The 57,671-nt window shown below is 37.3% G+C and carries 51 protein-coding genes (1 of these 51 running past the window's edge); 17 read left to right on the top strand and 34 right to left on the bottom strand.

Annotated elements, in window-relative coordinates:
* The 4 genes from CRS_RS14910 to CRS_RS14895 all read right to left on the bottom strand — a co-directional run.
* Positions 1 to 1,511: the 5' portion of a CocE/NonD family hydrolase gene (locus CRS_RS14910; protein WP_142724820.1), read on the bottom strand. Its footprint begins 349 nt before the window's first position; the window shows 1,511 of its 1,860 coding nt (coding positions 1-1,511); it begins with the start codon at positions 1,509 to 1,511; its stop codon lies off the left edge, out of view.
* Between the two features lie 237 nt (positions 1,512 to 1,748).
* Positions 1,749 to 4,517, bottom strand: coding sequence for a TonB-dependent receptor (locus CRS_RS14905; protein ID WP_142724819.1), 2,769 nt, complete (start codon positions 4,515 to 4,517; stop codon positions 1,749 to 1,751).
* Between the two features lie 95 nt (positions 4,518 to 4,612).
* Positions 4,613 to 5,032: an SH3 domain-containing protein gene (locus CRS_RS14900; protein WP_142724818.1), complete on the bottom strand. Its 420-nt coding sequence runs from the start codon at positions 5,030 to 5,032 to the stop codon at positions 4,613 to 4,615.
* A gap of 6 nt (positions 5,033 to 5,038) precedes the next feature.
* Entirely contained in the window at positions 5,039 to 5,530 is a 492-nt protein-coding gene (locus CRS_RS14895) for a BON domain-containing protein (RefSeq protein WP_142724817.1), read from the bottom strand.
* Positions 5,531 to 5,752: 222 nt separating this feature from the next.
* Here CRS_RS14895 and CRS_RS14890 point away from each other — a divergent pair, with 222 nt between their 5' ends.
* Positions 5,753 to 7,003 (top strand): dicarboxylate/amino acid:cation symporter, encoded by a 1,251-nt coding sequence (locus CRS_RS14890; protein WP_142724816.1) that lies wholly within the window; start codon positions 5,753 to 5,755, stop codon positions 7,001 to 7,003.
* An 8-nt stretch (positions 7,004 to 7,011) separates the two neighbouring features.
* Positions 7,012 to 7,734, top strand: a complete 723-nt coding sequence (locus CRS_RS14885) for a phytanoyl-CoA dioxygenase family protein (RefSeq protein WP_142724815.1) — start codon at positions 7,012 to 7,014, stop codon at positions 7,732 to 7,734.
* Positions 7,735 to 7,780: 46 nt separating this feature from the next.
* On the opposite strand, the gene CRS_RS14880 is transcribed toward CRS_RS14885, so the two are convergent.
* The gene (locus CRS_RS14880) at positions 7,781 to 8,548 is read right to left on the bottom strand and encodes a hypothetical protein (RefSeq protein ID WP_142724814.1); all 768 of its coding nucleotides are present in this window, start codon (positions 8,546 to 8,548) and stop codon (positions 7,781 to 7,783) included.
* A gap of 10 nt (positions 8,549 to 8,558) precedes the next feature.
* A complete protein-coding gene (locus tag CRS_RS14875) occupies positions 8,559 to 11,360 on the bottom strand; it encodes a GH92 family glycosyl hydrolase (RefSeq protein WP_142724813.1) in 2,802 nt (933 codons plus the stop codon).
* Between the two features lie 96 nt (positions 11,361 to 11,456).
* On the opposite strand from CRS_RS14875, the gene CRS_RS14870 reads away from it, so the two are divergent.
* Positions 11,457 to 13,799: a TonB-dependent receptor domain-containing protein gene (locus CRS_RS14870; protein WP_142724812.1), complete on the top strand. Its 2,343-nt coding sequence runs from the start codon at positions 11,457 to 11,459 to the stop codon at positions 13,797 to 13,799.
* Positions 13,800 to 13,911: 112 nt separating this feature from the next.
* On the opposite strand, the gene CRS_RS14865 is transcribed toward CRS_RS14870, so the two are convergent.
* Positions 13,912 to 14,367 carry a hypothetical protein gene (locus CRS_RS14865; RefSeq protein ID WP_142724811.1) on the bottom strand — a complete coding sequence of 152 codons (456 nt, stop codon included), beginning with the start codon at positions 14,365 to 14,367 and terminating at the stop codon, positions 13,912 to 13,914.
* A gap of 151 nt (positions 14,368 to 14,518) precedes the next feature.
* On the opposite strand from CRS_RS14865, the gene CRS_RS14860 reads away from it, so the two are divergent.
* Both CRS_RS14860 and CRS_RS14855 read left to right on the top strand, forming a co-directional pair.
* Entirely contained in the window at positions 14,519 to 15,625 is a 1,107-nt protein-coding gene (locus CRS_RS14860; RefSeq protein ID WP_142724810.1) for an Mrp/NBP35 family ATP-binding protein, read from the top strand.
* Between the two features lie 47 nt (positions 15,626 to 15,672).
* The gene (locus CRS_RS14855) at positions 15,673 to 15,921 is read left to right on the top strand and encodes a NifU family protein (RefSeq protein WP_002977212.1); all 249 of its coding nucleotides are present in this window, start codon (positions 15,673 to 15,675) and stop codon (positions 15,919 to 15,921) included.
* Positions 15,922 to 16,045: 124 nt separating this feature from the next.
* On the opposite strand, the gene CRS_RS14850 is transcribed toward CRS_RS14855, so the two are convergent.
* From CRS_RS14850 to ppk1, 7 genes are all read right to left on the bottom strand, one after another.
* The gene (locus CRS_RS14850) at positions 16,046 to 16,465 is read right to left on the bottom strand and encodes a barstar family protein (protein WP_142724809.1); all 420 of its coding nucleotides are present in this window, start codon (positions 16,463 to 16,465) and stop codon (positions 16,046 to 16,048) included.
* Positions 16,466 to 16,773: 308 nt separating this feature from the next.
* On the bottom strand, positions 16,774 to 17,166 hold the full coding sequence (locus CRS_RS14845; protein ID WP_142724808.1) for a DUF3060 domain-containing protein: 393 nt from the start codon (positions 17,164 to 17,166) through the stop codon (positions 16,774 to 16,776).
* A gap of 185 nt (positions 17,167 to 17,351) precedes the next feature.
* Positions 17,352 to 20,390: a choice-of-anchor I family protein gene (locus tag CRS_RS14840; protein WP_142724807.1), complete on the bottom strand. Its 3,039-nt coding sequence runs from the start codon at positions 20,388 to 20,390 to the stop codon at positions 17,352 to 17,354.
* Positions 20,391 to 20,527: 137 nt separating this feature from the next.
* Entirely contained in the window at positions 20,528 to 20,677 is a 150-nt protein-coding gene (locus CRS_RS24505) for a hypothetical protein (protein ID WP_172617085.1), read from the bottom strand.
* A complete protein-coding gene (locus tag CRS_RS14835) occupies positions 20,674 to 21,327 on the bottom strand; it encodes an NAD-dependent epimerase/dehydratase family protein (protein WP_142724806.1) in 654 nt (217 codons plus the stop codon). The genes CRS_RS24505 and CRS_RS14835 overlap by 4 nt, the downstream gene beginning before the upstream one ends.
* Positions 21,328 to 21,635: 308 nt before the next feature.
* Positions 21,636 to 22,520: an exopolyphosphatase gene (locus CRS_RS14830; protein WP_142724805.1), complete on the bottom strand. Its 885-nt coding sequence runs from the start codon at positions 22,518 to 22,520 to the stop codon at positions 21,636 to 21,638.
* Positions 22,517 to 24,589, bottom strand: a complete 2,073-nt coding sequence (gene ppk1 / locus CRS_RS14825) for a polyphosphate kinase 1 (protein ID WP_142724804.1) — start codon at positions 24,587 to 24,589, stop codon at positions 22,517 to 22,519. The genes CRS_RS14830 and ppk1 overlap by 4 nt, the downstream gene beginning before the upstream one ends.
* A 233-nt stretch (positions 24,590 to 24,822) precedes the next feature.
* Here ppk1 and CRS_RS14820 point away from each other — a divergent pair, with 233 nt between their 5' ends.
* Together CRS_RS14820 and dnaK are read left to right on the top strand one after the other, a co-directional pair.
* Positions 24,823 to 26,061 (top strand): zinc-dependent metalloprotease, encoded by a 1,239-nt coding sequence (locus CRS_RS14820; RefSeq protein ID WP_172617084.1) that lies wholly within the window; start codon positions 24,823 to 24,825, stop codon positions 26,059 to 26,061.
* A gap of 152 nt (positions 26,062 to 26,213) precedes the next feature.
* Positions 26,214 to 28,112 carry a molecular chaperone DnaK gene (gene dnaK, locus CRS_RS14815; protein ID WP_142724802.1) on the top strand — a complete coding sequence of 633 codons (1,899 nt, stop codon included), beginning with the start codon at positions 26,214 to 26,216 and terminating at the stop codon, positions 28,110 to 28,112.
* Between the two features lie 257 nt (positions 28,113 to 28,369).
* Here dnaK and CRS_RS14810 read toward each other — a convergent pair whose 3' ends face one another.
* On the bottom strand, positions 28,370 to 28,732 hold the full coding sequence (locus tag CRS_RS14810) for a helix-turn-helix domain-containing protein (protein WP_142724801.1): 363 nt from the start codon (positions 28,730 to 28,732) through the stop codon (positions 28,370 to 28,372).
* A 93-nt stretch (positions 28,733 to 28,825) separates the two neighbouring features.
* On the opposite strand from CRS_RS14810, the gene CRS_RS14805 reads away from it, so the two are divergent.
* Complete coding sequence (locus CRS_RS14805) at positions 28,826 to 29,269, top strand: DUF3291 domain-containing protein (RefSeq protein WP_228451267.1); 444 nt, start codon at positions 28,826 to 28,828, stop codon at positions 29,267 to 29,269.
* Between the two features lie 150 nt (positions 29,270 to 29,419).
* Complete coding sequence (locus tag CRS_RS14800; RefSeq protein WP_142724799.1) at positions 29,420 to 30,562, top strand: cytochrome-c peroxidase; 1,143 nt, start codon at positions 29,420 to 29,422, stop codon at positions 30,560 to 30,562.
* Between the two features lie 49 nt (positions 30,563 to 30,611).
* Here the strand turns inward: CRS_RS14800 and CRS_RS14795 are convergent, their stop codons facing one another.
* Both CRS_RS14795 and CRS_RS14790 read right to left on the bottom strand, forming a co-directional pair.
* Positions 30,612 to 31,445, bottom strand: coding sequence for a C10 family peptidase (locus tag CRS_RS14795; protein ID WP_142724798.1), 834 nt, complete (start codon positions 31,443 to 31,445; stop codon positions 30,612 to 30,614).
* 83 nt (positions 31,446 to 31,528) lie between these two features.
* Positions 31,529 to 32,689 carry an AraC family transcriptional regulator gene (locus CRS_RS14790; RefSeq protein WP_142724797.1) on the bottom strand — a complete coding sequence of 387 codons (1,161 nt, stop codon included), beginning with the start codon at positions 32,687 to 32,689 and terminating at the stop codon, positions 31,529 to 31,531.
* 229 nt (positions 32,690 to 32,918) lie between these two features.
* On the opposite strand from CRS_RS14790, the gene CRS_RS14785 reads away from it, so the two are divergent.
* Positions 32,919 to 34,028: a heparan-alpha-glucosaminide N-acetyltransferase domain-containing protein gene (locus CRS_RS14785; protein ID WP_142724796.1), complete on the top strand. Its 1,110-nt coding sequence runs from the start codon at positions 32,919 to 32,921 to the stop codon at positions 34,026 to 34,028.
* Positions 34,029 to 34,099: 71 nt separating this feature from the next.
* Here CRS_RS14785 and CRS_RS14780 read toward each other — a convergent pair whose 3' ends face one another.
* The 3 genes from CRS_RS14780 to CRS_RS14770 form a co-directional block, all read right to left on the bottom strand.
* Positions 34,100 to 34,453: a cupin domain-containing protein gene (locus tag CRS_RS14780; protein ID WP_142724795.1), complete on the bottom strand. Its 354-nt coding sequence runs from the start codon at positions 34,451 to 34,453 to the stop codon at positions 34,100 to 34,102.
* Positions 34,454 to 34,465: 12 nt separating this feature from the next.
* Positions 34,466 to 34,891, bottom strand: coding sequence for a DoxX family membrane protein (locus CRS_RS14775; protein WP_142724794.1), 426 nt, complete (start codon positions 34,889 to 34,891; stop codon positions 34,466 to 34,468).
* A 168-nt stretch (positions 34,892 to 35,059) separates the two neighbouring features.
* A complete protein-coding gene (locus tag CRS_RS14770) occupies positions 35,060 to 35,851 on the bottom strand; it encodes an AraC family transcriptional regulator (RefSeq protein ID WP_142724793.1) in 792 nt (263 codons plus the stop codon).
* Between the two features lie 123 nt (positions 35,852 to 35,974).
* Between CRS_RS14770 and CRS_RS14765 the strand changes: the two genes are divergently transcribed.
* Positions 35,975 to 36,487 carry a thioredoxin family protein gene (locus tag CRS_RS14765; protein WP_142724792.1) on the top strand — a complete coding sequence of 171 codons (513 nt, stop codon included), beginning with the start codon at positions 35,975 to 35,977 and terminating at the stop codon, positions 36,485 to 36,487.
* A gap of 131 nt (positions 36,488 to 36,618) precedes the next feature.
* Here the strand turns inward: CRS_RS14765 and CRS_RS14760 are convergent, their stop codons facing one another.
* The 4 genes from CRS_RS14760 to CRS_RS14750 all read right to left on the bottom strand — a co-directional run bounded on the left by CRS_RS14760 (position 36,619) and on the right by CRS_RS14750 (position 37,812).
* Complete coding sequence (locus tag CRS_RS14760) at positions 36,619 to 37,014, bottom strand: hypothetical protein (RefSeq protein ID WP_142724791.1); 396 nt, start codon at positions 37,012 to 37,014, stop codon at positions 36,619 to 36,621.
* A gap of 51 nt (positions 37,015 to 37,065) precedes the next feature.
* Positions 37,066 to 37,197, bottom strand: a complete 132-nt coding sequence (locus CRS_RS24760; RefSeq protein WP_262484568.1) for a hypothetical protein — start codon at positions 37,195 to 37,197, stop codon at positions 37,066 to 37,068.
* An 82-nt stretch (positions 37,198 to 37,279) separates the two neighbouring features.
* Entirely contained in the window at positions 37,280 to 37,636 is a 357-nt protein-coding gene (locus tag CRS_RS14755; RefSeq protein WP_142724790.1) for a hypothetical protein, read from the bottom strand.
* A gap of 11 nt (positions 37,637 to 37,647) precedes the next feature.
* A complete protein-coding gene (locus CRS_RS14750) occupies positions 37,648 to 37,812 on the bottom strand; it encodes a hypothetical protein (protein ID WP_228451266.1) in 165 nt (54 codons plus the stop codon).
* A 342-nt stretch (positions 37,813 to 38,154) separates the two neighbouring features.
* Between CRS_RS14750 and CRS_RS14745 the strand changes: the two genes are divergently transcribed.
* The 3 genes from CRS_RS14745 (at position 38,155) to CRS_RS14735 (ending at position 41,124) form a co-directional block, all read left to right on the top strand.
* A complete protein-coding gene (locus tag CRS_RS14745) occupies positions 38,155 to 39,168 on the top strand; it encodes a nucleoid-associated protein (RefSeq protein WP_142724789.1) in 1,014 nt (337 codons plus the stop codon).
* Between the two features lie 61 nt (positions 39,169 to 39,229).
* A complete protein-coding gene (locus tag CRS_RS14740) occupies positions 39,230 to 40,192 on the top strand; it encodes a hypothetical protein (RefSeq protein ID WP_142724788.1) in 963 nt (320 codons plus the stop codon).
* Between the two features lie 158 nt (positions 40,193 to 40,350).
* Complete coding sequence (locus CRS_RS14735) at positions 40,351 to 41,124, top strand: cyclase family protein (RefSeq protein ID WP_142724787.1); 774 nt, start codon at positions 40,351 to 40,353, stop codon at positions 41,122 to 41,124.
* A gap of 86 nt (positions 41,125 to 41,210) precedes the next feature.
* Here CRS_RS14735 and CRS_RS14730 read toward each other — a convergent pair whose 3' ends face one another.
* The 6 genes from CRS_RS14730 to CRS_RS14705 form a co-directional block, all read right to left on the bottom strand.
* Entirely contained in the window at positions 41,211 to 41,963 is a 753-nt protein-coding gene (locus CRS_RS14730; RefSeq protein ID WP_142724786.1) for a succinate dehydrogenase/fumarate reductase iron-sulfur subunit, read from the bottom strand.
* Positions 41,964 to 41,977: 14 nt separating this feature from the next.
* On the bottom strand, positions 41,978 to 43,894 hold the full coding sequence (locus CRS_RS14725) for a fumarate reductase/succinate dehydrogenase flavoprotein subunit (RefSeq protein WP_142724785.1): 1,917 nt from the start codon (positions 43,892 to 43,894) through the stop codon (positions 41,978 to 41,980).
* An 11-nt stretch (positions 43,895 to 43,905) separates the two neighbouring features.
* The gene (locus tag CRS_RS14720; RefSeq protein ID WP_142724784.1) at positions 43,906 to 44,562 is read right to left on the bottom strand and encodes a succinate dehydrogenase cytochrome b subunit; all 657 of its coding nucleotides are present in this window, start codon (positions 44,560 to 44,562) and stop codon (positions 43,906 to 43,908) included.
* Between the two features lie 16 nt (positions 44,563 to 44,578).
* On the bottom strand, positions 44,579 to 46,009 hold the full coding sequence (locus CRS_RS14715) for an anion permease (protein WP_142724783.1): 1,431 nt from the start codon (positions 46,007 to 46,009) through the stop codon (positions 44,579 to 44,581).
* A gap of 19 nt (positions 46,010 to 46,028) precedes the next feature.
* Positions 46,029 to 47,195, bottom strand: a complete 1,167-nt coding sequence (locus CRS_RS14710; RefSeq protein WP_142724782.1) for a porin — start codon at positions 47,193 to 47,195, stop codon at positions 46,029 to 46,031.
* Between the two features lie 145 nt (positions 47,196 to 47,340).
* Entirely contained in the window at positions 47,341 to 48,390 is a 1,050-nt protein-coding gene (locus CRS_RS14705) for a linear amide C-N hydrolase (RefSeq protein ID WP_142724781.1), read from the bottom strand.
* Between the two features lie 381 nt (positions 48,391 to 48,771).
* On the opposite strand from CRS_RS14705, the gene CRS_RS14700 reads away from it, so the two are divergent.
* The 3 genes from CRS_RS14700 to CRS_RS14690 all read left to right on the top strand — a co-directional run bounded on the left by CRS_RS14700 (position 48,772) and on the right by CRS_RS14690 (position 52,586).
* Positions 48,772 to 50,970, top strand: coding sequence for an ATP-binding protein (locus tag CRS_RS14700; RefSeq protein ID WP_142724780.1), 2,199 nt, complete (start codon positions 48,772 to 48,774; stop codon positions 50,968 to 50,970).
* A 20-nt stretch (positions 50,971 to 50,990) separates the two neighbouring features.
* On the top strand, positions 50,991 to 51,542 hold the full coding sequence (locus CRS_RS14695; protein ID WP_142724779.1) for a biliverdin-producing heme oxygenase: 552 nt from the start codon (positions 50,991 to 50,993) through the stop codon (positions 51,540 to 51,542).
* A gap of 117 nt (positions 51,543 to 51,659) precedes the next feature.
* On the top strand, positions 51,660 to 52,586 hold the full coding sequence (locus tag CRS_RS14690) for a malate dehydrogenase (protein ID WP_002977420.1): 927 nt from the start codon (positions 51,660 to 51,662) through the stop codon (positions 52,584 to 52,586).
* Between the two features lie 155 nt (positions 52,587 to 52,741).
* Here the strand turns inward: CRS_RS14690 and CRS_RS14685 are convergent, their stop codons facing one another.
* The 4 genes from CRS_RS14685 to CRS_RS14670 all read right to left on the bottom strand — a co-directional run.
* A complete protein-coding gene (locus tag CRS_RS14685) occupies positions 52,742 to 53,659 on the bottom strand; it encodes an alpha/beta fold hydrolase (RefSeq protein WP_142724778.1) in 918 nt (305 codons plus the stop codon).
* Positions 53,660 to 53,704: 45 nt separating this feature from the next.
* On the bottom strand, positions 53,705 to 54,178 hold the full coding sequence (locus tag CRS_RS14680; protein ID WP_142724777.1) for a PaaI family thioesterase: 474 nt from the start codon (positions 54,176 to 54,178) through the stop codon (positions 53,705 to 53,707).
* A 1,196-nt stretch (positions 54,179 to 55,374) separates the two neighbouring features.
* Positions 55,375 to 55,713: a hypothetical protein gene (locus tag CRS_RS14675; protein ID WP_142724776.1), complete on the bottom strand. Its 339-nt coding sequence runs from the start codon at positions 55,711 to 55,713 to the stop codon at positions 55,375 to 55,377.
* Positions 55,714 to 55,715: 2 nt separating this feature from the next.
* A partial coding sequence (locus tag CRS_RS14670; RefSeq protein WP_308463715.1) for an RHS repeat-associated core domain-containing protein occupies positions 55,716 to 57,671 on the bottom strand: 1,956 nt, incomplete at its 5' end.

Here is a 57,671-nt window from a genome sequence, read left to right as displayed (position 1 = left end):
GGATATACGTCGATCAGTTTTACTGCAAAATCAGCATCGGTAGAAGAAGAGGCAATGTTCAGTTTGGCCATGATTTCTCCGGCGAAAGTAATGTCATCCGTTAAAACATCGGTAGTGAAAGTTAATACATCAGGTCTTCCCACTGCAAATCTCTGATCTTCCGACATATAATTTTTTGGAGTAAAGCCATTAAAATCTTTTAAATGATCCGAACTTAGAACAGGATTGTTCGGATCACTGTAATATTCGGAATAACCTTGTCCTGATGATTTTTTTAAGGTCTTATCAGCCAGATAGAAATTCACTTTCTGTGCATTTTTAGGAGGGTAAGAAGCAAATTCCTTCCATTGTTTAGCCCCTGTATCATACATCAGCGCTTCAGGAAGTCCTGCATCTTCTTTGGTATTACCTTTCAGATAATGATTGAAGAATTTTGTTTCAATATTTTTCTGATAATACGTTGCAATACTATCCCCAAAATACGTTTCACTGTGGAAATGTTTTCCCTGTTCCTGTGACCAGCCGCCGTGGGAGAAAGGTCCCATTACAATAGTATTTTTGGCTTTAGGGCTTGTTTTTTCGATGGTCTTATAAATATTCAGAGGACCGGAAAGATCTTCTGCATCAAACCATCCGCCGACAGTCATTACAGCGTGATTGATGTTTTTTAAGTGAGGAAGAAGTCCTCTTTTCTGCCAGAACTCATCATAGTTGGTGTGATTCATAATCTCTGTCATGAAGAAATTATTCTTATAATATTTTTCATAAGCATCCTTCAATGTACCAAGGTCTCTGTAGAATTTTAATCCGTCTTCGGAAGTTTGCTTAATGAAAGAATCCATATACCATGCCTGCTTTTCAGGTTGTGTCTTTTGAATTCCGAAAACCGGGAAGGTTCTGAAATATCCTAACATAAATCTTCCGTTGTGAAGAAAATCATCATTCCAGAAATCGGAAATAGGAGCCTGCGGTGAAGATGCTACCAGAGCAGAATGCTGTGATAATGTCCCCACAGCAGTATAAAAGCCCGGATATGATGTTCCGAACTGACCTACCTTACCATTGTTATCTTTAACATTTTTCAAAAGCCATTCGATGGTATCATAGGTATCCGTACTTTCATCAACATCTTTTTTCGTTTTACGCTCTACCTGTGGTGTCATATTGGTAAATGTACCCTCACTCATATACCTTCCGCGAACATCCTGGTACACGAAAATATACTTGTCTTTCATAAGATAGGTATTGGGGCCTACCTTGGTCTTATATTCATTCTCTCCATAAGGAGCAATGCTGTAGCAGGTTCTCTGCATCAGAAACGGATATTTGTTCTTGTTCGATATATCTTTCGGGATATACACGGCTGTGAAAAGTTTCACTCCATCACGCATCGGAATATAAAATTCTTTCTTGGTGAAATTGTCTTTAACGAAAGTATCTTTCTGTTCTGTTTTCTGGGCTTTTCCAAAAATGAAAAAAAGAACACATAATACTGAAATAGGGGTTTTCATAAAAAAAATTTGCCGCTAATTTAAAAATAAAAACACGTTTATTGACAAATCTTCTTTAAAAGGTTGTTGTAAAAACCACCCCGTCAAAAATTCTTTGAATTTTCGCCACGCCTACAGAGGAGGGGAATTTTACGTCTCCAGTTGTGATTATATTCAGACCTGAAATTTAGACTATTCATGAAAATAGCCGGATCTATCCGGCCATTATCATAAATTATATAAAAGTATGGTGTTACTTTATTGCGTCTTTTTTCCTGCAAATTTGTTCAGTTTCATACTGATGGAGAACATGATATATCTTTTCAGAATCAGGTCTTCACGGTCTTCAAAATAAGAATCGGTGATGGTTCTTCTCACACTTTGATTTTGGTTCAAAACGTCATAGATTTTTACTTTTGCTGTAAACTGTTTTTTGTAGAATGAGTATCCCAGACTGGTATTCCAGAAGTAGAAATCTTTTTTAAAGCCCGGGGCAATATTGGAGTTGGTATTATATTCAAAATCGTTTCCAAAAACAAGCCTTCCCTGCAGCATATAATTGGTCAGTTCCAGCTTTAAGGATTGATTGGCTGTATTTACATTCGTTACATTGTAATTGGTATAATTTGAAAAACTGTATCCAAGTCTGTAAGAAGGTTTGATGGTCATTTTATCCTTGATTTCATAGGTAAGATTAAGTCCCGGATTAAGACTGTATGAGTTGCTGGTAAAGGCCTGTCCGTCTATAAAACCATTATTATATGCATATACCATGCTGAATCTCGGGTTGATGGTAAGCTTGTTGTTTTTCAATTTCAGGGTTTTACTGAAACCTCCGCCTGCGTTGATGTTTTTATTTCCGCTTACATTGCTGTAAGTAATTACTTGCTTTCCTGCATTATCATAGGTGGAAAAATTGATGATGTCATTATTTCTGTACGTAAAACCAATATTGAAATAGTAGCTGAGGTCTTTTACTTTATTATAATTATTGAAATACAGATAAAGATTGTTGATCCAGGTATTTTTCAAATCAGGGTTTCCCTGATAGGTAATCAAAGGATTTGATTCATCCTTATACGGAGTAAGCTGTTCTGCTGTAGGAATGGTAAAGTTGGAATAGTTATAAACACTCAGGTATTTTCCTTCTCCCATCTGGTAGTTAAGATTTACATTATACTGGGGCAGTACAAAATTTTTCTGCAGGTCATATTGCTGTCCGTTATAGATAGAGTTTACTTTCATGTCTGAGATGTCAACATTCATGGAAGCCCAGAAATTCAGTTTCTTTTTATTAAGCTGGTAGGTGAACTCAGGAGAGATCTGATTAATTCTTTGCTTCATATTGTTGGATAAAAGCTGATTGAATTTAGTGTAATCTCCGGTCGTATTATCAAAATCATTGACATTCCTCAAATTTCTGGCAGATCTTGTTTCATACTTTACTTCAAAACTTACACTGGCCGAATCGGAAACAGGTTCTGTATAGCCTGCAGTAAAATTAAAACTGCTGTTCTGATTTTTATTCCTTGCCAATTGATCCCTGTTGTCTACAGTTACTCCATTGGTTTGATAGAAAGTGTTCTGGGACTGGTTCAGGTTATCCCTTCTGGATTCTGAAATGGAACTGTTCATATTGGCTGTAATAGAACGGCCTTTTTTCCTGAATTTTCTGGAAAAATAGAGATAAGGATTGAATGAATTGTTTTCAGAATCATTGCTTGAATAAGAATTACTTTTATTCAACAGGCTACCGTTATTTAAGGTAGAAGATTTTGAATTATTAAAATTAAAACTGCTGTTTTTTGTAAATCTTGGAGAAAGGTAAATACTGGTCATGGAATCCAGTTTAATTTTGGCTGAAGTATCAAAACTGTATTGTTTCGATTCATTCTCTCCATTACTTTCAGAATTCGTCTGAAGGGTATAAGTGGGCAAAAGGGTAGACCTTGAAACTTTGGATCTTGTTTCTGTATTGGAATCGGAATGCATAAGGCTGAAAGAATCCAGATCAGCATCTTTTCCCAGTTTGTCACTATAGTTTAACCCAATGGTGGTAGACCTTTGAATTCCTTTCGTGCCACCTCCCTGGTTAAAGTAGGTAACATTTCCTACTGTTGAGACAGATCCTCCCTGCATCATCCAGGCATTCCGTCCGTTGCCCATACTGTCAAAGACCTCATCTCTGGAAAATCCCTGTGAATTGATGTTATTGGAAGAGGCCAACAGACTTATTTTTGTATCTCCTTTAAAATAGCTGGCCAGTCCGCTTGCTTCATATCGTTTGTCAGATCCGTAGCCAACAGTAAGCCTGGTCAGCAAACCTTTATTTTTCTTTTCGTCAATGGTAAAGTTGATGGTGGTATTCTGCGATTTGGCTGTTTTTCCGCTGAGTTCTTCTTCCTTTGTTTTGGTGGTGGTAAACTGAATATTCTTGATGATATCTGCCGGTAAGTTCTGAAGGGCAATTTTACCGTCTTTATCAAAGAAAGGTTTTCCGTTGATCATGATCTGATCCACCTCTTTTCCATTCACTGTAATTTTTCCCTCATTACTGATTTCCACACCGGGAATCTGTTTCAGAAGCTCCTCTATTTTACTGTCAGGTCTTACTTTGATAGCAGCAGCATTGAACTCAATCGTGTCTTTTTTAATTTTTACGGGAGAGACAGTGATCTTTACCTCATCAATAGCATTCACCAGACCTTGCTTTTCAAGCTGAATATCCCCCAGAGATAATGACTGGTCTATTTTTTCAAATTTTCTGGTGTAAGAAGATAATTTCTCAGCATCAATTTTAAGAATGGAGGGTTCTTTTACATCGTCTATTTTCAGAGAAAATTTTCCCTCTTTATTGGTTGCCGTGTAATTGACAATAGATGAATCTTTTACTTTCAAAAGATAGACGGTCGCATTTTCTATCGCTTTCTTTTCAGAATCTGATATTTTTCCGTCAATGTGTAGTTTTTGGGCGTGCAGTATAATGACTGTGAACATCAAAGTCAGTAGCAACAGAGTTTTCTTCATTAGTTTTTTTTCAGAGCCGTAAAAATATAAAAACATCCCAATTTTGGGATGTTTCTATGCTTTTTTTGTGAAAATTTATAATTTTTTAATAAAAATTATGCTCTTAAATATCTTGAATAAGCATATCCTTCCTGACCGTCTGCCGTTTTCACTTTCCACCAGTCATCAGAAGTCTGCTCAATAAGAGTTACAGAAGATCCTTTGGCAGCTTTACCTACTACAGCAGCTTCAGTAGAAGGCTCCTGTCTGATATTAAGATTAGATTCTTCCGTAGCTACTGTTAAAGAAGCGCCTGAAGCAAGACCTGCAACCTGTACATCAATATTGATATCTGAAGCAGAATAAGTAGAATCGATCGCTCCTAAGGCATTCCATACAGCATCTTTAGCCGCAGTATTGGAAGCACTTCCGGAAACATAAAGAATTCCGTCCTGCTCCTGAACCTGAAGATTTGAGATCCCTGCAGACTGTGCTGCTGAGACTACGCTTGAATATTTATCTTGTAATTCGCTCATTTTAAATTATTTTACGATTAGGTTGTTGTTATACTTTCCGATTTTCAAAGCATCTACTGATTCTTTGATTTTTCTGGCCTGCTGGCTGGAAACATTTCCTGTAAGCGTAAGCTGTCCGTTTACCACTTCCACTTTTACAGAAGGGAAATCCTTTACAGCATCCTGAACTTTTTTCTGAACAGCAGGATCTACAGCAGAAGCTGTTTCCACAGGAGCTGCTGGTGCAGGAGCCGCTGCTATAGTAGACATATCCATGACGTCTTTTACTCCGTTGATTGCTTTTAACTTGGCAATCATCGCGTCTTTAGACTGTTGATCTGTGAAAGTACCACTTAAGTGAGCTACACCTTCTTTTACTTCAACAGAAGCATTGGGATTAGAAGTTACTACAGTTGTAGCCTGAGTCTGAAGGTCGGCATCAGAAACTTTCTTTTTACAAGAAATAGCACCGAAAGATACAGCTACAGCTAATGCAGCCATTGCAATAGTTTTTTTCATATTGTATATTTATTTTAATGTTGTTATACACTCAAATGTAATAATAAAATTTATACCAAATGAATAAAATTTAAATAAATGTTTCTTAATTTTTTTACAATATTTTCTGTACCAGGGTTTTAATTTTCAGAGATTATAAACCTAAAGTAAAATTCATCCTCACAGAAGAAAATCTTCTGCCAATTGAAAAACCATTATATTTGCGCAAATTGAACTATATATATGAAAGGACAGAATAAACTTTTTATAGCAATTATCATTGCCCTTCTTCTGGGAGTAGGAATCGGAGGTATTGTACATGTAAATTACCCGGATAGTGCCGAACCTTTTTCCAAAAATATAAAACTGTTGGGAACCGTTTTTATCAGGTTGGTACAGATGATTATTGCTCCATTGGTTTTTACAACCCTGGTAGTAGGAATCGCCAAAATGAGTGATATCAAAATGATCGGAAGAGTAGGGACGAAAGCCATGCTGTGGTTTATTTCCGCTTCTCTGGTTTCTCTTTTCATTGGGTTGATGCTTGTTAACTGGCTGGAACCGGGACATGTCACAAAACTGCCGATTCAGGATGTAGCTTCTGCTGATGAACTTCTTAAAAGCAGTAAAAGTTTTTCAATGGAAGATTTTGTCAAGCACATGATCCCTAAAAGTTTATTTGAAGCCTTTGCTACGAATGAAGTATTACAGATTGTTGTATTTGCGGTTATGTTTGGAGTTGCGCTGGCTAATTTAGGAGAAGAATATTCAAAGCCTGTTGTGAAACTTTTTGATATTATTGCTCATGCCATCCTTAAAATGGTAGGATATATCATGTGGTTTGCTCCGCTTGGAGTATTGGGTGCTATTGCGGCCGTAGTGGCAACCAATGGTTTTGAAATCTTTAAAGTATATGCTATTTATTTAAGAGATTTCTTCTTTGCGATAGCAGTTCTTTGGGTGGTCCTTTTATTAGTGGGGTATTTCATTTTAGGAAACCGTCTTTTTGATCTCTTAAAAAGAATTAAAGAGCCATTACTGATTGCTTTCTCCACTACAAGCTCGGAAGCAGTATTCCCGAAATTGGTTGAAGAACTTGAAAAGTTCGGGTGTAACAGCAGAGTAGTATCTTTTATCTTACCGTTAGGATATTCATTTAACCTGGACGGAAGTATGATGTACATGACGTTTGCTTCTATCTTTATTGCTCAGATCTACGGAATCGAAATGACACTTGGACAGCAGATCACGATGCTTTTGGTATTGATGCTTACTTCAAAAGGTATTGCAGGAGTTCCGAGAGCTTCTCTGGTAATCATTGTGGCAACATGTTCAATGTTCGGGATTCCGCCGGAAGGTATTGCTTTGATCTTACCAATTGACCATTTCTGTGATATGGGTAGAAGTATGACCAACGTGTTAGGAAATACTTTGGCAACTTCGGCGGTTTCAAAATGGGAGGGACAATTAACTGAGCCATTAGACAAAATTTAAAAATAATCATGAGTTTAAATAACTTAGACAATCATAAAAGCCATATTCTTGAATATGGCTTTGCTGTTATCAATAATGTGTTTTCAAAGCAGGAACTTGAAGAAATAAATACTGTTCTGCAAAGTATAGACACTTCAAAAGAAAATTTCAGAAAATCTGAAGATCTGTTCGCCATAAGACAGTTTTTAAAAGAAGTTCCGGAAATCAAAGACCTGATTTTTAATGAAAATATCAGGAAAGTGGTACAGGAAATCTTTGGAGAGAAATATTTTGTAGTCAAAAGTATCTACTTTGATAAACCTGAAACCTCCAACTGGTATGTTGCCTATCATCAGGATCTGACGATTTCTGTAGATAAAAAGCTTGAACTCCCTGGTTTTGGCCCGTGGACGACCAAGCAGAATCAGTTTGCTGTACAGCCTCCGCTGAATGTTCTGAAAAATATCTATACCATCAGAATCCACCTGGATGATACTGATGAAAATAACGGAGCTTTGAAAGTGGTTCCAAAATCTCACTCAAAAGGTATTTACAGACCAGAAACCATTGACTGGACCGTAGAAACAGAAGAAATCTGCAGAGTAGAAAAAGGTGGAATTATGCTGATGAAACCTTTGACGCTTCATGGTTCCAACCGAACGACGAACGGAAAGAAAAGAAGAGTTATCCATATTGAGTTTTCTGATACAGAACTTCCAGAAGTCCTGCAATGGTCTGAAAGAATGAATTGATAAATAAACCCTTCTTCAAAATTCTGAAGAAGGGTTTATTTTAGCATTAATCACAGGAAATGACTTCACCGTATGGGTCATTTATATTCTCTTTATGATAAGATAGGAATAACAGGGCTTCTTTTGGGTTGGGATTCCAGAAAGATGTCGGTGTGGAGACTTTCATCTTTGTTTTCAGGATATTTTCGATCATGCTATCCTTACTTCCAAAAGTTGTAAAAGGAGTAATTTCCTGAATTTTTGATGTATCATCTATTTTTACTTTATAGATGGCAAAAGGTTGCTTAGGTTTGAATCCACTGATCTTTGATAAATCAGATCTAGATTCAGTTTGGGTTTCATCATAGCAACGGGTAAACCGTAAACCCATAAACCTGAATTTATTATTATCTATGTAGGTAAAAGCCTCGGAAAGATTTTTAAGCTGTAAATTTTCAGCTTTTGTGGGTTTATTTTCCAGTTTTGATTTTGGAGTACAGGATGAAATAGAATACGTGTTATTGTATTTATTTAAAAAGATCAGATATCTTTCATCAGGGAGCACATTAATTTCACAAGCTCCCGAATAGGAATTTCCAATCAGGCCACTTACATTAATTGTTTTGAATGCTTTTCCCTTATAGGTTTTTTCAATTTCAATATCTGCTTTATAGGTTCTTTGCTCAGTGTTTTCGTCATATACTTTCAAAATTCTGATAATACCTGCAAAATCAGAATTTTGATAATTGTATGCTAATGTTTCATATACACATTTACAGGCTGAAACGTTTATGACACTTAAAAGTATAAAAGATAGTATTAATAATTTTTTCATAATTGCGTTTTTATTTTGCAGAAATTTCATCGATAAAAATATACGCATCGCCTCCAGCTCCCTGATGCCATTCCGGAAGTTTTCCGAAGTAGTACGCTTTTACTTTGATGTATCTGGCTTCGGTAGGAAGAATTTCAGTAGAGAAATCTTTGATCTGTACTTTCTCATCTTTAGGATCAATATCATTATCAACAGTTTTCAGAAGAACAAAATCTTTTCCGTTCATAGAAGCATAATATTCTACTTTTTTAGGCATAAGAATCCATGCTCTGCTGTCCTGAAGATAAGTAGATGATAATGATTTGATTTGCTGAGGAGATTTAAAATCGATAATTGCTTCAAAATTCTGTCCCTGATATCCATGCCATTCACCTTTTCTCCAGTTCACATCTCCTCTGATTCCGTCGATAAGAGCAAGATTTCCTGCAGCACTGTATTGCGGAGTAACTTTAGACAGGATATTAATGTTCCAATAATTGGGTCTTCTGTTGAAATTAGCGGTTGTTACTGAACTTTTTTCGCCGTTTCTTTCAGCATAAGCCATTACCTGAGTAGTTTTGGTAATGGAGAATGGAGCTTTATACGTAGAGAAAGTCTTTCTTTTATTGTTGTCATTCTCATCCATTGTCATATAATATACTTTGTCATTCGGATTCAGTGGAGTAATCTCAACTTTGGTAGAAAAGTCGAAGATTCTGTCAGCTGCAATTACCGGTGAAGCTGTCTGCTCAGAATATTTAAAATCTTTAACAGGTTTGACATTTTCGAACCCCAATTTTTTAAGTTCTGCTCTGCCAGTATTTTTAGTAATCGTTTTTGTGCTGCCATCTTCAAGATGAATTCTAATTTCATCAAAATAAGGAGTGGTCGTTTCCCATTCCGGTAATCCCGGCGTTACAGAATAAATTCCCATTGAGCTTAAAACATACCAGGCACTCATCTGGCCGCAGTCTTCATTTCCGATCAGTCCATCAGGAGTGTTTTTATAAAAATGATCAAGGATGTATTTGATTTTGGCATCTGTTTTTTCTGGTTTATCTACGAAATTATACAGGTAGGCAATATGGTGGCTCGGTTCATTTCCCTGTGCATATTGTCCTATCAGTCCTGTGATGTCTACCTGTTCTCTGCCCGTGGTTTTATCAGGAGCGGTAAAGATGGCATCAATGAACTGTTCGAATTTTTCTTTTCCTCCATGAGCTGCAATAAGTCCCGGAATGTCCTGCTGTACAGAATAAGAATAATGCCATGAATTTCCTTCCGTATAATTGTTGTTGACCTCTCTCGGATCAAATGGCTCATACCAGTTTCCGTTTTTTCTTGGCTGCATGAAACCTGTCTTAGGATTGTAAAGATTTTTCCAGTTCTGAGAACGTTTCATGAAATACTGATACTCTTCTTTTTTGCCTAAAATTTTTGCCATCTGGGCAATGCACCAGTCATCGTAAGCATATTCTACGGTTTTGGAAACACTTTCATGCTCATCATCAATACTGATGTAATTATTCTGTTTATAAGCATTCAGTCCAAAAATATCCTGCATGGCTGAAGCTTTGGCAGCCTGAAATGCCTTTTCGTAATCAAACCCCTGAATTCCTTTACTCATAGCATCTGCAATGACAGAAACCGAGTGATAGCCAATCATACATTCCGTTTCATTGGAAGCGAGTTCCCATACCGGAAGTTTCCCTCCCTGTTCATATTGCTTGATGAATGTATTGATAAAATCAGCAGTTCTTTTTCTGTCGATTAAAGTCATCAGCGGATGGGCTCCTCTGAAGGTATCCCAAAGTGAGAATACCGTATAATAATCAAAACCATTGGCAATATAAAACTTGTTATCCCTGCCTCTGTATTTCCCGTCTACATCCATATTGATGTTCGGTTGTGTAAAAACGTGATAAAGCGCAGTGTAAAAAACAGCTAATTTGTTTTTATCATCAGACTTTACTTCAATCTTTGAAAGCTCTTTGTCCCAGTCAGATTGCGCCTGTTTTCTTACCGCGTCGAAATCTTTGGACTGTCCTTCTGCCAGCATATTTTTTTCTGCTCCTTCATAACCGGTTGGAGAAACAGAAACTTTCACATTGATCTTTTCTCCTTTTTTAACATTGGCTGAAAACGCCAGAGCTAGCTTTGTTCCTGTAAAAAGGTTGCTTTCCTGCTTTCCATTGACTTCCTTTTTTGAAATTTTCATCGGCTTTGAAAACTCAATTCTGGCGTAGATATACTGGTTAGTAGCCCATGCTTCACTTCTTCGGAAGACTTCAATGGTTTTATCATCAATGATCTTTACTTCACCTTCCAGAAGTTTATCCCTGTGGTTGAGGTCCAGGATAATATTAGCGTTCCCTGCGTTGTTGAAAGTATATTCGTGGTAGCCGACTCTTTTGGTAGCAGTAAGACGAACATCAATATTATTTTTATCTAATCTGACAGCGTAGAATCCTGCTGTTGCTTTTTCATTTTTATGCGAGAATTTTGAAGAATAACCTTTACTGTCCAAGCTTGGATTTCCCATGGTAGGCATCAGCATAATATCTCCATAATCCGAAACTCCTGTTCCGTTCAGATGGGTGTGGGAAAAACCATAGATTACAGAATCTGAATAATGATATCCGCTGCATCCGTCCCAGCTGCCGTCAATTCTTGTATCAGGAGACAGCTGTACCATTCCGAAAGGAACGATTGCCCCCGGAAAAGTGTGGCCATGTCCTCCGGTTCCTATGAACGGATTGACATATCGAGAGTAATTCTGTGCGAAGATGATCTGAGTAATACCTATAGAAAATGCAATAAGCGCTTTTTTCATATTCTGATTTTATAACAGCGAATATATCGAAAAAACGATAAAAGAGATGTAATAAAAGACGTTAACGGTTTGTCTTATTAAAAAACAATATCATTCATGAAGAAGATAGTACTTGCTGTGGTCATGCTGTTGCCTTTAGCTGCAATGGCTCAAAGTATAACAGGGAGAATCACTCAAACCGGAAATGCTGTTCCTTACGTTGAGGTGGTTGCCATAAAACACCAGAAGAAACAGACTGCTATTTCAGATGAAAAAGGAAATTATTCACTGAAACTTTCAGAAAACGGTAACTATAATATTACGCTTATCCAGGACGGAATAGAGATCTCCTCTAAGCAGGTAACCATAAACGGAGAGTTGAAGCAGGATTTTTTTATCGGAAAAAATAAAGAAAAACAGATAGAAGGTGTTACGCTGACTGCCAGAAAAAAGCTGATTGAGAGGAAAGCGGACAGGCTTGTATTTAATGTTTCCAATTCTGTTGCTTCACAGGGGATGGATGGAGCAGATGCCTTGGCCACAACACCATTAGTAAAAGTAGATGATAATACCGGTGTCTCAATTGTCGGGAAAAGTGGAGTAGCAGTGATGATCAATGACCGGATCCTGAACCTGTCAGATGCCGAACTGGTTACCTATCTGAAAAGTCTCAGGTCTGAAAACATTGAAAAAATTGAAGTCATTACTGCACCTCCAGCGAAATACGAAGCCCAGGGAAACAGTGGACTGATCAATATTGTTTTAAAGAAAAATCAGAACCTGGGATGGAGCGGAAGTCTTACGAGTACGCTTCAGCAACAGACCTATACAGGTAATTCCAACAGTGTGACCATCAATTATCAGAACGAAAAATTACGGACTTCATTAAAGCTGAGACAAAATAAGAATGAAAAACATTCTTATGAGAATTATTGGATAGAAGGCGTGGATGGTCTTAAAAGTAATGATAACAGAAGGGATTTTGGAGATGGACTTGGAGCGAACTTAAGTCTGGATTATCAGCTGAGTAAAAAGTCTAATATTGGATTTATTTATGATTTAGGATTCGGGCATTCCAATATGGATATCACAAATACTTCCAACTATTTCCAGAATGGTAATTATACCAATACACTGCTGACTTATGCTGAACACAGAGCGACCAGCAGACAGCATACTGCCAGTGCTTACTATGATCTTAAATTCGGAAAACAGGATAATAAACTGAGTATTACAGGAAATTATTTTTCCAATACACCAGAAACAACCATTGATTTTAACACTACAGAAAGCTCGGGAGACCGATTTGTCGTAAAGTCGCCATCTAGTGTAGATTATAAAATTTATTCCGGGCAGGCGGACCTTACATTGCCTTATCAGTTTGCAAAGACAGAAACTGGAGTGAAGTTTACTAATTTTGATAATAATTCCAATATATTCTATCAGAATTTAACCAATGGAGAATACATTACGGATCCTTTGAAAAGTAATGAATTTGAATATAATGAGAAAAACTATGCTGCATATATCAGTTTTGAGAAATCTTTCAATGAAAAATGGTCAGCAAAAGCAGGCTTACGGTATGAGTATTCTGTAGTCAACGGAAATTCTCTGACTTCCGGGCAACAGACTGAAAATTCCTACGGGAAATTTTTTCCTACAGCTTATATCAGCTATAAAAGCAATGAAAACCATACCTTCAACCTGAATTATTCCAAAAGAATTAACAGACCCGGTTTCCGAGCAATCAATCCATACCGCTGGTACATCAATATCAATTCTTATTTTACAGGAAATCCTTTCCTGAAGCCGTCTATCAATCATAATTTTGAGTTTTCCTATGTTTATAAAGGAAAATTATCGGCATCAGCTTATTTTCAGAGAACATTGGAGGCTTTTGGGCAGCTGGCCACTTTGAAAGGGGAAAACAGAGTAAGTACCTTTGAAAACTATTACAATCAGAATAGTGTTGGGATGTCGCTTAACTATTCTGATACTTTTTTCAAAAAATGGGAAGCGAATTATTCTGCCAATTATTCTTATATGAGTACTGATGTTTTTGCAACAGATGCCCTTGCCAGAAAAGGAAACAGCTATGATTTCGATTTTCAGAATAATGTATCGCTCAATCAAAGCAAAACCGTACAGCTGATCCTGAATTACTGGTTCCGTCTGCCTTCCAATTCCGGGAATTCTTATATGAAATTTGCAGGAAACTTTACATCAGGTGTTAAGATAAATCTTATGGAAAAAAGCCTACAGCTGAATGCTTTTGTCTCAGATATTTTCAAACAAAGTAAAAGCTTGGGTGAAATCTATTATACGACAGGAACGCATTCCTACAATAATTACTATGATGCCCGAAGACTTACGGTATCTGCAACCTATACTTTTGGAAATAAAAAAGTAAAAGGAATGGACCGTAATGTAAGATTTGATGAAAAAAACAGAGCGAACTGATAGTCTGGATTTAAATTGTTTTTTATTCTTATGTCATTCCGAATAAAACGGAGTGGAATGAAGAAGCTCTTCTTTTTGTGAGATTCTTCATTAGAATGACAATACAAAATATTTAAACTTCTCCCGCAAAGAAATCCTTAAGATATTCATCTTTGTTTTTTCCTTCCCGTCCGGAGCCCAGATATTTTTTCCAGGATTGAGATTCATGATAGACAATTCCCATTTCCCAGACGCAGTACGTGGGAAGGTGGGTTTTGCTTCTGTCCCATACTTCAAACTTTCCGGAACCGTCATAATATACACTTTCCCACAGTTCGTTTTCGCTTCGCCAGGTACAAACAAGCAGAAGATAATGTTCTCCGCAACGGTGCATAATGACGAATCCGAGATCATCAATATTCTGAAAGTTTTCCCGGGCATTTTCAATACAATTCTGTGCATTATTGATATCCTGTTGGGAAATTTCTGCAGGATCAGATGCCAGATCATACCATTTGAATCTTGTTTTTCCAAGGTTGAAAATCCCTTTTGGTTGTGCATATTTGGTAGGATAAGACGAAGTTTTCATATCAATTATTTTCTAAAACTTGATGTGGCATCAGAATATAAAACAGAAATAAAAAATTTTTAATGATCTGATTTATCACCTGATATTATAGATTTTATTGATTCTAAATTACCGAAAAAAATGCGTAAATTTGTAAACAATTTATATTTATATGTTGACGAAAGAAAAGGTTCAGGAATTCCTTAAAGAAATAGAAGTAGATGATTTGGTGAATAATCTTCAGATTATGGGTGATGATGTGTATATTGACATGACTGCTCATTCTCCTGCAATGCACGAAAAGAAAAAACTGGAGGCAGCCATGAAACAGGCTTTTGCCAGTGAGTTTGGAGAAAACGTTCATTTGAAACTTAAAATCGTTTCTCCGGAGCCTAGTGAAATTCAGCAAAGCCAGATCAAAGGAAAACAAATTCCGGGAATTCAAAATATTATCGCTATTGCTTCCGGAAAAGGAGGCGTAGGGAAATCTACAGTGTCTGCAAATATGGCAGTAACACTAGCTAAAATGGGCTTTAAAGTAGGATTGTTAGATGCTGATATCTATGGTCCTTCAGTGCCTACCATGTTTGATACAGAAGGTGAAAAACCAATCTCTGTAGAAGTTAATGGTAAGAATCTGATGAAGCCTATTGAGAATTATGGGGTAAAAATGTTGTCAATAGGATATTTTTCAGGGGCTAATCAGGCTGTAGTATGGAGAGGTCCCATGGCTTCAAAAGCATTGAACCAGATGATCAGAGATGCTGCCTGGGGAGAGCTGGATTTCTTATTAATTGACCTTCCTCCGGGAACAGGTGATATCCACTTATCAATTATTCAGGAAGTACCGGTAACAGGAGCGGTAATCGTAAGCACACCTCAGCATGTTGCATTGGCAGATGTAAGAAAGGGAATTGCGATGTTCCAGATGGAAAGTATTAACATTCCGGTTCTTGGTTTGATCGAAAATATGGCGTATTTTACACCGGAAGAACTTCCTGACAATAAATATTATATCTTTGGAAATCAGGGAGCACAATATTTAGCTGAAGATCTTGGAATTCCTGTATTGGGAGAAATTCCATTGATCCAAAGCATCAGAGAGGCAGGAGATGTTGGAAGGCCTGCTGCGCTTCAGGAAGGATCTAAAATTGCAGATATCTACACAGAAACTGCCAGAAAAATGGTAGAAAGCTTAGTGGAAAGAAATAAAAATCTTCCTCCTACTGAAGCTGTGAAGATTTCCACAATGGCAGGATGCTCACCCAAAGCAAAATAATAATAATTTCAATAAAATTTGAAGAAACCGAATTGAACTGAAAAAATATGGAAACAAACATAACGCACGAAGATACAGTAACAAGAGTAATGGAAGCTCTGGAAAGCATCAGACCGTTTTTGAATAAAGACGGTGGTGATATTGAGCTTATTGATGTGAAAGATAATCAGGTGTTTGTGAAACTTTTGGGTAACTGTTCCGGGTGTTCATTGAATTTTTCAACCTTAAAGCTGGGTGTTGAAAATACCATTAAACAACATGCTCCGGAAATCGAAAAGGTAATCAACGTAGAGTAATTATATCTGAGATATTTTTAAAAAGACAGGCTTTTTTATTAAGGCTTGTCTTTTTATTTGTATTAACAGGAATAAGTTTAACCTGTTAAGCTTAACCAAACCCGTCAGGTTTCTGATAATAAATTTAATTCAATAGAACCTTTATATTGTGATCTTCAAAAATCTGAACGATTTGTATAAATTTTGTTTTCAGGATTTTTTTACTTCTTTTATGATTGATCCAATTGAGTTCCGAAATGGATTTTACTCCGAAATCTTCCCGGAGACAATCATACAAAGCATATAGACTTCGTCCGAAATATCCAGAAACTCCATGGATTTCTTCTCCCAGTGTACAGAAAAAGCCATCTAGACTATGAAATTCATTTCCATCAATCTGAATGCTGATATTTTCCCTGTTTATTTTAGGGTTATGGGCATGTAAAGCATAAACAAGCCACCCCTGCAGTTCATCTTTTTTGAAACTTTTCCAGATATTCTTTTCATTAATTTCATTATTGGTTTCATATCCAGAGCTTTTTGATACCCTTTTGGACTTGTCCATGCAAAACCGGTTAGAATAATGTTTTTTTTGGACTTGCTTATTTTAATGCTGCTGATAAAAGTACCAGATATAATATTGTTTTGTGAATCAAGTTTACAAATAAGACCATTATTCTGGTAAATTTTAGAGGCATTTTCTATAGCGGAAATAAGATTGGAAATGTTATGAACATTTACCAGCCTGATTTTTTATAAGCAATAGGATTAGATCCCTCAATATTCTTTACCTGATCTATTAATGTAATGATTTCAGGTTCATTTCCAGTATCTAATGCAAATCCGAACATGCAACTTATCTTTCTAATATTTTTACTGTTTTACAGCTTTATTTCCTACTCCCGTAATTGAAACATCAGGTTTCCCTGATTTTGTTCCGGAAGTACGATAGTAGACTATATTATCACCACCCTCCATGGATATTTTATCTACTTTGTCAATGTATACTTTATTGCCTGTTCCCGATACTGTAATTTTTTTTGCACTTCCTTTGATGGTTACAGTATTACCACCTCCTTCTACTTCTGCAACTCCTCCATTAAGAGTATAATTGAGTTTGTGTCCTACACCTTCCACCTGTACGATTTTATCATTGTCGGTTTTTTCTACCCCTTTTGCAGATTCTGTTTTTCTGGACTGTGAAAAAACGGTCCCTGTTCCTAATAACAGGATGGCAAGAATTCCTGCTCGTTTAATATTTTTCATTGTGAATTGGGTTTTTGTTATGGGTAAATATAGAAATAAAATGATTTGTGCAGGTATCTCAAAAGTTAAATCATATTAATTAAAATGCTTTTTAAGGATTACTTTTAATGAATTTCTTTGATTTCCCCATAACAAAAAGCTCCGGAAGTCCGAAGCTTTAATCTGTGATATACTGTGATGTATATTTATTTTACAATGACTCTTTTGATCTGTCCTTCCGAAGTTTTTACAAGATAAACACCTGTAGAAAGATGGGACGTGTTTATTGTTAAGGCATTCTTTTCCTTTCCGATTAATTTTCCGGACATATCGTACAATTCGTAATCCTGTTTTCTGTTGAAATAAAGTGTATTTCCTTTGTTCACAGGATTTGGGAACACATTGAAGGTAGCCTGTTCAGCCTTTATCTCACCTGTTCCCAGTGTAGCAGGTGTTGCCACTTCATACATAGATAATGTTCCACTGATTTCGTTGGCAACAATCACATATCCCTTATTGGTAGTTGTATTTTCAGGAGCAATGTAGATGATTCCTTCAGGACCATTATCACCTCCGTATGCTGATGTAGAGCGGGAATGCTTATAATCGGTGAAAGTAGGGTTATTAGGATCTGTGATATTATATGCCATAACACCGCCGGTTCTTTCTAATGTGATGAAAGCGTAAGTCTGTCCGTTGATGTTTCCTAACGCTACCCCTTCCGGTTCAGGTCCTTTTGCACGGCTTCTGCTTTTAACTGCGTTCGATTCATTATCTGCATTGAAAATTAATGGATGATAGGCTGCAATATATCTTTCAAACTGATCGCCGCTGTCATATACAATCTGTCTGGTATCTGCATTGAAAATAGAGAATGAGCGTGCTCCCAAAGCTGCTATTTCTTCAAACTCTGCATCTCCATCTGTATTTCCTGTGGCCGATGAAACCCTGAATCTTCCAAGGTTATATGAAGCTTTTAAAATGCTTGAATTAGGGAATATAACAGGATCTAAAATATAATTAGCTGCTCCCACAGTGGTTCTTTCGCTGTAACCTGAAAGATCTTTTTCATCTCCTTCATTGGCTGTTACAATATAATGGGTATTTCCTACTTTATAATTCTGTACCGCATCAGGAACGTAATAGGCTTTTACCGGCCAGTTGGCAATGAGCACCTCACCATTGTTGTCTGAAGCATCAAAACCATTCCCCGGAAGGCTCATATCTTTTTTACCTAATCCCCAGATTCCTGTGATGGTTTTGGTAGCCAGGTTAATTTCTGCCACTGCATTATTTTCCTGAAGTGTTACCCATGCTTTCTGGCTGTCTGCGCTGATGGTAACATATTCAGGTTCCAAGTCCTGGGAAAGCGTATTGTTGGTTCTTACCTTTCTTAAACCAGTCGCAGTCAATGCAGCCAGTTGAGATTCAAAACCGTTGAAATTAAGCGTTGTCACATTACTTTGGGTAAGATTTCCGATACCTCCTGAAATATCAATGATACTGATTGTCCCTTCAGGATCTATCGTGTATGCATCATTAGGCTCACCCTCGTTGGCAGTAACGACTTTTGTTCCGTCAGGAGAAAAAGTTACCATATCAGGTAAAGCCCCTACAGTCACCTGTTTAATGAAGTTTCCGTTGATATCAAAAAAGACTACAGATCCATTTTGCTGAGGATCGGTATTGGGAGATGCCGCCGCAATAATTCCGTTTTTCACAGCAATGCTTGTGATCCCGCCATAAGGAGCCATATTCACTGTCTTTACAACTGAAGGTGTTGCCGGATTACTAAAATCAATAATATCGAAAACATCCGTAATGGAACTGATGGTGAACAGACGCTGAGTTGATGGATCATGAACTACAATTTCTGTAGAGCTGTTATTATTTCCTGACGGGTCAAAACTTCCCAGGTAATTCAGTTGGATCTGATGTGAAGGAACCGGTGCCGGTTTATCGTTATCTACAATATAAACGGTTGCCGTATTGTCTCCGGAAATAGTTGCACCAACAGGGTTTTCAAGGCTTAATGCAAAGTATTCTGCCTGTTGTTCTGCCACTGTGTCATCAATAATTGGGATATTAACGGTATAACTTGTACTGGAAGGCGTAATATTGATCGTCTGATTGGCTAACGTAAAATCATTACTGTCTGCTGTACTGAAAGGTGCGGGTTTTACGACAAGATTTACCGTAGAAGCTGAAGGATTCGTGACGTTGATTTTAAAGGCAAGATTTCCTGCGTTCTCATTGACTTTGATGAAATTCTTTTCCAAAGAAATTGTTGTCCCTGCAGTGGTGAAAGTACTGGATGTAACTGCGGTAACACTGTTATCACTGAAGTCCTCTACCATATTGGGTTTAAGGGCTACATAATAAGTCTGTCCAGGTATCAGTATGGATGCTGGAATCACGGTGATCATATTGTTACTGAAAGTCGTAGTAAAGGGAACTTGTGTACCTGTAACATTTCCAAGACGGAAATCTATAAGGTTTTGTGCATTAGAATCGTTGATCGCGGAATTGTCTGTTAATCTTATATTTTCGTTAAAAGATAATGTAGGATGTACAGCAATTGATGCGTTATTGGTATTATTGACCGGAAGATATGTAACCGTTGGCGGAGTAGTATCAACACCTCCTGTAGGAGTAGCATCTACTGTAAAGTTATCAAAGCGGTTGTTTCCTCCCGTTCCACCACCTGTTGCGGAGAATTCAACCTTTAATTTAAAATCAGGATTGTTGTTAGCTCCCTGAATGGCAGAAAAATCAAGTGTAATCAATTGTGGATCATTATCCAGAGGATTGACAGTCTGGAATGGGACAAATGTAGTTCCGTCTGTAGAATAAGACCAGGTCTGAGTTCCTGCTCCCTGTGCAGATCTCCTGGTGGTAAACTTAGCAATGACATTATTATATCCTGTTGTAGGAAGGTTAAACTGCAAAGCTCCTCCGATCGGATTATTGAATCTTAAATGGGTACCGGGTACATCACCGTTTCTGGCATTTAAATTCTGAGAACTAAAATTCTGCCCTGTACCTCCTGCAAAATCAATGGCACTTGTACCTCCTGCTACCGCCGCAAGAGAACCATTCACCAGCGTAGAAGAAGGTGCGGTAATAGCTGCTGCGGAAGTATTATTGTTAAAATTCCAGTAATGAATCAGTGTCTGTCCGAAAAGTCCGCTCTGAAAAAAGAATGCGGCAATGACAGACCCTTTTAATAGGTAGTTGTTAATCATTTTTACTTCAATTAGATATGCAAAAATGAACTTTCTGTTCCGCAACTATTTTAATGGAATCTTAAGAAATGTTTAAAAAATAGGTATATTTCCGATAGAAGATAAAATTATTTTCAAAAGAGTATTTTAGGATTCAGCTATTTTCCTGACTTTCCTGAAAAGTTTAAAATCTTTCCTGATTTATTTCCTTCCAAAGGATGTTTCTGCATATAAAAATATCCTGAAACAGCAGTCACAAGCAAGAGTACAAAAATAACCAGAACAATTCTTTTTAACATGTCTCTCATATCGCTAAATTTTTAATATCTCTAATTTCTAAAGTAGCTGTAGGGTATCCATTTTGTGTTACATTGATCATTGCTCTACCCACTTCCTGTAAAGTTAATGATTTTGACTGAAAAAATACAGGAAAAATCCAAATAAAAGGTTTAAAAAACCATTTTACATTCGATTGACCTTCAATAGGTTTCATGAACCCGGGACGGAAATTATAAGCTCCTTTGAAGTTCATTCTTTTCAAATCATTCTCTGTCCGGCCTTTTACGCGTGCCCACATCAGTTTTCCGCTCTCTGTGCTGTCTGTACCGGCTCCGGAGACATAGCTGAAAACCATTCCCGGATTTTGGTTCAATACAGTTTTTGCAAAATGCAGGGTAGTATCGTAAGTGATTCTGGTATAGTCTTCTTCATTCATCCCTATACTGCTGATTCCCGCACAGAAAAAACAGGCATCATAACCTTTTAGCTGTTCATCATTAAGATCTATTGACAGGAAATCAGGAATAAGGTATTCCTTCAGCTTAGGATGTGTTTTTCCGGAAGGCTTCCGGCTTATACTCAGTATTTCAGAAACACGAGGGTTATCAAGGTATTCCATTAAAACACCTTCGCCTACCATTCCTGTAGCTCCTGTAAGAATTATTTTGATTGGATTCATTGTTTTACTATTGCTATTGGTATGACGGATGGGGGAGAGGTTTTACTTTAAAATTTTAGATAAAAGATAAAAGATAAAAGATAAAAGATAAAAGATAAAAGATAAAAGATGTTGTTGATAAAATTCAATAGGGGTGGGCTTTGGCCCGCCTTAAAAAATGATCTACCTTCCATTGGCTTTAGCCAAAATCTAATAAAAATTGTAAAAAACCATCTGAGAGCATAGAGATTGCTTCGTCGCGTTGCTCCTCGCAAAGACAAAATAAAAGCCAGCACAAAATGGCTGGCCTTCAATACTATTGTTTGCTGTTACTTTTTATGTTGCAGCTGACTGTAGATATTATGAATCAATCCGTCTGCTACCGAGATTTTAGGAACAAATATTCTGCTGATATCAGACCATGACATCACATTGTTGAAAATACTCAATGCATGTACCAAAACATCGGCACGGTCTTCTCTGAGGTTATATTTTGTCATTCTCTCTTCTACAGAAAGCTCGTTGAACTCTTTGTATGTTTTTTTCAGGTGAGAAAGAGACATGGGCTTTCCGTCTTTGGTTTTGCTCATAGAGAATACTTTATTAATATTTCCTCCTGAGCCTATGGCAACGATAGGTTTTTTACTGACAATATTTTTCTTGATTTCATCTTTCATTTCTTTCCAGTTATCCATTGTTACAAGATTATTGAGAAGACGGATGGTCCCTATATTGAAAGACTTTTCGTAAACCATTTTACCGTTTTCGTAAAAGGTAAGCTCGGTAGAACCTCCTCCTACATCAATGTATAGATAGGCAAATTCTTTATCAAGACCTTCTGCAACATGATTTTCATAGATCAGGGTTGCTTCTTCATCTCCGGAGATGATTTCGATATTGATTCCTGATGCTTCTTTTACCTGGCTGATAATTTCAGTACCGTTGGCTGCATCGCGCATAGCACTGGTAGCGCATGCTCTGTAATGGTCTACTTTGTATATTTTCATCAGATCACTGAAGATTTTCATAGAATCAATAACCATTTTTTCTCTTTCCGGACCTATTTTACCGATGGTAAAAACATCCATTCCCAGTCTCAGAGGAATTCTGAGAAGGTTCAGCTTGATAAATTCAGGTTTTCTGTTATTAATCTTTACTTCATTGATAAGAAGGCGGGCTGCATTACTCCCTATGTCTATCGCTGCTATCTTCATTTTTTGCTTGTTTTAGCTTTTAAATATGTATAGGTTTCTATTTGTGAACGGCATTCTTTTTTATCATTCCTTACGTATTCATTGCTCAGTTTCTTGTCTAAAATCCTTGCTTTTACATTATCTCTGAGCTGAATATCAAGAATGTCTTTTAATTCTTTCTTCAGATTCTTGTCAGTGATTTTAGCGGCTGCTTCAATTCTGTAGTCAAGGTTTCTGGTCATCCAGTCTGCAGAAGAAATGTACATATCCTCAGCCCCTTTATTGTAAAAATACATAACTCTGGCGTGTTCCAGGTATTCGTCTACAATACTGATGGCTTTTATTTTTTCTTTGAATTCCTTTTGATTTACGGCACAATAGATTCCTCTTACGATCATTCTGGTCACCACTCCGGCTTTGGCAGCTTCATATATTTTCTCGATCAGGGAACGGTCACTCATAGAGTTTACTTTTACGATGATCTCAGCTTTTCGTCCTGCTTTAGCCTCCTCAATTTCCTTATCGATATGATGAACAATCTTTTCACGCATAAACTGGGGGCAAACTAATAAATTTTTACATGTTTTCAAAACAGGAAGATAATCATCTTTTGGTTTTTTCAGCACATTGAAAACTTTATTGATATCTGCCATGATGCCACGATCGGCTGTCATCAGCAGATGGTCTCCATATATTCTTGCTGTTTTTTCGTTGAAGTTCCCTGTGCTTACGAATCCATACTGAATGGTTTTGTTATGGGCTCTTTTTTTGATCACACAGAGCTTGGCATGTACTTTTTTGTTGGGAAGCCCAACCAGAACGGTAATTCCTTCCGGTTCCAGCATATCTTTCCATTCCAGATTGGATTCTTCATCGAATCTGGCCTGAAGTTCCAGCATTACTGTTACTTCCTTACCGTTTCTTGCAGCATAGATCAATGCATTGATAATCTTTGAGCTGCTCGCCAGACGGTAAGCGGTAATCTGTATTGATTTTACGTCCGGATCCATCGCGGCTTCACGAAGAAGGTCTATTACCGGATTGTATTTGTGGTAAGGGAAAGTAAGCAGGACATCTTCTTTCAGGATAACATCTGTCACTCTTTCTCCATGTTCAAAGGCCTGATGGGTAAAAGAAGTTCTCTCCTCCGGCCTTTCATAGGCTTCAAAAACATCAGGAAAATCCATAAAGTGTTTGAAATTATGGATTTTTCCTCCTGGAATGATACTGTCTTTTTTCGTTAAGTTCAGTTTCCTGATGAGGAGCTCCAGCAAGGCTTTATCCATATCTTTATCAAAGACGAAACGGGTAGGCTTTCCTTTTCTTCGGTTTTTGAGTCCTTTTTCTATTTTTTCTGCGAAGTTGGTTCTGATGTCATTGTCCAGATCCAGTTCGGCATCTTTTGTCACCTTAAAAGCATTGGCTGCAAATTCATCATACCCGAAATAAGAAAATATATGCGGAAGATTGAAGGTAATAACATCTTCCAGCAGCATTACATTTTTTTCTTCCGGATCTTCCGTTGGCAATAATACGAATCTGCCTACAAAGCGGGAAGGAATTTCAATAATTGCATAATTACTGGAATACTGCCAGTCTTTCTTTCTCATGGCTACTCCCAGATAAAGACTTTTATCCCTCAAATAAGGCATCGGTGTATTTTCATGAAGAAGGATCGGGATCACATTGGATTCTACCACTTCATCAAAATACTGTCTGACAAATTCTTTTTGTTTTGCGGTCAGGTTTTTGGAATTCTTAATGAAAACTTTATGTTCAGCCATTTCGTTCTGGATTTTTTTCCAGGTTTTATCGAAGTTCTGCTGCTGTCGCATCACTATTTCGTTGATGCGCTGAAGGATCTTGGAAGGGGGCTGGTAGAAAGATTCAGCAATTACTTTTTCTTTAAAATCCATGGCGCGCTTTAATCCGGCTACACGCACTCTGAAAAACTCGTCTAAGTTGTTGGAGAAGATTCCGAGGAAACGTATTCTTAAATGTAAAGGAACCTTTTCGTCCATGGCTTCCTGTAAAACTCTTTCATTAAAGGCAAGCCAAGTAATATCCCGTGGATTAAAGTGTAATGACATTCTGAATGTGTATATTTTATCAAAAATAATAATTCGTAAAGATTCTTCCTCTATTTCTTAGGTTAAACTTTGATTAATTTTTAAGAGGAGTGAATTGCTTCCTATAAAACTGAGAAATAATTATGTTACCAGACATATTATTATTTATTTCTAAAAAAAACGAGGATTTTTAGTTTTACGAAGTAAAATTTAGAATAATGATTATATTTGCCGGTTATATATATAATATTTCCATGAAAAAAATTTTACTATTGACCGCCGGCTTTCTTATGGCTAATGTGTATGGTCAGAGAGCATGTGCCACTGATTTGAAAATGAAGGAGTTTTATGCGAGAAATCCGCAGGCTCTGGCAAAAAAAGAAGATTTAAGAAATTATTTAACGAGCAAAAGTGCAGCAGCGAATACCACAGCTAAAAATGGCCAGACTGTAGTGACTATCCCGGTTGTAGTACATGTCCTGTATGGAAATGCAGCACAGAATATTTCTGATGCTCAGATTGCTTCACAGATAGCTGTTCTTAATAATGATTTCAGAAAGCTGAATGCGGATTTTAATTCTGTAGTGCCTGCTGCATTTCAACCTTATGCCGCAGATATGGAGCTGAATTTCTGTATGGCAACAAAAACTCCTACCGGAGCTTCTACAACAGGAATAGAAAGAAAGTCTGTTGCTTCAAATTTTGATTTTGCCAACCAATATTATCTGTCTTCAGGACTTACAGCATGGGATCCTACCAAATACCTGAACATATGGGTAGGAAATATGCCTAGTCCATACCTGGGATGGGCGTATTTGCCAGATGCAGCCGGATACCCGGAAGACGGTCTTGCCATTGGTTATAAATATTTCGGAACCACCGGTGCTGCTACATATCCCTATAATGGAGGACGAACAGCTACGCATGAAATAGGACATTATTTCGGATTTCTTCACCCATGGGGAGAAGATGGAAGTGCATGTGGAACACTGGATAATGATGATGGCTGTGCAGATACGCCTGCCATTAATGATGCTCATTATGGGGGGAATGTTTTTCCGGATAATTCTTTTATGTGTACGCCTACTGCAAATGGCGCTATGTTTATGAATTTTATGGATTATGTGACAGATACAGAAATGGCTTTCTTTACCAATGATCAGAAAACAATCAAGACCAATACAATGGCAGGGCCGAGGGCAAGTCTTCTGAATTCCAATGCATGCGCATTTTTATCAGTAAATGAAGTTGAAAAGGCCAATTCTATCAATCTTTTCCCGAATCCTACCACGCAGTATATTTCTATTGCTTCTCCTTTGGCACCGATCAACGAAGTGGAGATTTTCAATGCTGAAGGAAGATTAGTTAAAAAAGCGTTCATTAAGAATGAAACAGATAAAATTGATGTGAAAGATTTTGTCAGCGGTGTTTACTATGTAAGAACTTATAATGGCAAAGACTTCGTAAAATCCATGAAGTTTATCAAGAAATAATGAAAATATTTCCATGTAAAATTATACAAAACCTCGATTTTATCGGGGTTTTTACTTTTATTGTGTCATTTTGTCATATTTCTTCGAATGGTACAGATATTGAGAAATTGAGAGTGTAAATTAAATTAAAAATAGAAAAAATATAAAATATTATGAGTAAAATAATTGGAATTGACTTAGGAACAACCAACTCTTGTGTTGCTGTAATGGAGGGTAAAGACCCTGTTGTTATTCCTAACGCTGAAGGTAAAAGAACAACTCCTTCTATCGTAGCATTTACGGAAGATGGAGAAAGAAAAGTAGGTGATCCTGCAAAAAGACAGGCGGTAACGAATCCAACCAAAACTGTTTACTCTATCAAAAGATTTATTGGAACACACTTTAAAGATGATGCTTCTGAGATTACAAGAGTACCTTATAAAGTAGTTGCCGGACCAAACGATACTGTAAAAGTAAAAATCGACGATAGAGAATATACACCACAGGAAATTTCTGCAATGATTCTTCAGAAAATGAAGAAAACTGCTGAAGATTACCTTGGACAGGAAGTAACAAGAGCAGTGATCACGGTTCCTGCATACTTCAATGATGCACAGAGACAGGCTACTAAAGAAGCTGGTGAAATCGCTGGACTTAAAGTAGAAAGAATTATCAACGAGCCTACAGCTGCAGCATTAGCTTATGGTCTTGATAAAAATCATAAAGATCAGAAAATTGCAGTATATGACCTTGGAGGTGGTACTTTTGATATCTCTATCCTTGATTTGGGAGACGGTGTATTCGAAGTATTGTCTACAAATGGAGATACTCACTTAGGAGGGGATGACTTCGATGATGTGATTATCAACTGGATGGCTGACGAGTTCAAAGCCGAAGAAGGTGTAGATTTAAAAGCGGATGCCATTGCTCTTCAAAGATTGAAAGAAGCGGCTGAAAAAGCTAAAATTGAATTATCTTCTTCTCCTCAGACTGAAATCAACTTACCATATATCACAGCTACTGCTACAGGTCCTAAACACTTGGTGAAGACTTTAACAAAGGCTAAGTTCGAGCAGTTATCTGCGGATCTTGTAAGAAGATCTATGGAGCCTGTTGCTAAAGCATTAAAAGATGCTGGTTTATCAACTTCTGATATCGATGAAGTAATTCTGGTTGGGGGATCTACAAGAATCCCGATCATCCAGGAAGAAGTAGAAAAATTCTTCGGTAAAAAACCATCTAAAGGAGTGAACCCTGATGAGGTGGTAGCAATTGGTGCTGCTATTCAGGGAGGTGTATTGACAGGAGATGTTAAAGACGTATTACTTCTTGACGTTACACCACTTTCTTTAGGAATCGAAACGATGGGTTCTGTATTCACTAAATTAATTGAAGCAAACACGACGATCCCAACCAAAAAATCTGAAGTATTCTCTACAGCTTCTGACAACCAGCCGGCTGTAAGCATCAGAGTTGGACAAGGAGAAAGACCTATGTTCAATGATAACAAGGAAATCGGTAGATTTGACCTTACAGATATTCCGCCAGCACCAAGAGGAGTTCCTCAGATTGAAGTAACTTTCGATATTGATGCTAACGGTATCCTAAGTGTATCTGCTAAAGATAAAGGAACCGGTAAAGAGCAGTCTATTAAAATCCAGGCTTCTTCAGGTCTTTCTGAGGAAGAAATCGAAAGAATGAAGAAAGAAGCTCAGGAAAACTCTGCAGCAGATGCTAAAAGAAAAGAAGAAGTTGAAATCTTCAACAAAGCTGACGGATTGATCTTCCAGACTGAAAAGCAACTGAAAGAATTCGGTGAAAAACTTTCTGCTGACAAAAAAGCAGCTATTGAGGCAGCTCATGCAGAATTAAAAACAGCTTTCGAAGCTAAAAATGCGGATGATGTAAAAGCTAAAACTGAAGCATTAGATGCAGCATGGATGGCCGCTTCTGAAGAGTTATATGCAGCTGGTCAACAGCCAGGTGCTGATGCAGGTGCAGGAGCTCAGAACCCTGGTGGTAATGCAGGAGGTGAGGATGTACAGGATGCAGACTTCGAAGAAGTAAAATAAGTATTAATTAAACCATTAATAAAATATAGAACAATCCCATAAACAGCTGTTTATGGGATTGTTCGTTTTTGATATTTATACCGGAGTTTTTAAGTGATATTTTGTAAAATTGTAATCTAATGATAAGCAGTAAATGAATTTGAGATTATCCTTTGTCTAAACACTAACATTTATAATAAACCCGCAGTAAAATTGTTTAGCGCGGGTTTTATTTTACAGAATATTTACTGCCCAGTCAAAAGTCTGAGTGCACATTTTTAAGTATCTTTTTTATCTTTCAGAATCATTTTACCCCAATCATTGATGTGATCCAATAATGGAGTAAATGACAACCCCAAATCTGAAAGACTATATACAACTTTTACAGGAGGCTTTGTTCCGAATACAGTCCGTGTTATCAGCTGGTCTCTTTCCAGTTGTCTCAGCTGGATACTTAACGTTGTTTCTGTAATAAAAGAAAGGTCTTTCTTCAGTTCGCCAAACCTTTTATCCCCATTTTTTAAGTGGCATAAAATGACACCTTTCCATCTTCCTCCAATGAGATCCATGACGTAACTTACTGCACAGGGATAAGATTTTTGATCAACATTGATATAGGAAGTCTCACATTCTTTTTTCATTTTTTTAGTAGTATCTATATGGATAGTTATTTTATACTCATGGTACAGGACCTATTTTTACACAATATTAATCAGAATAAAAGAAATAAAAAAATGTACCACTTAGCACAAATTAATGTTGCCAGAATGATCGGGGCCAACATTGAAGACCCTGTAATGAAAGAGTTTGTAGACCACCTTGATTCAGTAAACCAATTGGCCGAAGAAAGTGATGGGTTTATCTGGAGACTGAAAGATGATGAGAACAATGCAACAGGCTTTAATCCGTTAAATGATGAGCAGGTTATCATCAATCTATCCGTATGGAGAAATATAGAATCGCTGGAATATTTTACTTATAAGACATTTCACGTTGATTTTCTGAGAAGAAGAAAAGAATGGTTTCAAAAATATGGAAAAGCTTACTATGCACTTTGGTGGATTAAAAATGATGAATATCCAGATATAGAGGAAGCATTGAAACGTTTAAAATATTTGCAGGAAAATGGTCCCTCTTCTTATGCATTTAATTTTCAGTCTGTTTTTCAAAATCCGTAGAAATACACTGTCTGCCAGTTTTTAGTTAATAATAAACAGTACAAATTATTTTTCTCTGATAATTTTTTCTGATGTTGTAGAATTCAACTTTTTTGTAGCAGCGATTAATAAAGCTATCTTTGTAATGCTCAGTATTTATCATTAAAATAAATGAAAGACAGATATATTGCTTTTCTGGCGGTTACCGGTATAATATGTTTACTAAGCTATACTTCTAATGATTCTACAGGATATACCGTGGAGGAGCTTCGTGCATTATATGGCAGCGGAGATCAGAGTAAATGGCCTGCTCCTCAATTATTTGATGAGGTGAAAAAGGACTTTCAGGATATCGGGCCTTTGTCAGAAATGAGCTTTCCTGAGGATAATCTTTATTCTGAAGATAAAATGGAACTGGGGAAAATGTTGTTCTTTGATCCGAGGTTATCAGGAAGCGGACAAATTTCCTGTGCAACCTGTCACAATCCTGAAATAGGATGGTCAGACGGCAGTAGGGTTTCTCTGGGACATAACAAACAGACAGGAACCAGAAATGCACCTACACTGATGAACATCGGATATGCCAAAACATTCTTCTGGGACGGCCGTGCAGCCACTTTGGAGGAGCAGGTGAAGGCACCTATTGAAAACCCGATAGAAATGAATCTTCATATGTCAATGGCTACAAAGAACATCAGTAAGATCAAGGAATATAAACCCTTTTTTGTGAAAGCTTTCGGAAACGGAGAAGTGACGGAAGAGAAAATTACAAAAGCCATTGCTACATTTGAGCGCTCTCTGATAAGCCCGCCTTCGAGGTTTGATCAATTTGTTGCCGGAAAGAAAGAGGCGTTAACGGATTCTGAAATCAACGGTCTGCATTTATTCCGGACCAAGGCAAATTGTGTTAATTGTCACAACACACCATATTTTTCTGATCAGAAATTTCACAATCTGGGTTTGAGTTATTATGGAACACAATATGAAGACCTGGGAAGATATGTTGTGACTAAAAAAAATGAAGATGTAGGAAAATTCAAGACCCCTACACTAAGGGAAGTTTCTGTGAGTAAACCTTATATGCATAATGGCTTTTTTCCTGAGCTGGCCAACGTTGTTATGATGTACAATACAGGTATGATGGATGAAACTTCAAAAGAGAACTCTATCAATGATCCCAAATTCCCTCACAAATCAGGTATGGTAGAAAAACTGAATCTTACGGACGATGAAGTTTTTGATATTGTAGCCTTTTTGAAAACTCTAAGCACCAACCGATACAAAATACACCCGGCAGTGTTGCCTAAGTCATAAAAAACTCTTCCAGCGGGAAGAGTTTTACATTTTAAATTATTGTTTTAATTTATTTCTGTATCGGCTCTATGGTAACAAATGCGCGTAAACGGATATCATCTTCTACGTCAATAGGTCTGAATAAATCATACCAGCCTGTACGGAAACCACCCGAACCGTAATTAATATGCACATAAAAAATATTGTTTTTTTCCAGATATCCGTCTATGACTGTCGAATGTCCGTATGTTGTAAAATTTCCCATATGAAAGTAGACGGGTCTTTTTTGGCTGATCTCTTTTTTGATGAGCAGAATGATGCTGTCTCTGTCTATTAAATGTTTGATTTCTTCTTTTTCAGCAATATGCTGCATTTGCTCCTGTGAAAAAGGGATCTTTCCGGTAAAGCTTACATAAAAGGTAGCTTTACAGGTGAAATGTTTTTCTATCTGAGGTGCAGGATTGATCATTTCCAGGTATTTGAGAGTCCCGAAATCTTTCCTGATGGCTATAGCGGTAAGATAGGAATAATGGGCCACTGCATCTATAGTTTCCGGTTTGCTTCGGTTATTGATATCTGTTGCAAAATTCTTCCATTCCGGAGAATAATCTGATAAAGTATCCTTAATGAGATACCCTTTGGAACAGCTGTAGGAAACAGTACCTGATGGATTTAAGCGGTGATAGTAAAGGATCTGTGCCAGAGCAGTGCTCCAGCATCCCAATACCTGTTTTTCAGGAGTGTATTTTGCATATACCCCCCACTGGTCCCAGTTGGTTTCCAACAGGAAAGGTGCGTCAATTCCAGCAGGTTTTTGTGCAGGAGTTTGTTCTGTACTGATCTGAGAGCAGGCAGGATTGGCAGTCAGTAAAAAGATGACGGATAATAAGTTGATAAGCTTCATAAGTGAGATTTTATGCAGCAAATAAACAGTATCCTGAATCCTCAGCCCACTCAAAACAGGTTTTGAGAGTGATTAAAATACTCTCATTTTACAGATTGAAGATATGTTTTGGGAGAATGTCCCGTATGTTTTCTGAAAATTCTGTAAAAACTGGCCTCAGAATTAAAACCGCAGTCAAAAGCGATACCTGTAAGGCTGAGATGCCTGTATTCCGGATTGTTCAGTCTTTTCTTTACTTCTTCCACGCGATAGCTGTTGACCCAGCTTCTGAAATTCATATTAAACTGAGCATTGATGGCAGCAGAAACCTGCCCTGTCGGAAATCCGGTTATTTTTGCAACATCCTTCAGACTTAATTCCGACTCCAGAAAGAGATTTTGTTTTTCCATGAGTTCCAGCAGTAATGATTGAATGGTATGAAAATATTCTTCATTTACAGGAGCTTTTATATCCCCATGTGTAACTTCCGGCTGAACTGTATTCACTGAGGTCCGTATGATCTGCATTTCGGCTGCAAGCAGAGTCCGGTATCCCTGAAAAGATAGAAAATAAATCAGAAGAGTAATGTATCCATAAAATATTTCCAGATAGAGAAATGAATTATTGAGCTGTAAAATATTGGATGATATAGAAGATAAAAACAATACAAGTACAAGTATTCCGGTTCCGATAAGAAGATTCCGAAGCCACGTCAGTTCCGGATAATGGGTTGAAGATTGACTGGTAAAAAGCCATTGCCGGTACATTTGTATCTTTCGAAAGCTCAAATACCAATAAACACCTGCTGAACAAAGGGCAAAAACATCTTCTGCCCATTTCACCGCATTATAAAACAGATATTTTTCAGCAATGATATCCATTGCGTGTATATCAGGTTGCATAAGACTGGCAGCATACACAATGATTGCATGAAACTGAAAGACCAATGCAGGAGCAAAATGCCACCATTGCCTCCGGTTCAGTGTAAAGTTATTTTCCGTGAGCAAACACGTATACAGATAAAAAAGCGGCTGAATGAGAGTATCAATGGCCAGAGGAAAATAATGAAAACCGATATATTGCCACAATCCCAGCGTATGCAGCAATATTTTACTGCTTAAAAAAGCGAGGGTAATTAGTATAACGGACAATATTTTTTTCCCTGAAGTAAGGGAAGGATAAAGCCCGATAGCTATTGCTGCAGCTATTCCCTGTATAAAGCCTACGATAACAACTGTATCAAAAATAGTAAAGGTTCCGCTCATCTATAGAAAGCTATCAATAATGTCCCACTAATATACAGACTTCTATGATTATTTATTAACGAAAATTGTATCCCGATATTCTTTGTTTCTGTAATAACTGTTTTATTATTAATTGGTTATAATAAATTTATCAGTAAAAGATGTAATGTCGTTTTAATTTGTATATTTGATTTTATTTAGAATAAATAAAAATATTTTATCCATTAATCCACAATTTTCACTAAAAACTATGCAACAACTTAACAAAAGAATCCTCACTCTGGATTTAATAAAAGGGATAAGTGTTATCGGAATGATCATTATCCATACTTTATTGGTATATGCCGACGTAAAATCACAGTATGAAACAGCCATTGGCAGTTTTATTGTTTTTCTCGGAAGGGGAACTTCCATTTTCCTGATCTGTATGGGCATCACCTTCATGACTTCCAGCCATCAAAGTCTTAAAAGTGCTTTAAAACGAGGTGCTTTGCTGGTATTGGCGGGGCTGTTTATGAACTTCATGAAGTTTATGATCCCTGTAATTTTTAATTTTGCTCCTGATAATTTTATTCAGAAATACGGATGGCATGCGCCTATAGAACAGCAGTATGTATATCTGGTACAGCTAGGGGATATTTTACAGCTGGCAGGAATGTCTTTATTATTCGTTGGGTTTATCAGAGAATATGTGAAAAATAAATATATTATTCTGGCTATTGGTTTATTCGTTGCACTGGTATCCAGGGAAGTAAGCGGAATGAATCTTGATTATCCTGTGATCAATTATGTTCTGGATCTCCTTTTCAGCACTGATTATCCAGCATACGTCTATTTCCCTGTTTTCCCGTGGATGGCTTTTATCATCATCGGAATGTTCTTTGGTAAATGGTTTCAGGAGCTGAACTACGATAGCCAACAGATATTTAGAAATATGCTCTATGTGGGATTGTTGTTCATTGCAATAGGAGCACCGTTGGTTTTTCTTTATGGCGATTATCATTACAATGGTTTTTATCATATGGGACCTGGTGGTGTAATCTATTTTGCAGGCTGGACTTTATTCTTTTTATGGCTGATTAATACGATTACGGCCAATGTTAAGGAAAATGGCTTTATGCGTGTCCTCAAATACTGCAGTAAAAATTTAACCTCAATGTACATGATCCAATGGATATTAATTTCATGGGGAAAAGGAATTTTCGGATACAGACAACATGAAGTCGGTTATGTATCTGTGCTTATCCTACTGTATATTATTCTCACTTTTTCAGTACAGACTTTGGTGGATATCATAAGAAAGAAAAAAACATTAATCGATTTGAGACCGGTACCATCGGATAAAACAGTTTTGAAGTAGCAATTTCCATCTTGTCATTTAAAATTATAAAGCCACAGTAAATTTTTACTGTGGTTTTATTTGTAATAGATTTAAAGAATTTCCACTTCTTCCGGTACAACAAAAAGAATGGTACAACCCCGCTCAGACTTTACAGAATGTTTAAAATTGGACGGAGTATACAGATAATCCCCTTTCTCAAGATGTGCTCCTGCTATAAAAGCATCACCTTCCATGATAAAAAGTTCCTCTCCTGCAGGGTGATTGTGATAAGGATAGCTGGCTCCCGGTTCAAATTTTAATAGAATGCTGGTAGAACGGTTTTTTTCAGGATCGAATTTCAGAGACTTTACAAAAATCCCCTCATAATGAATACCTTTTTCAATCAAAGGCTGCCATTCTTTCTGTTCTGTTTTTACGATGTAATCGTGGATGTTGGTGTTCATGATATATAAATTTTAATTGTTATGGATATAAAACTGGTCTAAACTCCATTGGTAATGGGAAAAGGTACTCAGAAGAAAAGCTCCTGCACTAAATGCAAAAACTGAATAATCCAGAGGTTCTTTAATACCAAAAGAAATACTCATTGCAACAGCAAATAATAAGGTGAGAAGAGAAGCGCACCATGCCGTCCTTTTTGTCTGAAAACCCAGCAGAAGCAGGATGCCCAATGATAACTCAGCGCTAGTGGATAATACAGCAATAGCAGGTGACCAGGATTGAGGTAAAAACGAATTCGTTTCAGCAGCATAGTCTACAAATTTTTTCCAGCCGGAAGATTGGGTTCCCCAAAGGCTCAGCCTGCTTGCCACTGCCGACAAAAATCCGAAAGCCAGAGCTATTCTTAATAGAAAAACGGCGATATCCTGTTGCGTTTTCATACGTATAATATTTTTGGGTTTTAATTACAGTACAAAGTTCAGCAAAAGCTATTGCCTAAAGAATAGACAATTCAGGAAAAAGCATGTAATATCTGAGGGAAGAAGGAAGCTGGAGGATGGGAGTTAATAAGAGACTGTTAATTTTTTCTTCAGACTAAAACTCCTTTTTTACATTTCCTTTACTGCTTTCTGGTAGTCCTTGGGAGAGCGTGAAGTATGTTTTTTAAAGAAATTTGAAAAATAAAACGGATCGTTGAAGCCAAGCAGATAGGCAATTTCCTTTACGGTCAGTTTTTCATACAGTAAAAGTCTCTTAGCTTCAGAAATCGTAAGGCTGTAGATAACATTCTGAGCGGTCTTGTTGGTGTGAAGTTTTGAAACCTCATTCAGTTTCGCTTCGGTGGTTCCCAGAAGATCAGCAAAATCAGAGACCTGATAATTGCTTTTAAAATGATCCCTCACACTTTCAAGGAACTTTAAGAATAAAGCATCCGGTTTCCAGATTTCATCGCCATTGGCAATTTTGCTGCGGTTGATTTCTACCAGCAGCAATTCAACCAGGGAATGCACAGAGATCAGATACTGATAGGGCTGTTCCTGGATTTCTTTTTCAATGGTGTTCAGCGTTTCAGTGAAAAATAAAGGATTTTGTACAGTGATCATTTCATTCATTCCGAAGTGACAAAAGAGCCCGTTGTGGAAAATAAGCTCAATATCACTGTCGCTTTTACAGAAAAAATCCAGGGTGAAATCCAGGGCTGTAAGCTCTCCTTCAACAGATTTTAGCTGATGAAACTGTCCTGATGTAATGGTTACGGTCTGTCCGGTTTTCAGGGTGAAAATATTTTCGTCGATCAGGATCTCAGCACTTCCCTGGCTGCACCAGAATAAAGTGTATCTGATGACCCGTCGCGGTTCAGGATATCCTGTCTGGTTGGAGTATTTTCTTATTTCAATCATTTTGGAAAATCGGTGCTTTAGCGCTGACTAAATTACACAATGTTTAAACAAATTTATAAAAATATGCAGTTATATTATTAGAGGAAATACCTAAATTCGTGTAGATTTAAACAAAAATTCAGAATGAAATACTCCAAAATTATTATCGTTGTAACGCTGCTGCTGTTTCAGCTGGGAGCAGCACAGGAAAAAGCGGATGTGGTATTAAATAAGGCTTTTACAGAGGCTAAAGCAGGTAAGAAAAATGTTTTACTGGTGTTCCATGCTTCATGGTGCAAATGGTGTAAGATGATGGAAAAAAATATGGATCTTCCTGAAACCAAGCCCATTTTTGATAAAAGATTTGTCACAGCTTACGTAGATGTTCAGGAAAGAGGAGATAAAAAGAGTCTTGAAAACCCCGGCGGCCAGGAACTGATGAATAAGTATAAAGGTGAAAATGCCGGACTCCCTTTCTGGCTGATCCTGAATCCAAAAGGAGAAGTTTTAGCTGATTCTTTTGATGCAAAAGGAGAAAATCTGGGCTCACCGGCAACACCGGAAGAAGTAACCACTTTTATTGCCAAACTGGGAAAAGCATCAGCCCTGAATAAAGAAGAAGCACAGATGATAGAGAAAGTGTTTGTAAAGAAATAAAGAATATATAAGTCTCCAAAGAAATTAATTTCCAGGAGATTTTGTCTCATTAATGTAATCACATTTTTTGTGATGCTCAATTTATATAAAAGGACGAAAACAACATTGTTTTCGTCCTTTTTACTTTTAAGTTATTTTCCAAAATACATCTGATCCTGCTTCTGCTGTTCATTATAAATGATCTGGAAGCTTACAGGCATATATTGATAAAGAAGTTTCCAGTGCTGGATCTTTGCGTGTTTTTTGAAGCTTTCGAAAGACCTTACAAAAAGGTTTTCAATCATACTTCTTACATAAGAATTTCCGTTTCTGTAAAGCCAGTCCATCAGCTTGATGTGATGGGCAATGATATTGATCTTCGATTCCTGCAGCAGGTTTTTCAGATAATTCACGGTAGCCTGCATGATCCCGGCGAAATTGTCCTGTACAGACAACTGTGTGATTTCATTGCGAAGTGGCGGATAGAAAAATTTTAAGTATTCAACAGCTATTTTTTGATTAATAGTTTGCATTTGTACTTTCATCATAATTAAGAATTTTTCAAACACTTTGTATTGCAGCCAAATGTATACCAAAATTTAAAGACAGGCTGCAAAAATAAATACCCCTACGATCACAGCGATGTGAGTGAGTAATATCTCTGTATTGTGTCTGTTGGTCGTTGTTTTCCAGGTTTTCCAGTCTGAAATTCTTCGGATTTTATTTTTCATAATCTATTGATTGTGAGTTATTTTTAATTTTGTTTAATTTAAACACTTTGTAATGAAACGGATAAAAAATGTAATAAAACCTTTATATGCCGTGACTGTAAATTTGTCTTGAATACACCTGCTGAAGGTTGGCAGAAATGTGACTGAAAATCACTTTTCTGTATTCCTCACCGCAGAAAGCGGTACAATTGTCCAGAGAATAGATAAAAGTAGTCTCAACAGCATTCTTTAATACTGTATCCCCGTCAGTGTAGATTTTGTCCATTTTCTGTAAACTTCTGAACAGCAGATTTCTGTCATTCTGGCGGATCATATTTTTAATGCGTTCCGTGAAGGTACGGATAATGCTGTATGAGTTTTGAATTTTGATTGCTTTTACTTCTTTTTCAAAATCAGGAACCACATCAGTGATTTCCTTTACGGCTTGTAAATAGTTCATAATACGATATTTTAATTTGGATGATGTTCTAACAGTTTGATGATGCCACCAAAAATGAAAACGGTTAAAAAAGCAAAAAAGAGCAGGTGATAAGGCTTCAGCCATTTTGGCGTTTCAGGTCCTCTGCTTTTCAATCTTCTGAGCTTGTCGAGTCTGTTTAAGGTCTTTAAGTCCATTTTACTATGTTTTCAAATCATGATGCCAATAATATTCCTCTGAAAATAAATATTATATAAGGTATTGGTAGATAATGATTTATAGTTTTTTGAATCTGATTTTTTGAATAAAAAAACATTTCAAAATGATAAGGTTTTTATCAATTTGGAAAAGGGGAAGGCAAAAGACTATGTTACCTGCCATAACAAATGAACGACTGATCATTCTCCTTCCTTGGAGGGGTGGCGGAAATTCAAAGAATTTTTGACGGGGTGGTCAAAAGAGAGTAGTATAAAATGGCATTTTTAATTTTCGCAGAAAGAATTAGAATGAATATCTTTGCAGTCCAAATATTCAGAAAAATGTTTTCAAAAATAATAGTACACAGAGTCGGAAATAAGATCAACGGAGATTCCCTGACACTTTCTCAGGAAGAGTTGAAGCTGGAAGAAGGAATGGCAGAATTGCTGGAAGATTACTTTTTAGGTTCTTTTAAGTCAGAAGAAACTTTTCATTTTTACAGCGATACCTATCTGGTGAATAATCCGGTTTACAGTGCAGTATCTGAAATTTTTGATGATAAATCCAAGTTTATCTGGGAATCTGAGAATATTGCCAAACATCTTTTTGAAGCTGCAGAAAACCCAAGGGTTCAGAGCGGAGAACTTTTCATCGTACTTTTTGAAGATGAAAGTGACAGACCTGATAAAGTAGACAAAATCGGGATCTTTAAAACAGAAAAGAGAGAGTCTTTCCTGAAAATCAATCCTGGGGAAGAAACATTTGATATTGAAAAAGATCAGGGAATCGGTTTATCCAAAATTGATAAAGCTGCTTTGATCTATAATAACAATAAAGAAACAGGATATGTACTGTCTGTGGTTGACAACAACAAAAACGGCGATATGTATTACTGGTTCGAAGATTTCCTGAAAGTAAAACAGCGTGATGATGAATATTTCCACACGCAGGAAGCTTTGATGGTGTATAAAGATTATATCACCAAACAGCTTCCTCAGGAATTTGAAGTTTCCAAAGCAGACCAGGCAGATTTCCTGAATAAGTCTATTAATTTCTTTAAGGAAAAAGAAGAGTTTAAGCTGGATGAATTTGCCAATGAAGTATTGGGTGATGAACATGTAATTGAAAGTTTCGTAAACTTTAAAACAGATTACGAACAGGATATGCAGGTAAATATTGCTGAAGAATTTCCCATCAGTGAAGCGGCAGTAAAAAAGACGCAGAGACACTTTAAAAGTATTATTAAATTAGATAAAAACTTCCATATCTATATCCACGGAGACCGACAGAAAATCGAAATGGGTGAAGATGATAAAGGAAAATACTACAGACTTTATTTCGAAAAAGAAGTATAAAAATAGATCTCCGGTTCCATAATAATATCATAACTTTATTGCTGATTACAAAATAACAGCTATGAAATTTCTGATTATTTTCTGGGGAGCTTTTTTCATTTTTTTCTGTGCTCCTTTTCCGATTTTATTGTATATGCTGAATGAGGAGCTGACAACAGAACCGAGAAATTCATTAGCGGTGAGCTATGGATATCTCGGTTTTTCTGTGTTAATATGGGGATATGTGATTATTTTCTTTATCAATAAGCTTTTCATTACCACTTTTAAAGAGAAAAATACGATAAAGTCTATTCTTCGGAACGGAATTCCAAGAGAAGCCAGAATCATTGATTATAGACTCCTCAAATACATTCCTAAAAAAAATATGAATCTTATTCAGGTTACGCTTTCATTTCCCAATCTCAGCAATACCGTGATAGAACATAAAATGATGTTTCATGATTCCAAGCCACACGAAAAAAGATTTGATGTCGGAAATAAAATCAAGATATTACTGAACCCTCAGGTATCAAAGGAGCCTTACTTTATTTTAAGTGATCAGAAAGTGGGATTCAATACATCCGGGATGATGTTAAGAATTATTTTTACCGGATTGCTTATTGCTTATGTCATTGGTTTATACTGCTATTTTTATATGAGGGAATCCTTTGATTTTGGCTGGAGGTTTCTGACATTTATGCACCCGATTATTTTCAGTGGTGTGATGACCATCATCTATGTATTGGTTTTTCAGTTGATTTTCGGCAGGTTTTTTAAAAATACAAAAGAAGAACGGATCCTTTTTTCGGGAAGAAATGCTGAAGCCAATATCATTGGTGTCAGTGAGACGGGGCTCACAGTGAATGATCAGCCTCAAATCATGTTTCAGCTAAGTTTTAAAGATTTCAGAGGAACCGAACATATTGCGGTGCATAAGAAAATTGTCAGCCGTCTGAATCTGTCTTCTGTTCCTAAAAAGGGAACCATAGAAATCATGTATGATGAGAATGACCCGAAGAAAATTATGATTCCCAGAGGTTTTTAAGGAAAATGCAAAAAGCATAAAGCTCTAATTGGCTGTTTTGTATTTGTGCATCTCATTTTTCAACATGTCATAAAATTTGTCCTTAGCCGACTAAAAGAGCGATTTTTCAATTTGCCTTTTTGCCTTATTCGCTATCTTTGTCTCCTTAGCTAAATCATATGAAAACAACAATTGTTGATCTGACGAAACCTATCCAATACAATGCCGGAGACCCATGGTTCATGCGGGTAAAAATCAAGCATAAAGCACACCGTCAATCACATTGGCTGATACGTCTGGCGTTGAGGCTGCCGTCAAGGCTTTTTCCTAAAAACTGGATTGGTTGGGCAGATGATACCATCAAAAATATGGGACTTCATGCTACCACTCATATTGATGCTCCATGGCATTATGGGCCTGTAGTAGAAGGAAAGCCTGCTAAAACGATAGACCAGATTCCGCTGGAATGGTGTTATGGAGATGGTATTGTGATCGACTGTACCCATAAAGAAGATTTTGTAGCCATCACCGTAGATGATTTGAAAAAAGATCTTGATAAAAACGGAATTACCATCCGGGAAGGAAATATTGTTCTGATCAGAACCGATCGTGACAAAATGATGGGAACTCCTGATTTTGTGGAAAAAGGAACAGGAATGAGTAAAGAAGCTACCGAATGGCTGATTGATCAGGGGGTGAAAGTCATGGGAATCGACCAATGGGGTTGGGATCTTCCTCTGAAATATATGGCTCAGAAAGCCAAAGAAATGAACGACCCCGAATTCTTCTGGGAAGGTCATCGCGTAGGAATTGAAAAAGAATATTTACACATAGAACAACTTACCAATCTGAGTGCATTGCCTCCATGCGGATTTAAAATCTGCGTATTTCCGCTTAAAATCGTTGGTGGCTCTGCAGCTCCGGCAAGGGTAGTGGCCATGATGAATGAATAGAACATAAATAAAAAAAGAAAGAGCAAACCTGCATTGCAGATTTACCCTTTCAAACATTATCATTTTCAGCATTATTTTTTATTGAGCTAAGCTTTTTTCCTAAAAAATAAAGCCCTGTTATATTCAAAATTCATTCTGGCAATATTCAGTACAGAAATTCCCTGAGGACATTCCACTTCGCAGGCTTCTGTATTGGAGCAGTGCCCGAATAATTCAGTATCCATTTGGGTTACCATATCCAGTACTCTTTTGTTTCGCTCTTCTTTTCCCTGAGGAAGGAGTGTCATATGGGTGATTTTTGCTGAGGTAAACAGAGCTGCACTTCCGTTTTTACAGGTGGCAACACACGCTCCACATCCGATACATGCTGCAGAATCAAAAGCTTCTTCAGCCGTCTGATGGGTAACCGGAATAGCAGTCGCATCAGGCGTCTGGCCCGTATTCACCGATACAAAACCTCCCGAAGATATAATTCTGTCAAAAGCAGAACGGTCTACTTTTAAATCTTTCTTCACTGGGAATGCTTCAGCACGGAAAGGCTCTATCAGAATGGTTTCCCCATCTTTAAATGATCGTAAATGGAGCTGGCAGGTCGTTGTATTTTTTAAAGGACCATGGGCAATACCATTAATCATCATACCACATTGTCCGCAGATTCCTTCACGGCAGTCGTGATCAAACTCAACGGGTTCATCTCCTTCAATAATCAGTTTTTCATTTAAAGTGTCCAGCATTTCTAAGAAAGACATGTGAGGATTCAATCCTTTCAGGTCGTAAGGGACCAGTTTTCCTTCACTTTTTCTGTCTTTCTGTCTCCATATCTTAAGATGTAAATCCATAATTTTCTGTTTTTTTATTTGTAACTTCTTACCGTTGGCTGAATCTCTTCAAAAATCAGAGGTTCTTTAATCAGTTCAGGTTCTCCATTTTCCCCTTTCCATGCCCAGGCAGAAATAAATTGGTATTCCGCATCATTTCTCATGGCTTCACCATCCGGAGTCTGGAATTCTTCTCTGAAATGAGCGCCGCAGGATTCGTTACGGGTTAATGCATCGTAGCACATCAGTTCTCCTATTTCGAAATAATCAGCTACACGGCCGGCTTTTTCCAGTTCTGTATTCATTTGATCTCCCTGTCCGGAAACTCTTACATCTTTATAGAATTCCTGTTTTAGTTTTCTGATTTCCTGAATGGCATACTTCAGACCTTCTTCATTTCTGGCCAGTCCGCAATAATCATAGAGGAGTTTTCCTAATGTTTTATGGAAATAATCAACGGTTTTGGATCCTTTGATATTAATAAAATGATTAATCTGTTCTTTAACTGCTTTCTCAGCCTGCTCAAATTCAGGAGTATCCGGTGAAATTTTTCCGGTATGAATTTCATCCGCCAGATAATTGGCAATGGTGTAAGGCGCGATGAAGTATCCGTCTACTGAAGCCTGTAAAAGTGAGTTGGCACCTAATCTGTTGGCACCATGATCGGCAAAATTAGCCTCGCCTAAAGCAAACAGTCCCGGAACGGTTGTCATCAGTTCATAATCCACCCAAAGTCCACCCATTGAGAAGTGGGCAGAAGGGGAGATCATCATGGGTTCTTTATAGGCATCATATCCTGTTATTTTCAGATACATGTCAAATAAATTTCCATATTTTTCCTGGATCTTCTCTTTTCCCTGTTCCTGTATTGCTTTTGAAAAATCAAGATAAACAGCATTTTTCAAAGGCCCGATTCCGAAGCCTGCATCAATTCTTTCTTTCGCAGCACGGGAGGAAATATCTCTCGGAGCAAGGTTTCCAAATGCCGGATATCTTCTTTCAAGATAATAATCCCTTTCATTTTCCGGAATATCATTCGGTAATCTGTTTTCCCCTTCTTTTAAAGGAACCCAGATTCGGCCGTCATTACGTAACGATTCAGACATTAAAGTCAGTTTTGACTGATAATCTCCGGATTGCGGAAGCGAAGTAGGGTGCACCTGAATCCAGCTAGGTGAAGCCATTAAAGCGCCTTTTTTATGAGCTCTCCAGATGGCAGAGCCGTTACATCCCATTGCTAGTGTAGATAGATAATAGATCTTTCCATAACCTCCGGTCGCCAATATTACAGCATGGGCTGCATGTCTTTCAATATCTCCGGTATCTAAATTCCTTACGATAATTCCTCTCGCTTTACCATCAACAGTAACCAGATCAAGCATTTCATGTCTTGAAAATAATTGTACAGAGCCTTTTCCAACCTGTCTCATCAAAGCCTGGTAGGCACCCAGAAGCAATTGTTGTCCCGTTTGTCCTCTTGCATAGAAAGTACGGCTTACCTGAACGCCTCCGAAAGAACGGTTGTTCAGATATCCCCCATATTCACGACCGAAAGGGACGCCTTGAGCTACAGCCTGGTCGATGAGGTTCAGAGAACATTCTGCCATTCTGTATACATTCGCTTCACGGGCTCTGAAATCTCCTCCTTTCAGGGTGTCTACAAACATTCTGTACACACTGTCGCCATCGTTTTTATAATTTTTTGCAGCATTCACCCCTCCCTGTGCTGCTACAGAGTGTGCTCTTCTCGGGCTGTCCTGGAAACAGAATGATTTGACATTATAGCCCATTTCTCCCAGAGAAGCTGCAATGGAACTCCCCGCCAGGCCTGTTCCTACAACAATGACATCCAGTTTTTTACGGTTGGCAGGATTAACGAGTCTCGCTTTCTTTTTATAATTTTCCCATTTATGTTCCAATGGGCCTTGTGGTATTTTTGAATCTAAAATCATGATCATTCTGTTTATTGATAAGTAAAAAATACATAGATGGGCATCAATGCAAAACCCACACAGATAATGATTGAATAGGCAATCCCAACAGCCTTGAACCATTTTACGAACTTAGGATGGTAAAGTCCCAGCGTTCTTACGGCACTGTGTATCCCGTGAATAAGGTGATAACACAGAGCGATCATTGATAAAACATAAATGATAACGTACCACCATTCTTTAAAGATATTCACTACCAGAATGTAGAGGTCTTTATTCCCATTCTCGTCCAAAGGAGGATTTCCGAATTTGTAGATATACCAGAAATTCTGGAAATGGATCACCAGGAAGATCAGGATTAATGTTCCGAGGATCCCCATATTTCTGGAAGCCCATTGGCTGGCCCTTCCTCGTCTGTCAGTCTGGTAACCACCACCGGATTTTTTATTTTTCAAAGTAATAATCAATCCGTCAACTGCATGCAGAATAATACTGGCATACAAAACATAAGAAACTATTTTGATAATGATATTTCCTGATAAAAAATGCGAATAGGCATTAAACTGCAGGTGCGCCTGTTCTTGTGGAAGGAAAAGCTGAAGATTTCCAAGGAAATGAATCAACAGGAAGAATCCCAAAAAGAGTCCTGTAAGGCACATCAGCATTTTTCTTGACAATGTTGATAACATATTTTTGATTTAAAAATTAATAATATCCTAAGACTTTCATCCACAATCCTCCTACAACCATATAAATGATCAATAGAACTATTCCTATTTCAAGACCTCTGAGCCACCAGGCTTTCAGATCAACATATCCGCTTCCGAAGAATACCGGAGCAGGGCCGTGACCGTAATGAGTAAGTACTCCATAAATAGAACCCATGAAACCCAACATCATAGCCAACAACATAGGAGGAATTCCCAAAGAAACACCCACACCCAGCAATGCTGCATACATGGCAGCCACGTGAGCGGTAGCACTTGCGAAAATATAATGACTGAAGAAATATACTACAATAATAACAGGGAATGCTACCTGCCAGCTTAAACCTCCGATCTGTACTTTGATAAGATTGCTGAACCAGCCAATGAATCCCAATTCATTCAGTGAACTTGCCATCATCACCAATACGGCGAACCAAACAATAGTGTCCCATGCCCCTTTTTCACCTTTTACATCCTCCCAGGTTAACACTGAAGTTAGTAGCAACAATGTCAATCCAATAAATGCAGTAGTCGTGGCATCAATTGAAAGCGCTCCTCCAAAGATCCAAAGACCTAAAAGAATGAAGAATGCTAACAGCATCAGCCATTCGTTTCTGGAAATAGGGCCCATTTCTTTTAATTTCTCAGCCGCCATTTTCGGAGCATCACCTGTTTTTTTCAGTTCAGGCGGATACAATTTGTACAATACCAAAGGAACTACAAAGAATGCTACCGCACCGGGAATAAAACCTGCAGCAGCCCATGACATCCAGGTAATATCAATCCCAAGGTTGGCGGCAAACTTCTGACACATCGGGTTACTGGCTGTCCCGGTAAGGAACATGGATGAAGCGATGAGGTTCATATAGTAACTGTTTAAAGTAAGGAATGAACCTAATTTTTTATGGGTTTCCGGCTTTTCAGGAACGGAATCAAAGCTTATGGCCATAGATTTCATAATAGGATAAATAATTCCGCCACCTCTTGCAGTATTACTCGGAATAGCGGGAGCAAGGCAAACATCGGCAAGTCCTAATCCGTAAGCCAGTCCCAGTGAGCTTTTCCCAAAAACTCTGATGAATAAAAAGGCAATACGGTTCCCAAGTCCTGTTTTGATAAATCCTCTGGCAATAAAGAATGAAATCCCGATCAGCCAGATTACTTTATCTCCAAAACCGGAAAGAGCTTTGGTTATAGATTTTCCTGCATCTCCAGGAGCAACCACCTGGGTAAGAGCTGTAAAGGCAATCGCCATCATACACATCGTACCCATTGGAGCCGCTTTAAGAATGATTCCTAAAATAGTTGCAGCAAAAATGGCAAACAGATGCCAGGCATTCTCGGCAACTCCTTCCGGTGCAGGAATGAACCATATGATCAACGCAACGACAAATGTGATCGCTACGTTTTTGATATTAATTTCTTTCATGATACTAACTGTTTAATCTTTAAAATCTACTCTGTACCTGTACAATGAATAGATTATTGTTGTATTGTGATGTGTTTTCTATCTGATGTTTGTAGCGGTCAAACTGTACTCCCAGCTGAATTCTTGCGCCATAATTTTTCAAAAATTCCAATCCGAACATCGGGGTGATTGTCTGTCTTGGGTTGGAAGCCATTCTGAAATTAGTATCAAGATATTCGTATCGGCAGGATAATTCGAAAGCACTGAGATTTTTATGGTTGATCTCATACCTCAGATTTGGCAGGAAATAAACGCCGCGGATCAGGTACTGATCCGGATTCTCAGGCCGCAGCTCTGGGGCTATGGAATTATACAGAACATGATTGGTGGCCTGCTTGCCTTCCAGCTGCATATCAAGGCTCCATTTCGGGTCAAAATGGATCAGTGAGCTCAGGTCTACTCCCAGCGCATATACTTTTTTGCTGAAAACTTCCCCGATACCACCATTTAAACCTACATTGAAATTATATTTTTTAGATAATCCGAAAACAAGACGGGTGGAATACTGTTTTCCGTTGTCATTGTCATTGATCTGATTTTTGCCGTTTCCGTTAACCACTGAAACCGCATATTGGAAGGGGATTTCTCCCAGCTGAAGCTGTCCCGTGGCAGACATTCCAATCTGGAAGCTTGTCCAGCCCAGTTTTCCGAATTCTGTGTATTGATTAGACCAGTCTAAAGACTTAATAATATCAATAGGATAAGTTTCTTCAATACCGAACCAGGGTCTGAACTGTCCTACGGTAATCGCTAATTTAGGATTGAAAGTATATTTCAGGTAAGCATTTTCCAGGACTCTGCTCTTTGGATCATTTTTAAAGTCAGCAAGATTGGCCAATACAACCACTTCTGTACGTTTACTGATCTGCGCGCGTACCTGAACCCTCATATATTTGAGCATGAAATTATTATCTGTTCCGGATCCATCGGTATGATGAAGTCCGTTGACGTCAACATCTTTGCTCATTCCTACAAGATAACGTGCCTGGAAAAGGCCCTTGATCTGCAGCTGTGGATATTTTATATTATCTTCTTCCTGTGGAGGAGGCGTGGTCTTCAGAGAATCCTGATTCTGTGCGTAGGCAGATAACCCGCAGGCCAGCATGCACAGGATCAGGCTTTTCTTTTTAATTGAAAAAAAGGCCATATCTATTTTTGTTTTTTATTGAGAACTTTATTCTATCACGAGCTTTTATAACTGCCGACAGATCTTTATGATCGGATTTTTGCTTAGCACCTGTCATCTGTATAGAGCAGATTGATGGGATGTTAAGCGTTTATGTGATAAAATATTACTTTAATCCTAAGAATGCAAACGGTGCAGATTCTTTAAATTCTGTATTGGATTTACCGTTATAGGTGCGGTTGTTACTCAGATCCAGTTTCATCACTTTTCCTTTAGGGCTCAGGTCAAAATCCTTAAGGTCTACCCAGAAAGTATTTGGGGTGAAAACGGTTTCAAAATAATATACCAGGTTTTTCTGATCCGAAACAGAACGCCATCTTGTTGATGAAATATTAGGTTCAGTCGCGGAAGTAATTCCGTAAGGCACTGAACAGTTTCTGATCACACTGAAAACGCTGGCTACCGCTGTACGGGTATCAGCTGTCTGCGGAATTGCATTGATGTAGTAAGAAGCTCTTACGAAACGGTCGGCTGCACGGTTGGTCCCCGGAAGCATAACCGTTCCCGGAATCCCTTTCCAGTAATTGTTGAGTGCCAGCTGTTCTTCAAAAATAGGAGAATTGGTCATTACAGTATAAGATGGATCATGGTGAATCACCAGCTTTCCGTCAATATATTCAAATACTGCATTATCCCCTGAGGCATCGGAAATAGAAAGATGGACGGTTGTAAACCTTTCTGTTCCCGGAATATAATCACTTACAATAACGAAAGGTTCCTTTCTGGAAAACTCTACAGCTTCTTTTACGGTGGCAAAATTATCAAGATAATACTGGGCCCATAATGAAATGGCAATGCCTTTTTTACTGCCTTTTCCATCAAATTTAGGATATTGAGATTCTCCCAGCCAAAGCAGGTTGGCAACCAGTCCTTTTTCGTTCATGCCGTCAGCTGAAGCAATATCCCATGAAGAGCTTACAAGACTTCCGTATTTGGCGGTCCATTTCACAGATTTAGAGCCTACCAGTCCATTTCGTTCTATTCCTTTTGGGAGAACCCATAGATTGACAGGGATTTCGTCACGCCAGTCCATAGAACGGGCTGTAATAACGGTATTCTGCGGACCTTTGTACACTACTCTTGTACATGCTTCAGAAGGATTCCATAATCCTATAGAAAGGATCAGAGAAAATAAAATTAATGGGAACTTTTTCATAATAGTATTATTTGAATTTAAATTTTATATTGAATTTATTGTGAATAATTCAATGTATTTTAATCATATTCATTATTTGGTGATATAAATTTAGCAAAATTTGTTTAAATAAAGTAATCATTTAGGTTAATATTATGTAATTTATGTTATGAATCATGGTTAAAGAATGATAATTGGATGGTTACAATTTTTTTTGTATATTTTAAAGATATGATATAAAACAGATGATAAAATAAAGAATGTTTTAATGCTTGTTTTCTTCTGTTTTTTCAATGTTTTACATTGTAAAACATTGTTATACTGTATTTTAAAATTAGGTACCACAAAATAAAAAGCTGTTCAGAAAAATCGTTATATTTGATTAACAGACTGAAAAGACATATGAATTTTATAGAATGCCATGAAGAGCCTATCCATATTCCGGGTTCTATACAAAGTTTTGGCTATTTGATTGGCATTGACGCAGAGTTTCGTACCATTACTTTTTTTAGCAGGAATATTTCGGATCTATTTAAAATCGGGAGCTCGGAACAGCTGTTCGGAAGAAAGCTCACTGACTTTCCGGAAAGTTTTCAAGGCATTATAGACTCAGAAATCTATACTTCACTGGACAAATTTACAAGACGTAAAAATGAAACGTATTTTGATAAAATTTTTATCAATGACAGAGAGTATCATTTTTCTGTTTTCAGAAGTGAGCTTTATATTTTCCTGGAGTTTGAAGAAGTTATCATAAATCCAAATAAACGGATTTCCAATAAGTATGATAACTTTTACATCATCGATAATGAAAAAGAGCTGTGGAATCATCTTCTGGAAACCCTTTCAAAAGTGGTCAATTATGACCGAATGATGGTCTATAAATTCATGATGGACGGTTCCGGGAAGGTAATTGCCGAAAAGAAGAATGAGGATATGGAAAGTTTCCTGGGACTTCATTATCCGGAATCTGATATTCCGAAGCAGGCGAGAGATCTCTACCTGAAGAAAAGGAAAAGGATTTTCAGCAATGTATATGCTGATGCAGTTCCTGTTCTAAGCAAGAGTCCTGACCCTATTGATCTTACTTTTTCAGCATCCAGAGGAATGTCACCTGTTCACGGACAATATCTTAAAAATTCTGGTGCAGCTTCCAGTTTCAGTATCTCAATTATTATTGATGATCACCTCTGGGGATTGGTAACATGCCAGAATGTTGAACCCAAACATATTGATCTTGAAGACAGGGTACAGGCCGGGATTTTTACGGCTTTGGCTGCCAATGCTTATTCCTCTTTTAAATCAAAAAGCGAATTGAATTACCGTCTGGAATTGAACGAAAGAATGTCTCAGCTGAAAACGGAATTTTTAAAACATAATATTTTGTTTGATTCTCTTATTGAATGTAAAGAAGAGATCAGAAACTTACCTGAAGCAGACGGGTTAGCTATTGTTTCTGAAGAAAATATTATAACGGATGGCAGTACGCCTGATCTGGAAACTATTAACAGAATCGCACAATGGGCTCTTGGTAATACTGCAGAGGGGATCTATGTAAGCAGGAGTTTTCTTAAAGATCATGGTGAAGCGCTTGGGTTGTCTGAAAATGCTGCCGGAATCATTGTTTATTTTATTGAAAGAGATAAAAATGAAATGCTGATCTGGTTCAGGAAAGAGTTTGATGAGCACATCAACTGGGCCGGAAATCCTGAGAAAAAAATAGAGGTATTTTCTCAGAACGGAGAGGAAAAGCAAATGGTATCACCAAGAACTTCCTTCCGTATTTTTACCGAAAATATAAAAGGACATTCTAAAAGATGGAATTCCCGAAATATAAGTGCAGTGCAGGCTGTAAGGGATCTTATTTTAGAAACCTCCCACAAAAATTATAATGCAATAAAAAGGCTTAATGATGAGCTTAAAAAAGTAAATGAAGAGCTTGACAGCTTTTCGTACACCATATCACACGATCTTGGAACACCGCTTACCGTAATGAAGCTGAATGCACAGATGCTTTTGGGAAATCTTGCTGATCATTCTGAAAAAAATAAAACCAAAATCAATACAATTATCCAGGAAATCGATAACATGGCTGAAATGATGCATGATGTGCTGCAGCTCAGCCGTGCCAAGCACAGCGAAATCCAGCTTGAAAGCCTGAAAACAGCTCAGACGATTGAGAAAATATCTGAAAATGCCAAAATGACCTACGGGAGTCCAAACAGTGAGATTATCATTAAAGAATGTCCCGATGTGCTGGCTGATAAAACATTGCTTCACCAGGTATTTCTGAATATCATTAATAATGCTGTGAAATATTCTTCTCATAAAGAGCTGCCAAAAGTAGAAATTGAAGGGACAGAAGACGGACAGACCATTATTTACCGAATTTCTGACAATGGTATCGGGATCCCTCAGGAGGAAAAGCATAAGATGTTTAAAATCTTTAACCGAATGGATAATGCCAAAAAATTCAAAGGAAATGGAGTAGGATTGTCTATTGTACACCGTATTATGAAAAGAATAGGGGGTAATGTTGATTATGAAAGCAATAATGAGGGAACTTCCTTTATTTTAACTTTTAAAAAGCCTTACATTTGAGAAACTTTTAAAATGTTATTATGGTATCAGAATATCTTAAACAGAATACGGCAGACTATCACGATGCAGCAGAAAAACTTTTTAATTCTGAAAAGATTTTCAATAAGACTTTCACTTTAGAGGATTATAAAAAAATCATCCATACCAATTACCTGATGCTTCTCCACAGCGAAGATAAAATATTCAGCAGTCTTTCGGATAAGTATGCCGCAAAACTTCAGCTCGATGCAAGAAAAAAGCTTTCCCTCATTGAAAAAGACCTTAAAAGCCTTTCTCTGAAAAATCAGGAAGCTTCCCATCATCTTGAATTTGATAATGAGCATGAAGCCCTTGGCGCTATGTATGTGATTGAAGGTTCTACGCTGGGAGGGAATGTTATTGCAAAACAGCTTTCTAAAACAGACGGTTTCGATGAGGTTACTTTCAACTTTTTCGGATGTTATCAGGAAAATACAGGGCCTATGTGGAAAAACTTTAAAGAAGTCCTGGATACGGAAGTGGCTGAAGAAAACTACAGCAAAGTGCTTTCAGGAGCGAGAAAACTCTATACGTTTTTACTGAACGTTAATTAATTCATTTAATTCTAATTAAATTTCTGAAAAATTGCGCATTTTTTCAGGAATTGTTAAATTTGGGGAGTTTCAAATTTAAAACTTAACTAACAAAAAAATAATTTAAAAAGTAACAATATGAAAGTAACTGTAGTAGGTGCAGGCGCTGTAGGAGCAAGCTGTGCAGAATACATCGCAATGAAGAACTTCTGTTCAGAAGTAGTTTTGGTAGACATTAAAGAAGGGTTTGCTGAAGGAAAAGCAATGGATTTGATGCAGACAGCATCTCTTAACGGATTTGATACAAAAATTACGGGTACAACAGGAGACTACAGCAAAACTGCAGGTTCTCATGTAGCAGTAATCACTTCAGGGATTCCAAGAAAACCTGGAATGACAAGAGAAGAACTGATCGGTATCAACGCTGGTATCGTGAAAGACGTTACTGAAAACTTAGTAAAACACTCTCCGGAAGTAATCATTATCGTAGTTTCTAACCCAATGGATACTATGGCTTACCTTGTTCACAAAACTTCAGGTCTTCCTAAGCACAAAATCATCGGAATGGGTGGTGCATTAGACTCTGCAAGATTCAAATACAGATTGGCCGAAGCATTAGAAGCTCCGATTTCTGATGTTGACGGAATGGTAATCGCTGCTCACAGTGATACAGGTATGCTTCCATTATTGAGCAAAGCTACAAGAAACGGTGTTCCTGTAACTGAGTTTCTGAGTGATGAACAACAAAAATATGTAATCGAAGAAACGAAAGTAGGAGGAGCTACTCTTACCAAATTATTAGGAACTTCTGCGTGGTATGCTCCAGGAGCAGCTGTTTCTGTAATGGTTCAGGCCATTGCATGTGACCAGAAGAAAATGATCCCTTGTTCTTTAATGCTTGAAGGAGAATACGGACAAAACGATATCTGCTTAGGTGTTCCGGCTATCATCGGAGCTAACGGAGTAGAATCAATCGTAAATGTAACATTGACTGCTGAAGAGCAATTGAAATTCGCTGAAGCTGCTAATGCGGTAAGAGAAGTGAATGGAGATTTGAAATTTTAATGATTTACCTGCCTTTTAAGCAGAAATTAACAGATAAAACCCGGCTGTTTCAAATTTGAAACAGCCGGGTTTTTTTATGAATGTTTTTATGGGAGAATTTTATGGCGCGGCCGGAGGCCGCGCCATAAAATTGATTATAAAAATAAAAGCTGCTATTACTTCGTTGTTTTTACGAAATGAGTAACAGACTTCGCAAATTCTTTATTTTTCTCGTAGTACAAAAGATGTCCGCCATCAATAGAAACTACTTTTTGATTGGGAAACTGGAAGGTTTTATAATGCTGAGTTCCGACTGCTTTATCATTTTTTCCGGTAATGATAAGTACCGGAACACGAATGTCCCTGGTGATGGGTGCATAATCGGCATAATATTCAGGGAAATCTTTGGGTTTTGAGATCACTGCCATTCCGAAGTCGATGATGCGGGGATGGAGAGAATCTATTTTATCCATCTGCTTTATGGTTTCGATATCTTCAGTAAGAAATTTATACCCGATTCTTTTTTTCCTTAATGCACTGCTGATTTTAGAAAGCTCTAAAGAAAGGCTGTCTTTAGAAACAAGTCTGTTTTTTGCCTGTAGAAGACTGTTTCCATATTCAATCTGTTCTTTGACGGATTCTTCATTCAGAAAATGAAGCGTAACGTTGGCCAGAATGATTCCTTTGGTATACTGAGGATATTTTTTTGCATAATTGACTGCTATGATTCCGCCAAAGGAATGAGCCAGTAAGAATACCTTGTTCAATTTCAGATGCTGTCTCACTTCTTCAATATCCTGAACCATTTTATCAAGATGATAATTTTCCGATGTGCTGGATTCCCCGGAACCCCGCTGATCCATGTAAACCATCTGCATGTTTTTTTCAAGGGTATTGCCTCCCATCAGTTCAAAAGATGGATATCCCTGCCCCGGACCGCCTGGAATATAAATACAGGTTTCTCCTTTTCCGGAGACTTTATATTTGATCTTTACATGATCTGAGGTTTCAAAGTAACCTTCTGACGGGTGATTCTGAGCTGAAACAACGGTCAGAGAAACGAAAAAAAAGAATAGGAGTGCAACTGTTTTCATATTAGTATAACAATTGTAAAGGGGGATTTATTACTAAATACCAGATTATCTTCCTTTTGCCTTATCACCTCTTAAGGTCATAACAGTGCTGGTTACTGCTGCCACCAGTTTTCCTTCGGTATTGGATATTTCGCAATGATAGACAGTGATGGTTTTACCTGATTGTATGGGCTTTGCATAAGCCGTAAGTTTATCTTTCCAGGTTGGACGGAAAAAATTGATCTTAAGTTCAATACTGGTAAAGCTTTCACCTTCATTCATCAGAGTAGAGTGAGCTGTTCCGATGGCTGCATCTGCCAGTTCACATAGTAATCCGCCATGGATGGTTCCCTGTTGATTTCCATGTATTTCATGATCTGCATTGATGGAGACTTTGGCTTCTCCGGAGGCAACATCAGTTATTTGAAATCCAAGTGTTTTTGAAATCGCGGTAGGATAGATCTGATAGGTTGTAAATTCATCTACATTTTCACTGTTGACTACTTTGGTAAGGTAATCCAGAATAGGAATTTTTGTCATGGATACAGGATATTTTTACAGATAAATATACAGATCTTTACATGAGAAAATCTGAGGTTAACGAAGGTATTTATTTTTTCTATTGAACTAAAATTCTCTAAGAGCAGTAGCTTTTTTTCATTCCTGACAGCGCATCATTTGTCTGGGAGAGAAAATATTCCAGTTTCAATATTCTACTGCTGTACAAAGTTGTAAAACTTGCTTTATCAGGCTATGCTGCTTGACCGTGGAAATGACTTTCTCAATCCAGAATAAACCACTGCAGTTTAAACTAGCAGTGGTTTTTATTTATATGCATATGTACAAGGAAGATTATGGTGTTATCAAGGATTTCAAAATATTATTTAGGAAGTTTACCAGAAAAAATGAATAATATCCAAAACAAAAAACCAAAAATAACATCAAATATTATGTTAGCTGATTTTAATTGATGAAACACTGCAATATTATATGTAATATCGATCAATATGATAATTCCACAAAATTTCAATAAGTATATAATTGATTTTACAATTCTATTATTCATAATTATTTTTATTTTGTCTCACACACGAATCTTTTCGTGTGGTTTAATTTAAAACTATAGATCAAACCATCAGGTTGAATTCCTAAAAATTTTTGTTTTTTATGATCTTATATTTTAACAGATGCTCTTTATTATTCTGAATTACTATATCGACATCACACACGATAGATATTGATTTGATAGTATAAGTTCCACACGAATGATTCGTGTGACAGCAAGGGTATTGAAGATATCGACAAGCTTGATCCTGCAACAAAAGAATATCTGTTCTTTCTCGTTGGTAATACTATACAAAATTTTAAAACTAAACAAGCAAAAAACCTCGCAAAATGCGAGGTTTTTTATCTGTCTGCCACACGATGCAATCGTGCGGTAGCGGGGAGAGCGGGGGAGGTTTTTTATCTGTCTGCTACATGATGCAATCGTGCGGTAGCAGGGCTTTTCGGATTACGCTTTAATTTGGTAATACCAATATACAGATTTTTGGAGTACAAAAATATAACCTGTTCATTTTATATAATTTACAAAGGTAATTGTTTATTAACTTTGATGATAATCGTTATATATTAATATAGTTTCTTAATACAAGAAAATAAAAGGAGACAACCTCTTTATTTATTTGTGGACACGAGCGAGACGCTCGCGCCAGCGGGGAATCCAAGTTTAATGACTATATATTACAAGTTATATCATTATAGGTTTCAATATTAGAGAAAATTTCGTTAATTTCACCTATATCTGAACATGCAGACTCAAGATAACCATCATCAATCATTTTGAGTATGACATTTCGTATTGTCTCTTTTCTCAGATCTTTTACAATAATCATATCCATTGCCCAAAAGTATAATGTATTATCTTTTTCAATGAGATTATTTATATTCAACATTGTAAAAAAAGTTGAAAAAAAAACACGTCCTGTAGGAAGAATAATATTTAAGTCAATATTATCATCATAATAATCATTAATATTATATCCACTTGGAAAGATTACTTTAAAATCCTTCATAATTATTTATTTTTTTTGAAAATCTGATTTATTACTTTTTGTTGATTATGTTTATTTGAATAACCAAGGATTTCTATACCATCAGAGCCTTGTCTAAAATATACTCTTGCCCCCCCTCTAGATCTAGCCTCAAAAATATTTTTACCAAGAATCTTACTTCCAATACCAGGATTCATATTACCTCCACCTAATTGCTCTACTAAAGCTTCAGCCTCTCTGCGTAATAACTTGTTTCCTTTGAATGCCTCTTGTGCTAGTTTTACTAATTTAGCATCTTCTTCTACAAGTGATTTTACAACATTTTTTTCTACAGCTTTTAAAGCACCCTTTAATGGTCCTCTTCTACCTATATCAGGCATTTCCAGCAATATCATAGTATCTTCATCACTTGTAGGCATTCTTCGTTTATCAGGTCCTGAATCAAATAAAGATGCAAAACTAAAACCATTACCATATCTGGTATTGTAATAAAAATCTATATATCCTTGGTTTACTTCATAATTAGAATTCCCATTTAAACTAGCCCTATTATAATCAAAATATTTAGCATAAGTTTTTGCTTTTGCAAAATCATATCCATTGACTAAAACAGTTGCATTAACTCCATCATTAATATTTACCTCTTCCCCAGTTCTTTTATGCTTATATATTGTTAAATGCATTTCAGGTTGCTGGGCAATCATTCCTGTTGGATCATTATAAAAAATAGGATTATTATCTGCATAACTATATATCTGTAAAGTTATTTCAGATAGAGGATCATGCACACCCCATCTGCCAATATCCGGCATATAAAATCTCGTTCCATAATCATACATTCCCATTTCTTGCAACTCCTTTCCGGTGTATTTGTATTTATATGCTGGATTTCCTGTCAATACATTATATCCCTCATGTTTCAATCCGAACGGGTAATAATTACTCTCTTCAATGATCTCTGTTTCTGCTCCACTTTTAGCATAGCTTAATCTGGTGTTTCCTAGGTGGTCGGTATAATTATATACATACTTTCCGGTTTCAACATTAAAATATCCTTCTGCTGTCGGGAAAAATTTTAATACAGAATCAGTATACTGGAAGCCATCCAGATAATCGGTTGTTTCTGTTCCAAAAACCTTTCTTACCTTCACTCCGTCTGCTCTGTAAATATAATCCGTTATCTTGGAATTTTGGGTAATCTTTCCAGGTAAATTTAGATAATTATATTGGATGGAGGAAATTCCTTTATCCAATTGAGTGGTCATATTTCCGTTGAGATCATAAGTAATGGTGCTTCCTGTACTTCCTGATGCTAATGGATATCCACTGATGGCATTTCCGGTTCCAATTTCTTTCAGATAGGATAACTTATTACTTAGTTCACCATTTTCATAATGGTATTCCAGGTTGTCCATTACTTCGGGTGCTGTATATCCCGGAAGCTGTCTTCCTCTTCTTAAAAGCGTTTTTATATTTCCGTTAAGATCATAGGTAAGCTGTTCGTGGTATTCTCCTCTTTCCAAATTCATGGCATCCCAGAAACGTCCTTCTTTAAGACGGTTAAGAGCATCATATTCGTAGGAGTAATTTCTCAATACTGCATCATTTTGGGTAATCCATGACATCTGGGAAATATTTCCATTATACCTCGCGGAACCAGAAAACTGACTGTTTGGGTTATTATAACGCAGTTCGTACGCAAAAAGTTTATTCTGCAGATTAGACGGATCATTAACTTTTGTCATCCAGCCCCGGATATTGTATTTATAATCTACAGTCTGTAATGGGGATGCAGCAGCTGTTCCTCCTACCTTCTTAGATTCCAGCTGGGAAATTTCATTGTATTTATTCTGAGTAAGGTATTCAACAGGATTGTTACCAACCTGGTGGGTATGGGTCAGCAGCCTGTTCTGGGAATCATAAGTGAACTTTTCCACAATGACCTTTTCAGGATCTGAACCCAATCTTCTGTGGTAGGT

Source organism: Chryseobacterium sp. ON_d1 (genome assembly GCF_006829085.1).
Lineage (GTDB): Bacteria > Bacteroidota > Bacteroidia > Flavobacteriales > Weeksellaceae > Chryseobacterium.
The sequence above is the reverse complement of the archived record's forward strand: the minus strand, read 5'-3'. Positions and strand labels throughout refer to the sequence as shown.

Bases quoted from the DNA above. Each gene is read 5' to 3' on its own strand.
- CRS_RS14905 (WP_142724819.1), bottom strand. From the start codon at position 4,517: ATGAAGAAAACTCTGTTGCTACTGACTTTGATGTTCACAGTCATTATA.
- CRS_RS14900 (WP_142724818.1), bottom strand. From the start codon at position 5,032: ATGAGCGAATTACAAGATAAATATTCAAGCGTAGTCTCAGCAGCACAG.
- CRS_RS14895 (WP_142724817.1), bottom strand. From the start codon at position 5,530: ATGAAAAAAACTATTGCAATGGCTGCATTAGCTGTAGCTGTATCTTTC.
- CRS_RS14890 (WP_142724816.1), top strand. From the start codon at position 5,753: ATGAAAGGACAGAATAAACTTTTTATAGCAATTATCATTGCCCTTCTT.
- CRS_RS14885 (WP_142724815.1), top strand. From the start codon at position 7,012: ATGAGTTTAAATAACTTAGACAATCATAAAAGCCATATTCTTGAATAT.
- CRS_RS14880 (WP_142724814.1), bottom strand. From the start codon at position 8,548: ATGAAAAAATTATTAATACTATCTTTTATACTTTTAAGTGTCATAAAC.
- CRS_RS14875 (WP_142724813.1), bottom strand. From the start codon at position 11,360: ATGAAAAAAGCGCTTATTGCATTTTCTATAGGTATTACTCAGATCATC.
- CRS_RS14870 (WP_142724812.1), top strand. From the start codon at position 11,457: ATGAAGAAGATAGTACTTGCTGTGGTCATGCTGTTGCCTTTAGCTGCA.
- CRS_RS14865 (WP_142724811.1), bottom strand. From the start codon at position 14,367: ATGAAAACTTCGTCTTATCCTACCAAATATGCACAACCAAAAGGGATT.
- CRS_RS14860 (WP_142724810.1), top strand. From the start codon at position 14,519: ATGTTGACGAAAGAAAAGGTTCAGGAATTCCTTAAAGAAATAGAAGTA.
- CRS_RS14855 (WP_002977212.1), top strand. From the start codon at position 15,673: ATGGAAACAAACATAACGCACGAAGATACAGTAACAAGAGTAATGGAA.
- CRS_RS14850 (WP_142724809.1), bottom strand. From the start codon at position 16,465: ATGGACAAGTCCAAAAGGGTATCAAAAAGCTCTGGATATGAAACCAAT.
- CRS_RS14845 (WP_142724808.1), bottom strand. From the start codon at position 17,166: ATGAAAAATATTAAACGAGCAGGAATTCTTGCCATCCTGTTATTAGGA.
- CRS_RS14840 (WP_142724807.1), bottom strand. From the start codon at position 20,390: ATGATTAACAACTACCTATTAAAAGGGTCTGTCATTGCCGCATTCTTT.
- CRS_RS24505 (WP_172617085.1), bottom strand. From the start codon at position 20,677: ATGAGAGACATGTTAAAAAGAATTGTTCTGGTTATTTTTGTACTCTTG.
- CRS_RS14835 (WP_142724806.1), bottom strand. From the start codon at position 21,327: ATGAATCCAATCAAAATAATTCTTACAGGAGCTACAGGAATGGTAGGC.
- CRS_RS14830 (WP_142724805.1), bottom strand. From the start codon at position 22,520: ATGAAGATAGCAGCGATAGACATAGGGAGTAATGCAGCCCGCCTTCTT.
- ppk1 (WP_142724804.1), bottom strand. From the start codon at position 24,589: ATGTCATTACACTTTAATCCACGGGATATTACTTGGCTTGCCTTTAAT.
- CRS_RS14820 (WP_172617084.1), top strand. From the start codon at position 24,823: ATGAAAAAAATTTTACTATTGACCGCCGGCTTTCTTATGGCTAATGTG.
- dnaK (WP_142724802.1), top strand. From the start codon at position 26,214: ATGAGTAAAATAATTGGAATTGACTTAGGAACAACCAACTCTTGTGTT.
- CRS_RS14810 (WP_142724801.1), bottom strand. From the start codon at position 28,732: ATGAAAAAAGAATGTGAGACTTCCTATATCAATGTTGATCAAAAATCT.
- CRS_RS14805 (WP_228451267.1), top strand. From the start codon at position 28,826: ATGTACCACTTAGCACAAATTAATGTTGCCAGAATGATCGGGGCCAAC.
- CRS_RS14800 (WP_142724799.1), top strand. From the start codon at position 29,420: ATGAAAGACAGATATATTGCTTTTCTGGCGGTTACCGGTATAATATGT.
- CRS_RS14795 (WP_142724798.1), bottom strand. From the start codon at position 31,445: ATGAAGCTTATCAACTTATTATCCGTCATCTTTTTACTGACTGCCAAT.
- CRS_RS14790 (WP_142724797.1), bottom strand. From the start codon at position 32,689: ATGAGCGGAACCTTTACTATTTTTGATACAGTTGTTATCGTAGGCTTT.
- CRS_RS14785 (WP_142724796.1), top strand. From the start codon at position 32,919: ATGCAACAACTTAACAAAAGAATCCTCACTCTGGATTTAATAAAAGGG.
- CRS_RS14780 (WP_142724795.1), bottom strand. From the start codon at position 34,453: ATGAACACCAACATCCACGATTACATCGTAAAAACAGAACAGAAAGAA.
- CRS_RS14775 (WP_142724794.1), bottom strand. From the start codon at position 34,891: ATGAAAACGCAACAGGATATCGCCGTTTTTCTATTAAGAATAGCTCTG.
- CRS_RS14770 (WP_142724793.1), bottom strand. From the start codon at position 35,851: ATGATTGAAATAAGAAAATACTCCAACCAGACAGGATATCCTGAACCG.
- CRS_RS14765 (WP_142724792.1), top strand. From the start codon at position 35,975: ATGAAATACTCCAAAATTATTATCGTTGTAACGCTGCTGCTGTTTCAG.
- CRS_RS14760 (WP_142724791.1), bottom strand. From the start codon at position 37,014: ATGATGAAAGTACAAATGCAAACTATTAATCAAAAAATAGCTGTTGAA.
- CRS_RS24760 (WP_262484568.1), bottom strand. From the start codon at position 37,197: ATGAAAAATAAAATCCGAAGAATTTCAGACTGGAAAACCTGGAAAACA.
- CRS_RS14755 (WP_142724790.1), bottom strand. From the start codon at position 37,636: ATGAACTATTTACAAGCCGTAAAGGAAATCACTGATGTGGTTCCTGAT.
- CRS_RS14750 (WP_228451266.1), bottom strand. From the start codon at position 37,812: ATGGACTTAAAGACCTTAAACAGACTCGACAAGCTCAGAAGATTGAAA.
- CRS_RS14745 (WP_142724789.1), top strand. From the start codon at position 38,155: ATGTTTTCAAAAATAATAGTACACAGAGTCGGAAATAAGATCAACGGA.
- CRS_RS14740 (WP_142724788.1), top strand. From the start codon at position 39,230: ATGAAATTTCTGATTATTTTCTGGGGAGCTTTTTTCATTTTTTTCTGT.
- CRS_RS14735 (WP_142724787.1), top strand. From the start codon at position 40,351: ATGAAAACAACAATTGTTGATCTGACGAAACCTATCCAATACAATGCC.
- CRS_RS14730 (WP_142724786.1), bottom strand. From the start codon at position 41,963: ATGGATTTACATCTTAAGATATGGAGACAGAAAGACAGAAAAAGTGAA.
- CRS_RS14725 (WP_142724785.1), bottom strand. From the start codon at position 43,894: ATGATTTTAGATTCAAAAATACCACAAGGCCCATTGGAACATAAATGG.
- CRS_RS14720 (WP_142724784.1), bottom strand. From the start codon at position 44,562: ATGTTATCAACATTGTCAAGAAAAATGCTGATGTGCCTTACAGGACTC.
- CRS_RS14715 (WP_142724783.1), bottom strand. From the start codon at position 46,009: ATGAAAGAAATTAATATCAAAAACGTAGCGATCACATTTGTCGTTGCG.
- CRS_RS14710 (WP_142724782.1), bottom strand. From the start codon at position 47,195: ATGGCCTTTTTTTCAATTAAAAAGAAAAGCCTGATCCTGTGCATGCTG.
- CRS_RS14705 (WP_142724781.1), bottom strand. From the start codon at position 48,390: ATGAAAAAGTTCCCATTAATTTTATTTTCTCTGATCCTTTCTATAGGA.
- CRS_RS14700 (WP_142724780.1), top strand. From the start codon at position 48,772: ATGAATTTTATAGAATGCCATGAAGAGCCTATCCATATTCCGGGTTCT.
- CRS_RS14695 (WP_142724779.1), top strand. From the start codon at position 50,991: ATGGTATCAGAATATCTTAAACAGAATACGGCAGACTATCACGATGCA.
- CRS_RS14690 (WP_002977420.1), top strand. From the start codon at position 51,660: ATGAAAGTAACTGTAGTAGGTGCAGGCGCTGTAGGAGCAAGCTGTGCA.
- CRS_RS14685 (WP_142724778.1), bottom strand. From the start codon at position 53,659: ATGAAAACAGTTGCACTCCTATTCTTTTTTTTCGTTTCTCTGACCGTT.
- CRS_RS14680 (WP_142724777.1), bottom strand. From the start codon at position 54,178: ATGACAAAAATTCCTATTCTGGATTACCTTACCAAAGTAGTCAACAGT.
- CRS_RS14675 (WP_142724776.1), bottom strand. From the start codon at position 55,713: ATGAAGGATTTTAAAGTAATCTTTCCAAGTGGATATAATATTAATGAT.